Origin of the sequence: Lentzea flaviverrucosa, assembly GCF_003350445.1 — a bacterium.
GTDB lineage: Bacteria > Actinomycetota > Actinomycetes > Mycobacteriales > Pseudonocardiaceae > Lentzea > Lentzea californiensis.
Window position 1 is genome coordinate 57,672 of record NZ_QQAU01000020.1, and the last position, 55,433, is coordinate 113,104.

A 55,433-nucleotide genomic window follows, 5' to 3' on the forward strand; every position below is an offset into this window, starting at 1 on the left:
AGGCCGCCGAACTCGGCGTCACGTTCTCCGGCGGAGGCGCGCCGTTCGGCACGAGGCTGACCGAGTACGCCCAGCTCGTGGTGGACGGCAAGCTCGCTGTGCGCGTCGCGCGGAGCCTCCCGCTGGCCGAGGCGGCCGAGGCGCAGGACCTCGTCGCGACCGGTCACGCACCGGGCAAGGTCGTGCTGCGCCCCGTCGGCTGAGCCGGCACGGCCGGAGCACGCCGGGCGGTCGTGAGTTCCTCGGCCAGCGCCGCCAGCCCTTCCGCAGCCCGCGCCCTCGCACCGCACTTCCGCAGGTGGTTCAGGGCGCGGGCGAGCAGCAGTCCGGCCTGCTGCTCGCACCACTTCCGCCCGCCGTCGACGCTCATCCCGGAGTTCGCCGCCGCCACGATCGGCAGCGTGCGGCGGCCGTGCGCGAGAGCGTCGCGGAGGGCCAGGACGTCGTCGACGTGTTTGCGCGCCAGGCCGACGTCGTCCCCGAACTGCCTGAGGTGCCCGGCCTGGCTCGCGCTCGCACCACCGGCCAGCGCCCCGAGCTCGCACGCCGCCGCCGGCAGCGAGCTGTGCTTCGCCGCCGCCACACCCAGGTGCTGAGCCAGGTCGACGTCGTCCTCCTCGTCCATGCCGATCTCCTGGACGTAACCGTCCACAACGGACATCAGCGCGACGTTGACGATCATCACCCAGGGCTTGGTGAGCCGCGCGAAGGCGAGGGACAGCAGAGCGTCCGCCACCGAGACGACCCTGTCCGCGCCGAACGCCTCCCACGCGCCCCCGCGGATCATGAGGTCCGCGTGCAGTCGCTCGTGCAGTTGCGCGAACTCCAGCGCAAGGGCGACCGCGGCCACGTCGGCGTCACCGAACGCCTCGGCGGAGAGCAGCACGAGCGCGGCCGTCGAGAAGTCCTGCCGGGCGAGGCCGAACTCGACCACCTCGCGTGTTTCGTCCGGAAGTTCCGCCAGCGCCGCCGGGAGCAAGATCCCGACCGCGGCACGGGTGCGCTCCAGCACGTGCCGCGGTGGCGCGACCAGGTCGATGCTCGTCATTGCGCTTTCCTCTCAGACCCCGGGAAAACGACGCTAAACCTGCTGGTCAGGTGATCAGGCCCGCTAGCCACGGACGTGTCGAACGAAGGCACGATCCAGCGACGCGGACTACGTTGATGTTGAACGGGTTGTCGTCACCATCACCCGACCGTGATCATCGTTTTCCTGAGGGGCTGACCATGCGCTACACCAAGCTCGCCGGCATGGACGTGTCCGAGATCTGTCTCGGCATGATGAGCTACGGAGACCCGAAGCGGGGCGGCCACCCGTGGTCGTTGCCGGAGGAGGAGTCCAGGCCGTTCATCAAGGCCGCGCTCGACGCCGGCATCAACTTCTTCGACACCGCGAACATGTACTCGGCCGGTTCCTCGGAGGAGATCACCGGCGCCGCGTTGCGCGACTTCGGACGGCGCGAGGAGATCGTGCTGGCGACCAAGGTGCACCACCGGATGCACGAAGGCCCCAACGGTTTCGGCCTGTCGCGGAAGTCGATCCTCGCCGAGATCGACAACTCGTTGCGCAGGCTCGGCACGGACTACGTGGACCTGTACCAGATCCACCGCTTCGACGGCTCCGTCCCTCTCGAAGAGACACTCGAAGCGCTGCACGACGTCGTGAAGTCCGGCAAAGCGCGCTACATCGGTGCGTCGTCCATGTACGCGTGGCAGTTCGCCAAGGCGTTGTTCACGCAACGCGAGAACGGCTGGACGAAGTTCGTGTCGATGCAGAACCACTACAACCTCCTCTACCGCGAGGAGGAGCGCGAGATGCTGCCGTTCTGCGCGGACCAGGGCATCGCCGTGATCCCGTGGAGCCCGCTGGCGCGCGGCCGCCTGGTCCGCGACTGGGACGCGACGACCGCGCGCACCGAGACCGACGAGTTCGGGTCCACGCTGTACCTGGAGTCGGACCGGGCGATCGTCGACCAGGTCGCCGCCATCGCCAACGCCCGCGGGGTGTCACGGGCACAGGTCGCGCTGGCCTGGCTGCGGCGCAATCCCGTTGTCACGGCACCGATCGTCGGCATCACCAAGCCCGCGCAGCTCGACGACGCGGTGGCGGCGCTGGACTTCGAGCTGACCGGCGCCGAGGTGGAGCAACTGGAGTCGGGCTACCAGCCCCACCGCATCGCCGGGCACTCCTGACGCCGCGAACGCGGATATACACTTCCGCCCGTGCCGAACTTGCGGATCAGCGAGGCCGCCGCGCTGCTCGGGGTCAGTGACGACACCCTGCGCCGGTGGATCGACCAGGGCCGCCTCGCGTCGGTCGTCCTGGACAACGGGCGCAAGGGCGTCAGCGGGATCGAGCTCGCCGCGTTCGCGCAGAAGATGACCGACGTGGCCGAGCCCGGTGCGACCGTGGCGGCCTCGGCGCGCAACCGCATGAAGGGCATCGTCACCCGCGTCGTCAAGGACGGGGTGATGGCCCAGGTCGACATGCAGGCCGGGCCCTTCCGCGTCACGTCTCTGATGAGCCGTGAGTCCGCGGACGAGCTCGGCCTGGAGGTCGGCAGCGTCGCCGTGGCCTCGATCAAGTCGACGCACGTGGTCGTCGAGATCCCCGAGGCCTGAGCGTTCCTACACGAAGGCGCTCTCGCCGGTGATCGCCTTGCCGACGATCAGCGTGTTCATCTCGCGCGTGCCCTCGAACGAGTAGATGGCTTCGGCGTCGGCGAAGAAGCGGGCGACGTCGTAGTCGAGCACGATGCCGTTGCCGCCGAAGATCTCCCGCGCCCAGGCGACGACCTCGCGCATGCGGGAGGTGACGAACGCCTTCGCGAGCGACGAGTGCTCGTCCTGGAAGATGCCCGCGTCCTGCAGTTTCGCGAGCTGCACGAGCATGCCCCACGACGCGGTGATGTTGCCGAGCGACTGCACCAGCTTGTCCTGCACCATCTGGAAACGGGCGATCGGGCGGCCGAACTGCTCGCGCTCCTTCGCGTAGGCGAGAGCGGCCTCGTAGGCGCCGATCATCACGCCGAGCGCCTGCCAGGCGACGCCGCCGCGGGTGGCGCGCAGGATCTCCGCGACGTCGCGGAACGAGTGGATGCCCTGTAGCCGGTTCGCCTCCGGCACGCGGACGTCGGTGAGGGTGATCTCGGCGTTCTCGACGATCCGGAACGCGATCTTGCCCTCGATCTTCTCGGCGACGAAGCCGGGCGTGCCCTTCTCCACGACGAAACCCTTGACCTGGTTGTCGGCGAGGTCGCGGGCCCACACGATCACGTAGTCGGCGAAGGTGGCGTTGCCGATCCACTTCTTGGCGCCGTTGAGCACCCACGTGTCGCCGTCGCGCTCGGCCGTGGTGCGCATGCCGCCCGCCACGTCGGAGCCGCCGAGCGGTTCGGTCATCGCGAACGCGCCGATCTTGTCCATCGCGGCCATGGCCGGCAGCCAGCGGTCGCGCTGCTCCTGCGAACCGCCCGCGTAGATCGAGTACATCGCCAGTCCGTTGTGGACGCCGAAGAACGTGGCGACCGACGCGTCGGTGCGGGTCATCTCCATCGCCAGCATGCCGGTGAGCAGGTTGCTGACGGCGGCGGGGTGCTCGCCGTAGCCCTCGTACGACAGGGCGGTGAGGCCGGCGCCGCGGAACTTGCCGATCAGCTCGTGCGGGAACTCGCCCTTGGCCCAGTACTCGTTGACCAGCGGCTTGATCTCGGTGGTCATGAACTCGCGGGCGCCGAGCAGGATCTTGCGCTCGTCGTCGCCGAGCAGCGCCTCGTAGTTGTAGAAGTCGGCGGTCAGCTGGTCTTCCAGGCGGTTCATCAGTTCTCCTCCAATGCCGTCAGAACGGCGAGCTGCTTGCGGTCGCGCGTCTCGGCCAGCGCCGAGTACGTGGAGGAGCCGTAAGCGTCTTCGACGGCCTTGATCAGCCGTTCGGGATCTTGCGACGGGATGCCCAGTTCCAAACCCCGCATGGACTTCCCGATGTGTTCGGCGAGGTGCCGGTAACCGCCGGGTCCACCACCGAGGTGGGCGCCCAGGAACGGTCCGACGGTCGCCCAGCGCAGGCCGAGCGAGTTCGTGACGACGGTGTCGAGGTCGGCGGGCGTCACGACGCCCTGTTCGACCAGGTAGGCGGCTTCGCGGGAGAGCGCGGCCTGCAGGCGGTTGCCGACGAAGCCGGGGACCTCCTTGCGTTCGACGACCGGCGTGCGGCCGAGCGAGCGGTAGAACTCGACCGCCCTGGTCACGGACTCCTCGCTCGTCTGCTCCCCCGGCACGACCTCGACCAGCGGGATCACGTGCGGCGGGTTGAACGGGTGTCCGATGAGGACGCGCGAGCCGTCGATGCCCTCGGTGAACGCGGTCGAGGGGATCGCGGACGACGAGCTGAGCAGCAGCGCGTGCTCCGGGGCCTCCCGGACGAGTTCGGCGAACAGGGTCTTCTTGAACTCCAGGTCCTCCGGGCCGTTCTCCTGCACGAAGTCCGCGTCCCGCACGGCTTCCGAGACGCTCCGCGCGATCTGCACGCCGTCGGGAACGACCAGGTCGGGGCGGGGGTCCACGACGCGAACGGTCAGGCCGTGCTCGGCGAAGAGCCGGGCCCACGAAAGTCCGATGACACCTGCACCGATGACCACGACGGTCGTCATGCTTCCTCCAAGTAGTTGTGAACCGGCTTGGCGGGAGCGAGCGTCAGGTCGGTGATGACGTGGCTGGCGGAGACGACCTCCAGCACCGGGAGGTCGGCGAGCGGCGCGAGGACGTGCTGGAACAGTTGCAGGCGCGCCGGGCCGGTGTACGCGGCCTTGACCACGACGTCGGTGATCTCCGTGCGCACGAGCTCCTGCACCCGCAGCGAACCGTCATAGTCAGGGATGGTCTTCAGCATGAAGGTTGGAACCGTGATCTCCGCCTCAGCCGTGCGGCGGTCCAGTTCGTGGTGCTTGTAACCCATGGTCGCGGTGGCCACCCGCAGCGTGCCGTAGTCGAGCGTGCCGACCAGCGCGCCGTTGTCGGCGTAGAGCTTCGGCGAGCCCATGACCTTCGGGTAGGCGCTGACCTCGCGGCCGGACGCCGTGGCGGCGAAGCTGTCCAGGTACATCGCGTGCAGGTACTCGCCGCGTTCGCCGTCGAAGACGACCTGGACCGCCTGGCCGGCCTCGGTGTACGGGCCGTAGCCGGTGACGTCGTTCATCTTCATGACCTCGAACCGGACGAGCGGCTCGTCGATCCGCAGCGGCTGCGGCACCACGGCCCGCAACGCCTCCGGGTCGGTCCGGTAGACGATGTTCAGGTACTCGCGGTCGAAGAACCGGGGCTGCACGGCCGGAAAGGCCGGTGCGCTCAACGGTGTGATTCCCAGCATGTCAGCGTCCTGTCCACTGTGGAGTGCGACGCTCGGCGAACGCGGTCATGCCCTCGCGGACGTCGGCCGTGGTCATCAGCTTCGCGCTCTCGGTGCGTTGCGCGGCCCAGGGATCGGCGGACCGCACGACCCTCTTGACGGCGGCGAGCGCCAGCGGGGCGTTCAGGGCGATCTGGTCCGCCAGTTGGAGTGCGATCGCGGCGGCCTCCCCGTTCGGCACGACCCTGTTGGCGATGCCGAGCGCGCCCGCCCGGCTGCCGTCGATCGGCTCGCCGGTCAGCAAGATCTCCATGGCGAGGTGGTGCGGGATCCGCCGCGGCAGGCGCACGACTCCCCCTGCCGCGGCGATCAGGCCGCGCTTCACCTCGGGCAGGCCGAACTTCGCGTCCTCGGCGGCGACGATCAGGTCGCAGCCCAGTGCCAGCTCGAACCCGCCGCCGAGCGCGAAGCCCTCGACCGCGGCGATCATCGGCTTGGTCAGCTCCGCCTCGGTGAGGCCGCCGAGGCCGCGGCCGCCGACCACCGGCGACTCGCCCTTCAGCGCGGCCTTGAGGTCCATGCCCGCGCTGAACGAGCCGCCTGCTCCGGTGAGCACGCCCACGCGCAGTTCCGGCGTGGCCTCCAGTTCGTCCAGCGCGGCGGCGAGTTGCGTCGCGACGGCCGCGTTGACGGCGTTGCGGGCCTCCGGGCGGTCGATCGTGATCAGCAGTGCCGATCCGACGCGTTCGGTGCGCACGACGGTCATGCCAGCTCCTTCAACACTTCAGCGGTGTCCTGCCCCGGCAGCGGGGCGAGACGGCGGACGGTGGCGGGCGTGGCGGAGAACCGGACCGGGATGCCGATCGAACGGATCGCGCCCTCGCTCGGGTGCTGCACGACGTCGAGCAGGTGGCCGTCGCGGACGTACGGGTCCTCGTGCGCCTTGTCGAGCTCCAGCACCGGCCCGAACGGGATGCTGTGCTTGGCGCACACCTCTCCCCACTCCTCGGTGGACAGCGCGGACGCGCACTCGTCGACCAGTCCCATCAGGTCGTCGCTGTCACCGGGGTCGATGCGCTCACCGGCGACGCGCGGGTCCTCGACCAGGTCGGGACGGCCGGCGGCGGCGAAGAAGTCGCGGAAATTCTGCGGGTTGTAGGGCACGACGCACGCGAGGCCGTCCTTGGTGTGCACGGCGTGGTGGCCCTTGGCCATCGACAGGTTGAAGCCCGTCGGCCCCTCCTCCGGCACGAACGCGTGCCCCGCGAGGTGCTCGACCAGGTTGAACGCGATCATCGTGTCGGCCATGGGGATCTCGACGCGCTGGCCCTGCCCGGTGTTGTTCCGGTGCACCAGCGCGGCGAGCACGCTGTAGGCGATGGTCAGCGACGACACCTTGTCGCCGATGATCGTCGGCAGGTAGACGGGCCGGCCGAGGGCGCGGTTCGCGATGTCGACCAGGCCAGACGCGCCCTGGACCGTCTCGTCGTAGGCCGCGGTGCCCGCGCGGTCGGAGTCGCCGCGGAAGCCCTGGGCGTGGGCGTAGACCAGGCCGGGGTTGCGTTCGGCGACGTCCGCGTAGTTCAGGCCGAGCCTGCTCAGCGCGCCCGGTCGCATGTTGGTGATCAGCACGTCGGCCGTGTCGATCAGCGCGAGGGCGGTCTCGCGGTCGTCCTCGTCCTTCAGGTTCAGCGCGATGCTGCGCTTGTTCCGGTTGACGTTGAGGCTCAACGGGGTCATGCCCGGCGTGGTGCGGTAGCGGCCGTTGCGGACGGTGTCCACAGGCGACTCGATCTTGATCACGTCGGCGCCGAGGTCTCCGAGGATCTGGGCCGCGTACGGGCCCATCACCACGGTCGAGAGGTCGATCACGCGCACGCCGTCCAGCGGACCGGCGGTGATGTCCTTCATCGTTCGTCCTTTCGCACCTGTTCGTTCCTGCACCACCGAAGTTAGTGAAGAACCAGGAGAAAGGGAACGATCATGTCGCGAACAATGGTATGACCACAGCGGTCACACCATTTCTCATTTGACGATCGGCTCCGCGAACACTTCTTTCGCGACCGCGACGATTTCCTCGATGTCCCCACCGCTCGCCCGGTCGCGGCGCCACAGCAGTCCGGTGTCGAGCTGCGCACGGAAGTCCTCGAACGGCAGGACCGCCATGTTGTCCAGCTGGTAGCCGCGCATGGAGCTGTCCTCGTCGAGCATCGACACGGAGAACCCGAGACCGCCCGAGACGATCTCCGAGGTGCCCTGATAGCCGGTGTTGCTCAGCTGGATGCGCTTTTTGATGCCCAGCTCGCGCAATTGGCGGTCGAGCTGCTCGAAATACGCGGGCATGATTTCCTCGGGCGACTTCGCATAGGCGAGATCGGTGAGATCGGCCAGTTTGACCGATTTCCGGCCTTCGAACCGGTCTGCGGGCACCACGGCGCCGAGGCGTTCCGACATGACGTGCAGCGTGTCGAGCGAGGCCTCCTGCACGGGCAGCCGCGCCAGCGTGAGCGCGAGCCTGCCGTCCTTCACCGCCGCGACGAGGTCCGTGGTCGTGCCCGGCCAGCGCTTGACCTCGAACCGCCCCGAGACCCGTTCCGCCAGCACCGTCAGCCGTTCCCGCAGCACCGGGTGGACACCCGCGGGAATGCCGACGAACACCGTGGACCTGGCGGCGTGCGTCGCCTGGTCGAGGCGCCAGCGGATGGACCCGACCCGGTCGAGCACGTCGCGCGCGATCGGCAGCAGGGCGGTGCCCGCGTCGGTCAGCGCCACGTGGTGGGTGCTGCGGTCGAACAGCGGACGGCCCAGTTCGTGTTCGAGGTCCTTGATGCGCTGGCTCAGCGGGGAGGCGGCCATGTGCAGCTTCCGCGCGGCCGCGGAGAAGTTCAGTTCCTCGGCGACCGCGACGAAGTAGCGGAGGTGCAGCAGTTCCACATGATCCAGACTAGGCCGTTCGGGGCATCCTGCCCGTCCTCACCGTGACGCGCTACGTCTGGCTACCGGCCTCCGCCGCCGCCTGCCCCTATGGTGCGCCGCGTGTCCCTCAAGCAACCCGCCGCCTTCCGCCCGCGAGCGATCGCCGATGTCCTCCGTCCGGCGACGGCCGACGAGGTCGTGGAGATCGTCCGGTCCGGCAGGCGTCCGCTGCACCCGATCAGCAAGGGCTACAACTGGGGCCTGGGTTCGGGTCTGCCGGTCGCGGACGGTGCCACCGTCCTCGACCTGTCGGGCCTGGACCGCGTTCGCGCGCTCGACGTCGAACGCGGCTACGCCGTGGTGGAGCCGGGTGTCTCACAAGGCGCGCTCGCGGAGTTGTTGTGGGGCACGCCGAGGATCTTCAACCTCACCACGTCCTCGTTGCGCACCAGCATCATCGGCAACGCGCTGGAGCGTGGCGTCGGCGTGCACCGCGCCCGCGCCGAGGACCTGGTCGGGCTGGAGGTGGTGCTCGCCGACGGCCGGCGCGAGCAGGTCGGCTGGTGGCCGGGGGTGTCGGCCGTCCCGCGCCCGCACGGCCTCGGGCCGACGCTCACCCACCTGTTCACTCAGTCGTCGTCCGCGGTCGTCACCGCCGCCGTGGTCCGGCTGCTGCCCAGGCCCGAGGAGGTGCGGCTGCTGCCGTTCACCTTCGCGGCCGACGACCTCGCCGACGCGGTGGACGCGCTGCGGTCGTGGACGGACCAGCGGCTGGTCCCGCCGACCACCAAGATCTACAACCCGGTCGCGGCACAGGCGGACGGTTACCTCGCGCACGTCTGCCTCAGCGGGGCGGGCGAGGTCGTGGAGGCGCTCGGTTCGGTACTCCATGCTGCGGCACGGCATTCACCGCTCGTCGCGGCACCGGCCTCCACCGCGGACGAGGTGGTCCGCGCGACGTACGCGGGGGATCCCGATCCGGCCGACACGTGGTTCCTGCGCAGGACCGCGGGACGCCCGGCCGACCGGGTCGACGCCGAACTCGGGTTGCTGATGTTCCTGCCGCTCGTCCCGTTCTCGGGGGAGGCGGTCGCGCTCGCCGAGAAGCTGATCCGCGGCTGCTGCGCGTCGACGCCCGCCGTCACGGTGAACGTCCACGACAACGAAGCCGTCGACCACGTCATCGCCATCGGCTTCCCGGCGGACGATCCCGCGGCCGTCGCGGAGGCACGGGAGACGCTCGACCGGCTGCACCAAGCGTTTGCGGCACACGGTTTCCTGCCCTATCGGCGGGATGTCGACAGGCCCGGGGCGGCGACGGCGCTGCAGGCGAGCATCGGGCAGGCCCTCGACCCGGACGGGGTGTTCGCGGCCGGCAGGTACGCGGCGGGCGGGTGAGGCGCGCAGCCGCGCCAGCAGCCCTGCGGGGATGAACAGCCGTGGGCGATCCCGCTGACGCCAACGGTCGCCCTCCAGGCGTTCCCGAGCCTGATCGGCGACATCGGGCCACCGCGCTGTGGTCACCCGGTGACCGGTCTGATCGGAGGCGTACCGGCGGTACTTCGACCACGGTGGACACAACGACGACTGGTACCGCTGCGACGCCACGGCGTGAGCGAAGGCGGGGACTCCGCGAGCAGCGCCCCCGCCTCCACCGGTCAGGGGCAGACCCGCAGCGAACTGACCTTGTTGCGCTTGTCCACCGCGAAGTTGTACTGGTCGCCCGGATCCATGTAGCCGAGCAGGTTCGTGTAGCCGGCGCCGTCGTAGAAGCACCAGACCTGGCTGGTGCGGTTGTAGCCGCTCTCGGCGTTGTTGTTGAGCCCGCTCGGACCGGGCGCCGCTCCCAGGTTGGCGTCACCGACTGCGAAGTAGCCCCACGGACGGCCTCCGTTGAGGTTGTTGAAGATGCACATCCGGGCGGCGGGACAGTCGCTGTAGGCGGCCGTCGACACGTCGCTTCCCTCCCCCATCGGTGAGCGCGGCGCGGCGGCGCTCGCGGGCATCGACAGCAGCGACGCCGCGAACGCGACTCCCGCCAGGATCGTCATCATCTTGCGGATCAAGAGAATCCCCCTTCTCGGCGGAGGCGGCATTCTCGCCTCCGCCACCGAGACTGGAGAACCGCGCTAACCAGTTGCTAACAGCAACTGAACGTCACGCCCGGAACAACGTCCCGGACACCACACCTAGCCGTCCAGCCCCGCCAGCTTCCGCGACGCCTCCGCCTCACCCCACCGGAACCCGATGCGCCGCGACAGCTGCACCGCCTCGGCGTACGAGGCGCGTGCCTCCTCACCCCGGCCGGCCAGCTCGTGCACGATGCCGCGGTCCAGCAGCACGCCCGCCTCGATCTGCCTGTCCCCCACCGATCGCGCGAGGTCCAGCGCCTCCTCCGCCAGTTCCAGCGCCCGGTCCAGGGAGCCGAGCTGGCGGTGGGCGTCGGCCATGTTCGCCAGCGCGTGCAGCTCTCCGGACCTGTCACCGCACGCGCGCAACGTCGTCAGCGTCTCCTCGTAGCAGACCAGCGCGGCGGGGAGGTCGCCCAGCGCGGCGTGCACGAGGCCCAGGTTGGTGCGCACGTAGGCCGCGCCCTGCGAGTCGTCCAGTTCCTCGCGCAACGTCAGCGACGCCTCCAGCGAGGTCAGCGCGGCGGGCAGGTCGCGGCGGCGCCAGTGGGTGATGCCGAGGTTGTTGAGGGTCACGGCTTCGAGCTGCCGGTCGTGCAGTTCACGGGCCAGGGCCAGTGCCGCCGTCCAGTGCCGCTGTGCCTCGCCGAACTTGAAGCCGCGCTCGCAGGCGGCGCCCAGTTCCTTCAACGCCAGCGCTTCCGCGCGGAGGTCGCCCAGGGAGCGGGCGGCCTCCAGGGCGAGCGTGTTCAGCGCGGCCCAGTCCGCCACCTCGGAACGGCGGCGGAAGTACCAGGACAGGCCCGTGGCGAACGCGATCGCGTCGGCCGGGGAGGCCTGGTGTGCGGCGGCGATCAGGTTGTCGCGCTCTTCGGCCAGCCAGAGGTCGGACGGGGTGTCCGCCAGCGCTTCCAGGTAGTGCTTGTGCAGGCGTTCCAGCGCGAGCGAACGTTCCTCGGCCGACTCCGAGGCGCGGCAGCGTTCGCGCGCGAAGAGGCGCAGCAGGTCGTGCAGCGCGAACCGGCCGGGCACCGGTTCGTCGACCAGGTGTGCGTCGGCGAGTTCGGCGAGCAGGTCCCCGACGTCCGGCACGTCGGTCAGCGCCCGTGCCGCGGCGACCGCGAAGTCGGGGCCGTCGAGGAGTCCGATCAGCCGGAACACCCTTGCCACGTCCGGAGAACCCAGCTCGGCGTAACTGACCTCGAACGCCGAGCGCACCGCGACGTCGCCGAGCCTCAGCTCGTCGAGGCGGCGCGCCTCGTCCGCCAGCCGTGCCGCCAGCAGCGGTGCGGTCCACTGTGGACGGGCGGCGAGCCGGGCGCCCGCGATGCGCAGGGCCAGCGGCAGTCCGCCGCACCAGCGCACGAGCTCCGCCGCGTCCGAGACCTTCCCGGCGACGCCCTCCAGCAGCCGGTGCGCGTCCTCCAGTTGCAGCGCGCCGAGTTTCACGTACGAGGCGCCGTGCAGCGAGGTGAGCGGGCGGCGGGACGTGATCAGCACGGCCGAGCCCGGACCGGTCGGCAGCAGGCGGGTGACCTGACCCGCGGTGGCCACGTTGTCCAGCACCACGAGCAGCCGGCGCGACGCGGTGAGCGAGCGGTAGCGCAGCGCCTCCTCGTCGCCGGGCCGTTCGCCCAACGCGCGCAGGAACTGGCTCAGGATCCGGTCCGACGCGCCGTCGGACAGGTCGGCGTAGAGCTGGCCGTCCGGGAACCTCGCGGCGATCTCGTGCGCCGCCCGCACCGCGAGCGCCGACTTGCCGATGCCCGCCTGCCCGGTGATCACGCACACCGCGACGCGGTCCTGCCGCTGCTGCGCCTTGATCAGGTTGAGCTCGCGGCCGCGGCCGGCGAAGGTGACCACGTCCGGCGGCAGCTGCCGGATCGCCGCCGCGCCAACGGGTTTCGCGCGCAGGATCTCGGCCTGCAGCCGCCGCAGCGACTCCCCCGGCTCGACGCCGAGCTCGTCGGTGAGCACCCGGCGGCACTCCTGGTAGGCCGCCAGGGCCTCGGCCGGACGCCCCGCGCGGTGCAGCGCGACCATCTGCTGCTCGCGCAGGCGTTCGTTCAACGGGTGCTCGCGCACCCACTCGTTCAGGTCCGCGACGATCTCGACGTGCCGGCCGAGGTCGAGCTCCGCCTCGGCGCACTCGACCCGCGCGGCCAGCCTCAGCTCCTCCAGTTGCGCGACGACCCCGCGCAGCAGGCCGGACGCGGCGAGATCGGCGAGGGCGGGCCCGCGCCACAACGCGAGCGCCTCGCGGTAACCGCGCGGCGTGCGTTCCCCGCGGGCGAGCTCGAGCAGCTCGGTGAACCGGGTGAGGTCGAGCTCGGCCGGGTCGATCGACATCAGGTAGCCGGGCGCCCGCGAGAGCAGCCGCGAGCCGACGACCTTGCGCAGCTGGTAGACGTAGACCTGGAGGTTCTTCAGCGCCGTCTTGGGCGGAGCGTCGTCCCACAGCACGCTGATCAGCCGGTCGACCGACAGCACCCGGCCGGGCTGCGCGAGGAGCAACGCGAGCACCGCCCGCTGTTTGGGCGGCCCAAGGCTCAGCCGCACGCCGTCGTCGGCGTAACACTCGACCGGCCCGAGCACCCGGAACTCCACAGCTCCCGATCGTAACCACCAACCACATACCGGACGCATGCCACGCACCGGGACGTTCGAGCCATGACGAAAACCTCACTGGCGCTGGTGGTGGCACTCGGCACCCTGGCTGCCGCCGTGTCCCCCGCTCAAGCTGTCGAGCCCTACTCCGAGAGCCCGTCCCAGTCGCACGCCGTCCGTTCGGGCGGCGGTTACGACGTGGTCGTCGGTGGCGTGAAGAGAGCCACCTTCGACGTCAGCGATCCCGCCTTCACGATCCGGTCCTCCTCGTCCGCGGACGGTGCGCTGGCGGCCGTGATCTCCGACTTCGACGGCACGAGCGGCAGCGGCCTGCACACGGTCGACCGCTACGGCAAGTCCCGTGCCGTGGCACGCGGCGCGATCACCTCCGCCGTGTTCCACGGCTCGGTGCTGGCCTACGCCGACGGCGAGAACGTCGTGGTGGACGGCGTCCCGGTGGGCAAGCTCAAGGGCCGCGCGCCCCAGCTGCTCGGGTTCACCTCCGACGGCACCGGACTGCTGGCAGTGCAGCACCCGGACGTCGCCGACGACAGCACGTACGTGGGCTCGCTCGTGCGGTTCGACCTGAAGACCGGCGCCGCCAAGCCGTTGATCACCTCCGACGCGACGTCGCTGTACCGCGACTTCAAGCTCGTCGACGTCAAGGGCGAGCGGCACGTCAGCTTCATCAAGCACAACGAGATCTACCGCTGCGGCGGTGCCGACCCGCAGTGGCTGGGGCTGGCGTCGGAGCACGGCGAGGTCCGGTCGCTGGTCGGCGAGACCCGGCACCACTACCGCAGCGCGGTGTGGAGCACCGACGGCGCGCGGGTGGCGTACGAGGTCATGGGGTGCGTGTCGGACAAGACGCTCGGCACCGGGCAGTTCGACGCGTTCAACGGCGTCTACGTGCACGACCTGGCTTCGCGCAAGGCTTCCCGGGTCGTCGAGGGCCTGTCGTTCAACTACGCGCTGACCGGTTTCAACGGCACCGAGGCCGTGATCGGCAGCCCCGCCAAGGGGTACGTGAAGGCGTCGGGTCTTCGCGCCGCCTCGCTGGACGGCGAGGTCACCACGATGGGCCGGCTGAACCGCGCCGAGTACATCCACCAGCTGTGGGACACGCGCAACGAGTTCAACGGCAACTCGTCCTGCGGGCCGACCAGCGCGGTCATCGACCTCGTGACCTACCAGCTGCCCGCCGAGTTCGGCGTGCAGGTCTCGCAGCCCTTCTCGCACTACTCGAAGTGGGGCCGCTACATCACCGACGAGTTCAGCAACCGCGGCACCACCTTCAACCGCACGATGAACGACTGGTCGCGCACCGGGAGCTGGAAGGGCGCGCACGGCTGGATCACCGGCTACTACTGCGGCGGCAACCCGGCCCGTCCCTGCGCCTCCTGGGAGTCCGAGCGCGACTTCCTGGCCCGCAACGGCGCCGCCGTCCAGCAGGGCAACTTCACCCCGGCGCAGGTCCGCGCGTTCCTCGACCAGGGCAAGTTCGTGATCATGAGCGGCACGTGGGGCTCGACCGCCGGGCACCTGTCCGTCGTGATCGGCTACCACGACAACGGTCAGTTCTACGTCCACGACACCTACGGCGCGGGCACGGACGGCAGCTACGACGGGGCGAACCAGCTCTACAGCTGGAACTACATCGCTCCCGTGCAGATGTGGGCCGCCTGACGCGCTGAATCGACCCTCCCGCTCACAGGGCGGGAGGGTCTCCCGGCGAGGGCGCCTGCGGAGTGCGCCGGGCCTGCGCGTGGACCTCGACGTTCGTCCTGTGCGCGACCGGATCCCAGTTCTCCTCGAAGGGCGCCATGAGCGACTGCCCGCTGCCGGTGCGGCGGGCCCGCACGGCGTACCAGGTGAACCCGGCCAGGGTGAGCGGCACGCTCGCGAAGGCGACCACGCCGAACAGGAGGTCCATGAGGCCGACTGCCGCGGTTTCCTCGGGGCGACGGTCGAGGAGATCGCCGCCGAGGCCGGCTACACCCGCCGCGCGCTCTACAAGCACTTCGGCGGCAAGGAGGGACTGTGGCTGGCGATCGTCGAGGCCGACGCGGGAACCCACCTGCAAGGCCTGCGCGGCGCGTTCGACCAGGCGACCTGCCGTGACGACGTGATCGCGATCCTCAGCGGCGTGACGGGCGGGGAGGCGGCGAAGTGGACCACGGTCGCCGCCGAGGTGCTCGCCGCGACGGCGCGGCAGCCCGAGATCGCGGCCCAGGTCGCCGCCCTCCAGCAACGCCACGACGACCAGGTCGTCGCCCTGCTGGCCGAACACCTGCGGCGCCTGGGCCTCGAACCCGCGATGCCGTTGCCACAACTGGTCGTCCTGCTCGGAGCACTGGGAATCGGGCTGGCCCTGCGGCAGGTGGTCGTCAAGGGCTCCGACTCGCGCGCCGTCCTCGTCCCCGTGCTGGAGGCGATGCGCCCGACTACTTGACAGAAGACGTCAAGTACTTGCTATCGTCTGTCAAGTGGCGACCACTTCGGAACACGTGGACCTGCGGGACGACCTGATCCGGCTCGTCACGAGCCGGCTGCTCGACCCGCTGGAAATCCTGCTGCCGCAGGCAGACCTGACCGGCGTGCGCTCCTCCGCCGAGGCCGACGCCGAGATGTGGGCGGCGCAGCTGCTCGGGCCCGACGACGACCTCGCCCGGCAGGTGGCCGTCCGCCTGATCGCGGTGCTGCACCCCGGCGACACCCCGTTCGACCCGCCCGAGAGCTGGTGGGCGACACCGCTGGGCCGCGTCGCCGCACGCCGCGCCGGCCATCCGAGCAGGGCCCACGTCTCGTTGGGCGTGGCCGGGGCGATGCTCGGCATCACCCGCCAGGGCGTGCACGACCTCGTGAACCGCAACAAGTTGCTGCGCCATCCCGACGGCGGCGTGACCGTCGACTCGATCCGCGCTCGTCTCGGCCTGAGGAGAGAACAGTGAAGCTCGCGGCGACCGACTTCGGCGGCGACGGACAGCCGTTCCTGCTGCTGCACGGCCTGGGTGGCGACCGGTCCGCCTGGGAGGCGCTCGCACCCCGGCTGGACGGACGCGCGGTGGCGGTCGACCTGCGCGGGCACGGCGAGTCCGACGACGGCGCGTGGGACTGGGAGGCGGTGCTCGACGACCTGGACGAGACCGCCGTCCACTTCGGACTCGACAGTCCCGTCGTCGTAGGACATTCGCTGGGCGGCATCCTCGCCGGCCTGTGGGCGTTGCGGCATCCGACGTGCCCGGCGGCGGTCAGCCTGGACGGACATCGTTCCGCCACCACGCATCCGGAGAACTACGCAGGGCTGCCCGCCGACGAGGTCGCGTCCGGCCTGGCGAAGCTGAACGCCCTGTTCACCGCGCAGCTGGAGGTGGTCACCCGGCCGGACCGTTCGATCACCTCGGTCCTGCGCACGTCACCCGAGTTCCTGGACGCCCTGCCGGTGTTCGCCGAAGCGTCCTGCCCGTTCCTGCTGGTGCTCGCCACCCGCAACCTGCCGGTGCCGGCAGATCTCCTGCCCCTGATGGACGCCCACCGCGCCGGACTGCGCCGCGACCTGCCCCCGAACGTGCGGGTGCACGAGATCGACGCGACGCACGGCATGGTGTCCGAGCGCCCGGCGGAGGTCGCCGAGGTCGTGAATCACTTCGTGAGCAGCCGCTTCAGCGCCTGACGGGCCCGGCGCGGCGCCGCGCTGTCGTGCTCGAGCTGCAGGAAGTGGTTGAGCGCCAGCATGACACCGAGGAGCTCGTAGATCAGCTGCTCGACGTCCGTGTCCGGCTTCAGGTCGCCGTCGCTCACCGCACGCCGGATGTGGATCCGCAGATCCCTGCGCCACAACGCGTTCATGCCGGCCAGCGCGTCCCGGACCCGCCCGCTGCGCCCGTCGAACTCGGCCGTGGCGGCGGTGAAGAAGCACCCGCCGGGCAGCACCTCGCGTTCGAGGTAGGACACCCAGGCCTCGCAGACGTCGATCAGGCGCGGCAGCCCGGACGGCATCTGCTTCACCTTGCGCGGCACCTCCCGCAGGAAGACCTCCGCGGCCTGGTCGACCACCGCGAGCTGCAGGGCCTCCTTGGTGCCGAAGTGCCCGAGCAACCCGGCCTTGCTCATCCCGAGCTCCGCCGCCAACCGGCCGATCGTCAGCCCTTCGAGCCCTTCCGCGGACGCGATGGCGAGGCTCCGGTCGAGGATGCGCTGCCGTGTCTCGAGGGTGTCGGCGACAGATCGGCGCGGGCTCATCTCTGTATTCTACGTCTCTTTAGCTACCGACCGATCGGTTGCTATATTCGCCGCGTCGCCCTGGCCGAAGGAGAGTTCACCTTGTCCGGTTCCCGTGTCGTCGCGCTCGGTCACCACCAGCCCGAACGAGTGCTGACCAACGCAGACCTGGAAAAGATGGTGGACACCAACGACGCGTGGATCCGCCAGCGCACCGGCATCTCGACCCGCCGAATCGCGGCTCCCACCGAAACCGTGGCCGACATGGCCTCCGAAGCAGGCGCAAAGGCACTCGCCGCGTCCGGCCTGGCCCCGTCCGACATCGGCCAGGTCATCGTCGCGACCTGCTCGGCCATCGACCGCAGCCCGTCGACCGCGGCCCAGGTGGCGGCGCGCCTCTCGATCCCCTCCGCAGTCGTCTTCGACATGAACAACGCCTGCGCGGGCTTCTGCACCGCGCTGGCAACGGCCGACCACACCATCAGGGCAGGCGCCGCCCAGCACGCCCTGGTGATCGGCGCCGAGAAGATGTCCGACCTCGTCGACTGGACCGACCGCTCCTCCTGCATCCTGCTGGGCGACGGCGCGGGAGCAGCGGTGGTCAGCGCCTCCCCCGACGCCCAGATCGGCCCGGCCACCTGGGGCTCGGACCCGACACGGGCCAACGCCGTCCGCCTCGTGGACGAATGGCAGCCGCGCTTCGCGCAGGAGGGCCAGGCAGTCTTCCGCTGGGCCACCAGCGAACTCCCCGCCATCGCCGCACAGGCCTGCGCCAAAGCGGGCATCGAGGTCACCGACCTCGCCGCCGTCGTCACGCACCAGGCCAACCTGCGCATCATCGAGGCGCTGACGAAGCGCCTCGGCCTGCGCGACGACGTGGTGATCGCACGCGACGTCGTGGAGTCCGGCAACACCTCCGCCGCCTCGGTCCCGCTGGCGCTGTCGAAGATGGCCGAGCGCGGGGAACTCCCGTCCGGCCAGCCCGTCCTGCTGTTCGCCTTCGGTGGCGGTCTGTCCTGGGCGGGCCAGGTGATCACGGCCCCGTAGGGCGGACTTCGTGCCGCCAATGCGATGGCGAAGCCGAGGCGTGTGAACTGCTTCGGCTGGTCAAGCGGTGGTGAGCCACGCACTCGGCGATCGAGGCTTTGACCGGCACCGGCCCGGTACTGCCTGAGGGACCGCCCACGCAAGGCAACCACCCACCCGGCTGAACCCGCACCGCCGGAATCCAACAACCCCACAAATAGGCCGGTGTGGCGACTCGGGAGCCCTCCGAGCCGCCACACCGCTGGTGACGCGCGAGAGGGAGGTTCAGGTCGCCGGCGCGGGAACGAGCGCATCGCCGCGTGACGTCATCGGTCCGCCACCTGGCCACGCGGGCGACGTCGGAGTTCGCCGTTCCCGCTTGCCCTGTACCGGCAACCTGAGTCCTCCACCACCTGGTTAGGGCCTCGCGCGTCCTCCGCCCACTCGCACCATCTCCGGCCTCGAGCGCGAATGCCTCCGCCGCTGCAATGGCGGCGACATCGACGACGAGACGGACGGGGGAACGGATGATGCGTGGGCGGCGACCGGTTCGGGAACGGGGATCATGGCGGTCGGGAGAACCTCCGGCGCCTCGGCCGCAGCGGGTTCCGGCTGCGTCCACACTGGAACGTTCGTCTCGACCGCGTTCTGCCGGAACAGTTCCGGGGTCTCGGTGATGATCTTGCCGGGCGACTCCAAGCCCACGATGCCGACGAGCTTGCCGTTGGCGATGAACCCGGTGAGCCCGTTCACGTCGGTCGTGTCGGTGCCCAGGACGGGAAGGCCCGCGCCCTGCACTCGCATGCCGTACTGCTCGGTCCAGAACCGCGGGACCGGCGTGTACGTCTTGGCGTGGTTGCGGCCCACCAACAGGTTCTCGGCCGCGGCTCTGCCTCCCTCGACGGCGTTGAGCCAGTGCTCGACGCGGCGCACGGCACCGTTGAAGCGCATGTTGGGCCAGCGGGCCACGTCACCGCAGGCGACCAGGTTCTCGGCGCCGACCACGTGGTTCGTCGAGTCGCACAGCACGCCGTCGGAGATGTCGAGGCCGGAGCCGCGCAGCCAGTCGACGGCCGGGGAGGCGCCGACGGCCAGCACGACGCACGAGGCGAAGAACACCTGACCGTCCGAAAGGTGGATCCCGATGCCGCCGGGCTGACGCACCCAGTGCTTGATGCCGACACCGGTGGCGAGGCGGACGCCGTGCTCGACGTGCGCCTCGGTGATCTTCTTGCCGATGTCGTCACCGACGACGCCGCCCAGCAACGCGGGCGAGCGCACGATCAGGGCCACGTCGCGGCCCATGTGACGGATCGAACAGGCGAGCTCGCAGCCGATGAACCCGCCACCGATGACGGCGACGAGCCCCTGCGACTGACGGATGTTCTTGCGGATCGCGATCGCGTCGTCCAACGTCCGCAGCACGTGCACCCGCGGGTCGTGGCGCGGCGCGCCGCCCATCGCCCTGGCGTCGACGCCGGTGGCGATGATCATGCCGTCGTACTTGATCTCCTCGCCACCGGGCACCCAGACCGACTGCTTCTTGGGGTCCAGGTGCAGGGCCGGGGAGTTCATGCGCCACTCGGCGTCGAGGTCGCCCGAGAAAGACAGCAACGAGTCGTCCGGGGTCCACTCTCCGGTGATCATCTGCTTCGACAGGCAAGGGCGGTGGTACGGGAGGTGCCGCTCGGCGGACAGGATGGTGATCTGCCCGTCGAAACCCATCTCCCGCAGCCGTTCCGCGGAACGGACTCCACCGAGTCCGCCGCCGACGACCACGATCCGTTCGCTCACTTCACTCGCTCCCTGATCTCGATCGCGCGCATCGGGCACGCACGTTGTGCCGCACGGGCCTGAGCGAAGTGCTCCTCGGGCGGCCGGCGGTTGTAGGTCAGGCGGTTGTCCTCGATCAGCTGGAAAACATCCGGGGCCTCCGCCTGGCAGGTGCCGTAGCGGTGGCACTTCTCGTTGTTGACGCTCACGTCCATCGCGTCGCCCTCGCCGACACCGGGTTCCTTGCCGCGTTCGGGGTCGAGCATGCCGATCCGCACCAGGACCTCGGGCGGGAGGAACCGGGCCAGGGCCAGGGTCGCGGTGGGGACGAGAACGGTGAGGCCGGCCAGCCAGAGGACGGACAGGTTGCCGTTCGCGATGGCGCCGAACCACGAGTGCACCACGGTGATCGTCACCGCGATGTACGCCGTCTGGTGGAACCTCAACCACTTGCGGTAGAAGACTTTGTGCCTCATCGAGGCGAGCACCGCGATCGCGAGCATGACCTCGAGGCCGAGGATGCCCAGCGCGTGCCGGAAAAGACCGCCGTCCACGAACGGCAGGATGAGCTTGATGATGCCGAGGGGGGCACCCTGCAGCAACGAGAAGGCGAACGCGTGGATGCAGCCGAACGCGATCGCCAGTGACGCGAGCACCATGTGCCCGTTCTTCAGTCCTTCACGGCCGGTGAGCTTCTCGGCCCACCCGGTCGCGATCAGCACGCCCCAGGACAAGGTCGCGCACATCAGCACATAAGCCAGCCTGGCGGAGATCTGGGCCATCTTCTTGACACCCGAGTCGAACTCGGCTTGGGCCACCAGGAGCGGAATCTGGCTCGACAACAACTCTTCCTCCGGAAAAGTACTTCTCGCGGGAACCCGCCCGGTCCTGGGTGCAGGAGTGGACACATCAGGGCCGGGCGGGTGGGAACAGGTCCGCGTTGGAGTGCCTCTGACCTTGGGACACCACCTCCGTTTACCGTCGTGCAACGGGGTCTTGCAGAATCACCGCACCGGTCGTCGCGGGCGGAGTACTCGGAGCAGGAGCACGGTGAGAACGGCTCCCGCGGCGGTGACCGTGAGGATCACCCACATGTTCGGCCCCTCGTCGGAGGCCAGAGTCGCGTTGATGATGTTGCCGGCGGGCTGGGGCTCGGCGAACGACGCGTCGCCCGCGAGGCCGGTGCTCTCCAGCAACGTCATGTGCTTCATGACCACGTCGATGCCTGCCTGCGCGAACCCGCGGATCACGTCGTTGCGCGTTCCTGAGCGGACCTTCGCGATGAAGGGGAAGATTTGGCCGTGCGCGGCCCGCAACCGGGCGATGAACGCCTGGTCGAACGCGTCGCCTTCGAGCGCGTTGATCTCTTCCATCCACGACTGCTGCGTCGGGTTCGGCACGTCGGGCGTGGTCAGCCCGAACCCGGCGGCCGTCTTCTTCGTCAGCGCGTCCAGCATCATGTGGTCGAGCATGATCATCTTGCCGATCTGCTTGACCCTGGCGTTCGACGCCTTGGTGGCCGTGAGCTCGCCCATGGGCATCTCCCACAAGCCTGCGAGGCGCACCCTGTTGAGCAGCTCGCGGTCGTTCGCGGTCAACGGTCCGCTCGGGGTGTCCATCACTCCCCCGGTGTCCGCGGGCTGCGCGGCAGCCGTGGCGGAGAGGCCGGAGAAGAGGAACAACATCGCAAAGACGGTGGCGAGGGCTCTGGTCATCGTCTTGTTGTCCTAGTCGTTCAAAGGAAGTCGATAGGGGGTCGATCAGCACAGCCGAGCAGTGGGCTCAGTAGCCGGGCGCGGCGGGCGGAGGCGCAGACGACGGCGTCTGACCGGTGCCCGTGGGGGACGTGCTCGGCGTGCTGCTGCTCTTGCTGCTGTTGTTCTGAGCCTTGCCACCGGTGATCTTGGCGCCGTTGGGAGCGGTGACGAACCACACTCCGCCCTTTCCCTGGCCCTTCATGTCACCGGCGACCTTGTCCTCGGCGTACGTGTACTGCGGATAGCCCGCGATGGTCAGCTGCTTGGTGCCATCAGGCCTGGTCAGGACACCCATCGAGATGGGGTCCACACCGGTCGCCATCGGCGTCTTGTCCGCGAGGACCGGCTTCCAGGCCTTCGCGCACTCGCCCTCGCAGTTCGACTTGGACGGCTTGGGGACGTCCTTGTCGTACCGGTAGAGCGGGAGCCCGTCGGCGTCGGTGACGAACCAGCCCATCTGGTCGTTGTTCGAGATGAAGTAGTTGTTCATCCCGCTCAGATCAGCGGGTTTCGCCTGCAAGCCGCCCGTTGCGACCCCTCCGGGAGGGGTGTCGGCACTACCGCACGCGGTGAGGGAGATAGCCAGTGCCGCCAGGGCGGTGATGGCTGGTCCACGTCGCATCGGCAGGTCCTTTCTCAGCGGGGGTACCGAGGAGTACGGACACGATCCGGCAACGGTTCACGAACTTCGTGAGGAATATTTGCCTCTCGACTTCAGCCGCTTGATGAGGCAAGGATGTCCACCGTGGCGCGGCATAGACGTCAACGTGAGTTAGACGAACAATCACCAAGACCGGGGTCTCTCGAGGAAGAGTTGATCCGTCGGCTGTACGAGGAATTCGGGAGTGCCCTGCTGGGACACTGCATGAGGTTGACCGGCCATGATCGGCAGTGGGCCGAGGACATCGTGCAGGAGACCCTGGTCAGGGCATGGCGCAACGCCGAGAAACTCGAGCGTGACCCCGTGCTCTTGCGGTCGTGGTTGTTCACGGTGGCAAGGCGGTTGGTCATTGACGACAGACGTAAGAGAAGCGTCCGTCCGCAGGAGTTCGAACTGACCCCTTCGGACGAGTCACCCTCCGGCAGCGAAGAGGATCGCACCCTCGCGGCGATCGTCGTGGCGGAGGCGATGAACGGTCTCTCCGAGGAACACAGGGAGGCTATTCTCGAAACATATCTGCGGGACCGCACTGTCGGTGAGGCCGCGGCTGCACTGGGTGTGCCGCCGGGAACGGTCAAGTCGAGGGTGTACTACGCGCTCCGTGCGTTGCGGCGTGCGTTGCACGATCGGGGAGAGACGCGGTGACAACGGCACCAGATCACCTCGACGTCGCCGCCTACGTGCTCGGCATCCTCGATGCCGATGAGGTGGAGGCGTTCGAGAACCACCTGACCGAGTGTCGGCGGTGTGCTCTTGACCTGCGCGACTTCGCGGTGGTGCCCGACCTCATCGACGAGGCCGACGCGGGCGGGATGCTGCGCGGAACAGCGCCGGAACGCCCCGATGGCAAGTCGGTGCGAGTCATGCTCGACGCCGTTTCGGCGCGCAGGAAGCGCCGACGGTGGTTCGTCGCCCAGGGCGTCGCGGCCGCCGCCGCCGGCGTCGTGGCGGTGACAGCCGTGGTCACGACGCTCGTCGTGCGCGGTGGCAACGACGGTTCGAACCAGGCGGCGCCCCAGAACCCGAGCACCTCCACGTCGCAGACGCGGGTGGCGAACAACTCCACCGACACGTCGATGGAGGTCAAGCACCAGGACCCGAACAGCGGCGTCGGCACGAAGATCACCGCGGCCGACACCCCCTCCGGGACCGCGATGGACATCGAGGTCACCGGCATGTCGGGCCCCAGCAGGGGTTCGCTCGTCGCCGTGGGTCGCGCGGGCCGTGTAGCGCAGGTCACGTCCTGGTACGCACCGGAACCGGTGGCGGGCGACAAGAAGACCATCAAGCTGGCCGCGAACGTGGCCATGCGGTGGCACGAGATCGCGACGTTCAGGATCGTGGACGAGAACGGGAAGACCCTGCTCGAAGTCGTGGCTTCCTGACGTTTCGCGACACCAGCCCATCTGCCCCCGCGGGATCCGTGAGATCCTGTGGGGGCAGTTGTCGTTTCGCAGGGAATTTCGCAGAAGTTCGGGGAAGGCTGGCTACGTGGCGATAGGCCCGTCAGCGGTCGAGCGCTGGCTCGATCTGTCCACAGAGGAGCTGCGCGCTCAGATCACGCGGCTCGTGTCCTCTCGGCTACCGGATGATCACGCTGTGTGGCAGGCGATCCGGCGTCATCCGGCTCTGGTCCCGCGCATCCGCGGTGTCCTCTCCGGACTCGCGGCCACCGCGGCCGGCGGCAAGGACGAGGCCATGCAGAAGGTCTGGATCTCCAAGGCGCGCGCCGCCCTGGACCAGCCCTACACGCCTCCGGTGAAGGCCGTGCGGAAGCCGGTGGTTGAAGAGGTTCCCGCCGAGGAACCCGAACCTGTGATCGACCTCAGGGAACCCGAGCCCGCCCAGCAGAGGCAGCCGCACAAAGCCATTCCGACGATGCTCTTCCAGGAGCCGAGCTAGGGAGCAAGATGGTCGTCTTCGGATCGTTCATCTCGCTGTCGGGTCTGCTGATCCTGTTGTTCCGCAACGCCCCGATGGGCGGGCTGAGCCCGGCGGTCGTCGGCTGGGTGCTGATCCCGCTCGGACTGGTGTTCGCGGGGCTGGGCGTGCTGCGCAACCGCCGCAAGCGCGCGCAGAACGGCCCCGGGCCGGTCGGCAACCCGATCGCACGCCTGAAGGCGTTGCCGCGGCTGTGGAAGACCTGGCGTGGCGGCAAGTACCCGGAGCTGCCGCGCAGCCAGGTCATGATGTGGGCGGTGGCGCTGCTCTACCTCGTGTCGCCGATCGACGTCCTGCCGGAGTTCCTCCCGGTGATCGGGGTGACCGACGACGCGGGTGTGCTCGTGTGGCTGCTCAGCAGTCTGTCGGTGGCCTCAGGCTCGTACCTGCGCTGGGAGAAGGACCATCGCGACACGGGTCGCGGGATCGAGGCCCCGTGAGGCGTCCTCGCGCATGACCTCGGCCAGGCCGGGCGAGATCTCCGCCACGGCGCGGAACCCGAGGCGTTCGTAGTACGGCGCGTTCCAGGGCACGTCGCGGAACGTCGTCAGCGTCACAGCGCGCCCGGAGCGGGTGACGTGCTCGATCAGCGCGGCGCCGATCCCCTGGCGTGCGTGCGAGGGGTGCACGCTGACCTGGTGGACGTGCGTCGCGCCGTCGACGTCACCGACGGCGATGAACGCGACGGGCACGCCCTCCGCGCCGATGGCCACCCAGACCTCGTTCTCGGCGAGGTCTGCCAGGGACATCGGGGCGTCGTCGGCGATCTCGGGCATCCCGATGTCGCGGAACGGTTCTCCGGAGGCGTTTTCGATCTCCTGGAGGTAAGGGAGTTCGGCTGGTTGGGCGAGACGGATCAACACGCCCGCAATCCTGGTAGGTCGGACGCGAGCGGCGCAGCCGAATAACGTTAAAGTTCCGACCTGATGCGAACGAAGACAGTGCGCGTCCTCCTCGTCGAGGACGACGATGGCGACGCCCTCCTGGTCGAGGCGCTGCTCGAAGAAGCGAGCGCGCCGTTCGTCCTCGCGCGCGCTCACACGCTCGCGGAGGCGGAAAGCCTGCTCTCCGACTCCGAGTGCGTGCTCCTCGACCTGGGACTACCCGACTCACAGGGGCTCGACGGCCTGCACCGGCTGCTGGCCAAACCGAACGCGCCGGCGATCCTGGTGCTGACCGGGCACGACGACGAACGCGAGGGCATCTCCGCGGTCGCCGCCGGCGCCGAGGACTTCCTGATCAAGGGCAAGGTCGACGGCGAACTGCTGCTGCGCGGCGTCCGGTACGCGGTCGAACGCCGCCGCGCCGACAACGCCCAGTTCCAGCTGCGCGAGGCCAAGCTCCTGGCGGCCGAACGGAGCAGGCTCGAACGCGGCCTGCTCCCTCCCCCGCTGCTGCAGAACTCGGACGTGAACCTGGAGGTCCGCTACCAGCCCGGTGGCCAGCGGATGCTGCTCGGCGGCGACTTCTACGACGCGGTCGGCCTGCCGGACGGCACCGTGCACGCGATCATCGGCGACGTCTGCGGCCACGGCCCGGACGAGGCAGCGCTGGGCGTCTGCCTGCGGATCGCGTGGCGCGCCCTGATCCTCGCCGGAGAACCGGCGGAGAAGGTGCTGCGGACGCTCGACCAGGTGCTGGTCGCGGAACGGCACGGTGAGGGCATCTTCACTACGGCGTGCATGATCACCGTGGCGCCGGACCGCCGCTCGGCGCGCTACTTCCTCGCCGGGCACCCCGAGCCGCTGATGATGGTCGGCAGGGAGATCGTGGACCTGCCGCCGTCGAAGATCGGGGTACCGCTCGGCGTGCTGCCCGACTACGCGTGGACCGGGGTGGACGTGCCGCTGCCGTCCGGCTGGTCCCTCGCCTGCTACACGGATGGACTGATCGAGGGCCGGGTACCTGACGACGTCGACCGGCTCGGTGTCGAGCGCCTCTGCGAGATCCTGGCGAGGCACCTGCGGGACGGCCCCGACTGGATGGACTCGGTCATCGCGGAGGTGACGGAGCTGAACGGTGGGGCACTCGACGACGACGTGGCCCTCCTGCTGCTGAAGGACGGAAAGTGAACCTGCCGCAAAGGCTTCCGGCCAGTCGCCTGCTGGGCGTCATCGTGGCGATCCTGCTGGCCATGACAGCGGTGGCGATCTCGTCCACGGTCATCGCCCTCGACGCGCTGGGCGACGCGCGTTCGCGGTCGGTCGACCAGATCGAGCCCGCCGGGCGCCGCGTGAACGAGCTGAACCGCTCACTGCTGGACCAGGAGACCGGGGTGCGCGGTTTCGTGCTCACCGGTCAGGACGACTTCCTCGCGCCGTACCTGGACGGCCAGAAGGCCGAGGTCGAGGCCTCCGGGAGCATGCGCGCCCTGGTCGGCGACATCAACGGCCGGGTGAGCCGCATCGAGACCCTCGCGCGGCAGTGGCGTTCGGAGTACGCGGAGCCGACTGTCGCCGGGATCAAGCAGGCCGGCGTCGCCTCCGCCAGCGCGGGCGACATCGAGCGCGGCAAGGTGCTGTTCGACCAGCTCCGGGCCGAGGTGTCGGCACTGCGCACCGACGTCGCCGGGCTCGCCCGGCAGGCTCGCGACGACCTGGAGGACACGGCGAACGTCGTGCTGTGGCTGGTGATCGGCATGGGCGTGCTGCTGGTCGTGGCGATCGGCGGGCTGTCGGTGTTGTTGCACCGCCTGCTGGTCGCGCCGCTGGCGAGCCTCGCCGCGCACACCCGGCAGGTGGCGTCCGGTGACTTCGAGCACGAGATCGACGCGGACGGTCCACTCGAGACCGTGATGCTCGGCGAGGACGTGAACGCCATGCGCCGCCGGATCGTGCAGGAGCTCGAGTCGCTGGACCAGCGGTCGGCCGAGCTGCAGCGCTCAAACGCCGAGCTGGAGCAGTTCGCCTACGTGGCCTCGCACGACCTGCAGGAACCGCTGCGCAAGGTCGCGTCGTTCTGCCAGCTGCTGCAACGGCGGTACGGCGGCCAGCTCGACGAGCGCGCCGACCAGTACATCGAGTTCGCCGTCGACGGCGCGAAACGCATGCAGGGCCTGATCAACGACCTGCTGGCGTTCTCCCGCGTCGGCCGGATCACCCGCGAGCGCACCATGATCGACCTGGACGAGCTGGTCGGCCACGTGGTGGGGAACTTCTCCGACCGCGTCGAGGAGACCGGGGCCACCATCGTCGTGGGCGACCTGCCCTCCGTGCGAGGTGAGGCGTCTCTGCTCAGCGCGGTGTTCCAGAACCTGATAAGCAATGCGTTGAAGTTCAAGGGACCGTCGGCTCCGGTGATCAAGATCGACGCCGAACGCGACGGCGAGGTGTGGAAGTTCTCGGTCCGCGACAACGGGATCGGGATCGAGCCGGAGTACAGTGATCGGATCTTCGTCATCTTCCAGCGCCTGCACCCGAAGGACGCCTATCCGGGCACGGGGATCGGCCTGGCGATGTGCCGCAAGATCGTCGAGTACCACGGTGGCACCATCTGGCTGAAGACCGATGTGGACTCCGGCACCACGTTCGAGTTCACCCTGCCCGTCGCCGCAGAAGACCTGGTTGAGGTAACCGCATGACTGAAGCACACCTGAACGTGATCGACGTGCTCCTGGTGGAGGACGACCCCGGTGACGCGCTGATGACGCAGGAGGCGTTCGAGCACCACAAGATCCGCAACGTCCTGCACGTGGTGAAGGACGGGGTGGAGGCGCTGGAGTTCCTGCGCCGCGAGGGCCAGTACGAGAACGCGCCGCGGCCGGGCCTGATCCTGCTCGACCTCAACCTGCCCCGCAAGGACGGCCGCGAGGTGCTGGGCGAGGTGAAGAACGACCCCGAGCTGCGCTCGATCCCCGTCGTCGTGCTGACGACGTCGGAGGCCGAGGAGGACGTCCTGCGCAGCTACAGCCTCTACGCCAACGCGTACGTGACCAAGCCGGTGGACTTCGACAGGTTCATCGAGGTCGTCCGCCAGATCGACGACTTCTTCGTCACCGTGGTGAAGCTGCCCCGCTGATCACGGCGGCACCGAAGTCCAGGCAGGACCGGCAGATCGTGGCGTCCGCGCCCTCGTGGACGGGCTCGGTCTCACTGCAGAACGAGCAGTCGCCGACCTCGCCGGTCTGGCCCTCGGCGACGCACAGGTCGCAGATCAGCGCGGCCGGTCCGGCCATCAGCCTGCCGTCGTCGCCGACGCCGCAGCCGCAGAACCAGCACCGTTCAGTCCTCTTGGGCTGCTCCACGATCTGATGCACGCGCTGGTGGCTGATCTGCAGCGCCTCCGCGATCTCGCGCATCGCCCCACCGGCGCGGTGCAGCCGCAGCACGGTGTGGTGGCAGACGGCCTTGGCGATGTCGGCCTGGCTCTGGGCAGCGGCGGACGCGGAACTCGCCGTCCGTGCCGCCGCCAGCAGTTCCTGGTCCAGAGACATGCCGTGTACCGCAGCTAGACGCGTCTACGGTGTCCAGACGCGCCTAGGCGAGGTGGGCGCTAGTCGACGCTGCGCACGATCACGGGTTCGTCGTCGGCCTGCACGACCCACTGCTGGGGCTCGCGCGGCTCAGGGATGACCGGCGCCCAGATGCCCGTGCCACCCGGACGACGCTGCCTGCGTAACTCGAATTCCTCTCGCGTGGTCATGCACTCTGGCTACCCGCCTGAGCCGAACGTATGCCTGACAGCATCGTCGTGATGGCCGCCATGACCCGCCGGGTGGCCTCTGCCAGCACTTCGGCGGTGAGTTCGAGGTCGTAGAGGTCGGACAGGTCGACCGGAGCGCCCGCGACCACCTCGATCCTCTTGCGCGGCAACAACCGCGGCAGGACCGTGCCCCTGGGCAGCAGGTCCTGCGTGCCCCACTCGGCGACGGGGACGACCGGCACGCGGGACTCCAGTGCCATCCGCGCGACGCCGGACTTGCCCTTCATCGGCCAGTTGTCCGGGTCGTCGGTGAAGGTGCCCTCGGGGAACACCATCACGCACTCGCCGTCGCGCAACGCCTCCACAGCGGGCCTGAGCGCGTCTGAGGCCTTCACGGTGCCGCGTTCGACCGGGATGTGACCACCGGAGCGCATGACCCAGCCGACGACCGGCATGCGCCACAGGGAGGCCTTCGCGAGCACGCGCGGCACCCGGTCCGACATCAGCGCGAACACCACGGCCGCCACTGTGTCCGCGTTGGACAGGTGGTTGAACGCGAGGATCACACCGCCGTTGCCCGGCACGTGCTGCTTGCCGCGCACCCTGAGCCGCACGAACAGCACCACGACGGGCCACAGGACGTCGATCGCCAGCGAGAACCAGAAGCCTCTCCCCCTGCGGGGCATCTTCCAGGTCCAGGCGGCCAGCTCAAGCGGTGTCACACCTGGTATTCGAGCACGCCGGCGTTCGAAGTTCGGGTCAATTCGCCACGTTCGACCAGAACGTCGAGGTGCGCGGCCGTCTCACCGATGGCCAGCACCTGGTTGAACATGTCGAGGTCGTCGAACCGGCGCTGGCGCCGCGTCCAGCCGATCTTGCGCGCGGTCTCGAACGCGCTGCCCGCGACCGCCCTGAGGATCTCCTCCAGGCGCTGCTCGTGGAACTGCAGCAGCTCGTCGACGCGGGCGTGCGAGCTGTCGGTCACCGGGCCGTGCGCGGGCAGCAGCTTGAGGTCCGGCAGCTGGCGGGTGAGCCGCAGCGACGTCATGTAGTCGCCGAGCGGCAGTTCGGGCCTCAACGGCTCGAAGCCGATCGACGGCGTGATGTGCGGGAGCACGTGGTCGCCGGAGAACAGCACCTTCGCGGTGTGGTCGACGAACACGACGTGACCGCGGGTGTGGCCGGGCGTCGGGACGATCTCCAGCTCGCGGTGCTCCAGGCCGACGGTACTGCGGACGAGCCACTCGTCGGGCTCCTCGTAGTCGCGCAGCGCCTCACCGCGGTCGACGTGGTGCATGATCTTGATCCACGTCTCGGCCAGCTCGCTCGCGCCCCACTTGCGCAGGTCGTCGACGTGCTGGTCGTCCTGGCCGTGCAGCATGTGCCGCAACGACGGCTGCTCGCCGAGGCCCAGCCCGATCTTGCTGCCGAACGTCCTGCGCAGCGACACCGCCATCGTGAAGTGGTCGCGGTGCACATGCGTGATGAGGAACCGCTTGATGTCCTCGAAGCCCTTGTTCAGCGTGCCCAGGGCCGCTTCGAGCTGGTCACGCGCCTCGTCCAGCGCCCAGCCGGAGTCGACCATGACCAGGCCGTCGCCGTCCTCGATCGCGTAGACGTTGACCGCGCGCAGGCCGTCGTTCGGCAGCGGCAGCGGAATCCGGTGCACACCTGGTGCGACCTCGAACGCGCCCGGCTCACTCCACACGCTCGCCACCTCGTTGTTAGCGACAGCAACTAATTACTACCGGATAGTAACTCGGTATTCAGGGTGCTTGTCGATGTACTTCGCCACGAACGGGCACAACGGGGAGATCTTGACATCCCTCGCCATCACGTCGTCCAGCGCGTACTTCGCGAGCTGGGCACCGAGGCCCTGACCTGCGTAGGCCTCGTCGACCTCGGTGTGCACGAGCGCGAGGACGCCCGCGACGTCGCGGTATTCCAGGAAGCCGGCGAGCTCGCCGTCGACGTGGACCTCGTAGCGGCTCTCGGCCTTGTTGTTGGTGACCACATCAACCATCTTGCCCCGGAAGATGGAAAATGGCGCGCATGGACGTCTACCTCCTGATCCTGGGTGACCACCTGCCCAACCCGTGCACCGGGCAGGAGGTCCCCCAGGCCGACCGCCTGCGGGCGATGGTCGAGCAGGCGGTGGTGGCCGAGGAGTCGGGGTTCGCGGGCGTCGCGATCGGCGAGCACCACTTCACCCGCTACATCGTCTCCGCGCCCGAGCTGCTGCTGGCGGCGGTGGCGGCGCGGACGAGCAGGCTGCGGCTGTCGACCGGCGTGACGCTGCTGGCCCACCGCGACCCGGTGCTGGTGGCCGAGTCGCTGGCGACGCTCGACGTGCTGTCGAACGGGCGCGCGGAGCTCATCGTGGCGCGCGGGGTGGACCAGCAGACCGACGCGGCGTTCGGCGTGCAGCCGGGTGAGCTGCGGGCGCGGTTCGAGGAGCACCTGCGGTTGCTGCTCAAGCTGCTGGAGGAGCCGTCGGTGAGCTGGGACGGGCGGTTCCGCGGCCAGCTGAGCGACGTGACGACGACGCCGCGGCCGGTGCAGACGCCCAGGCCGACGGTGTGGATCGGGTCGGGGTCGGCGGTGTCGGCGGACCTGGGCGCCGAACTGGAGATGCCGCTGATGCTGCCGTCGACGTTGCGCGATCCGTCGATCTACCTCGAGCTGGTCGAGCGGTACCGCGAGCACTTCCCCGCCGGACGCGTCGGCGTGCCCAGTCACGTCTTCGTGGCGCGGGAGGACGCGCGGGAACGCTGGCGGCCGCACCTCGCCGAGTACGCGCGGTTCGCGGACCCGTGGCGGGGGGACGGCGACATCGACGTCGACGCGATCATGGACGGCGCGGCCGTGTGCGGGACACCGGACGAGGTGGCGGCACGGCTGAACGAGCTGGCGGAGCACCTGTCGATCGACACGCACCTGGTGATGGTGGACATCGGCGGCATGCCGCACGACTCGGTCGTCGAGACGATCCGCCTCTTCGGTGCCGAGGTGCTTCCGAAACTTGTTTAACGCAAGCGCCGCAACGGGTTAACACTCGGCGAGCAGAATCAACGGTGTGGGCATCACCGTCATCGGCATCACGCATCCTGGGCAGGCCGGGGCACTCCCCGGCGGCACGAACGTGCTGGTGCTGGCCGACGACGGCACGTACACCGACGAGTTCCTCGACACCGACTTCGGCGCGCACCAGCTGGTGGTGCGCGCCCACGGGCGCGGGTCGGCGTTCTTCGGGGTGGCGGACAAAGCCCGTGAGTTGGGCGCGGAACGGATCCTCTTCGGTGGCACGTACGACACCGCCGCCTCCATGGCCACCGGAGAGGATCCCGTGCTCGTCCTGGGCGTGCGACCGCCGGGCGGCCCGATCGCGTTCAACGCGGCGTTCGGCGAGTGGCTGGCCCGCTGGCCGAGGCCCGCGAGCGCCTACCGCGGCGACGTGGACCACTGGCTGGCCGAGAACGCGTTGCGCGAAGGCCTCCGAGTGGAATTGGTTTCATGGCTGATGGAACCGACCGTCCCCATGCGACGGAAGTTGACGGCCTAGTCATCCGAAGGCGGAAGACACTGCCGCAGCAGTGGAATATCCTTTCCTCCTGCGATCATCCGTGCACTCGGTGCAGCTGAGAGTTCTCTCAGCGTGGTGACTCGGGGCGGGGGCACCGGGGTTAATCTCAGGGTCTATCTCAGTGGAAGACCTGACCCTTCGGTGTGCCCGTGTCGCCGAAGATGGTGCGCACGAAGCCCACAGGAGGGGACAGACAAGTGAGCGCGTCCGATGGAGTCGCGGCCAGAGCCGTCGACGTTTGGAAGTCTTATGGGTCCGGCGACGCTGCCGTGACCGCGCTCGCGGGGGTGAGCGTCGACCTGGACAAGTCCAGGTTCACCGCGATCATGGGCCCGTCGGGGTCGGGCAAGTCGACGTTGATGCACTGCCTCGCAGGGCTCGACGACGTCACCAGCGGTGAGGTGTGGGTCGGTGACACGTTGGTCACCGGGTTGAAGGACCGCGGGCTCACGGAGCTGCGGCGGGACAAGGTCGGCTTCATCTTCCAGCAGTTCAACCTGCTGCCGACGCTGACCGCCGAGGAGAACATCACGCTGCCGCTGGCGATCGGCGGCAAGAAGGTCGACAAGGACTGGTTCGACGTCGTGGTCGACACGGTGGGCCTGAGGGACAGGCTGACCCACCGGCCGACGCAGCTGTCGGGTGGTCAGCAGCAGCGCGTCGCCTGTGCGCGTGCGCTGGTGTCGCGCCCTGACGTCGTGTTCGCGGACGAGCCGACCGGCAACCTGGACTCGCAGTCCGGTGCCGAGGTGCTCGGGTTCCTGCAGCGGTCCGCCCGCGAGTTCGGGCAGACGATCGTGATGGTCACGCACGACCCGAACGCCGCTTCGTACGCCGACCGCGTCATCTTCCTCAAGGACGGCCACATCGTCCGCGAGCTGCTGTCGCCGTCGGCCGAAGAGGTCCTCGACACGATGAAGCACCTCGACTCAGTTGTCGCGGTGCCGCATGTTTAAGGCGACTCTCAAGAGCCTGCTGTCGCGCAAGCTCCGGCTGGTGCTGTCCGCGCTCGCGGTGGTGCTGGGCGTGATGTTCGTGTCCGGTTCGTTCGTGCTGACCGACACGCTCCAGCGGTCGTTCACCGACCTGTTCTCGTCGGCCTTCGCCAACGTGGACGTCTCGGTGACGCCGAAGGCGGAGAAGGGCAAGCAGCCCGAACCGCTGACGCCGCAGGCGATCTCGGACGTGAAGTCGGTGGCGGGCGTGTCGTCGGCCATCGGTGACGTGCAGGGCTCCGCGCGGCCGATCGGCAAGAACGGCAAGGTCATCACCACGTCGGGCTCGCCGCGGTTCGGTTTCAACTGGACCGGCACGGGCCAGGAGAAGATACGCGACGGCAAGGCTCCGGCCGGTGAGAACGAGGTCGCCGTCGGCGGTTACCTCGCGACGACCGGTGGTTTCAAGGTGGGCGACGACATCGCGTTGCTGACCCTGGAGCCCAAGAGGACCTTCAAGATCACCGGCATCTACGAGTACGCGGGCGGCCGTGACTCGCTGGGCGGCGAACTCTCGGTGGCGTTCACCGAGCCGGTCGCGCAACAGTTGTTGCTGGGCAAGAAGGACGTGTTCTCGGGCATCACCGTCACGGCGGCCCAGGGCACCACGGACGACGCCCTGCGCGACGCCGTCGCGGCCAAGCTGGGCTCCGGCTACGACGTCAAGACCGGTGCGGTGCTGGCGAAGGAGCAGGCCGACCAGATCAACGAGGGCCTGAAGTTCTTCAACTACGTGCTGCTCGGGTTCGCCGGCATCGCGTTGTTCGTCGGCATCTTCATCATCCTCAACACCTTCTCCATCATCGTCGCCCAGCGCACCAGGGAACTGGCGCTGCTGCGGTCGATGGGCGCCTCACGCGGCCAGGTCATCGGGTCCGTGGTGCTGGAGGCGTTGGTGATCGGCCTGATCGCGTCGATCGTCGGCCTCGGGGCGGGCATCGGCATCGGCGCGTTGCTGGCGAAGATCTTCAGCTCGGTGGGCGGCACCGACCTGCAGCTCGCGAGCATCGGCGTGCCGATGTCGGCGATCATCTCGTCGTTCGCGGTGGGCATGATCGTCACCGTCGTCGCGGCCGTCATGCCGGCGCTGCGGGCGTCGCGGATCGCGCCGGTCGCGGCGATGCGCGAGGCGGCCACCCCGGACCGTCCGCTCACGAAGATCACGATCACCGGTGCCCTGGTTGCCGCCGCGGGCGGCACGTCGCTGGCGTTCGGCTTCAACCAGGCCTCGCTGCCGTTGATCTTCGGCGGCATCCTGGTGGCGTTCGTCGGTGTCGCGCTGCTGACGCCGATCATGTCCAAGCCGATGGTGTCGCTGATCGGCCGCCTGCTGTCGTGGTCGATGCCGGGCCTGCTGGGCCGCCGCAACTCCGCGCGCAACCCGCGGCGCACCGCGATCACCGCGGCCGCGCTGATGGTCGGCATCTCGCTGATCACCGGCGTGAGCGTGGTGCTGACGTCGGCGACCAAGTCGATCGAGAAGCTGGCCACCGGTCAGCTGCAGACCGACCTGATCGTCTCCGGCGAGGGCCAGATGGAGGGCGAGCCCGCGACGTTCCGGCGGGACGTCCTGACGAAGATCGAGAAGACCGACGGCGTCAAGGCGGCGGTCGGCTGGTCGCAGGACGGTGTGCTCGAGGGCGAGAACCAGCTGTTCGCCGTCGGCGTCACGGACTTGCCCGCGATGGCGACGATGTTCGCGCTGAAGCCGAAGTCCGGCACCATCGCGCCGCTGAAGGACGACCAGCTCGCGCTGCCGGAGGAGATGGCGGCCGAGAAGGGCTGGTCGGTCGGCAGCAAGGTCACACTGCAACTGGCCAAGGGTGAGCCGAAGACCTACACGGTCGGCTTCATCTGGGTGAAGTCGCAGGTGCTGCAGGGCGCGCTGGTGCTGCCGGAGTCGGCCTCCGCGAACTTCCGGTCCGACCAGATCGCCCAGGCGTTCGTGCAGGTCTCGCCGGGCGTCTCCGCGGCGGACGTGCAGAAGCGCGTCGAGCCGCTGTTCGCGGACAACCCGGAGATCACCGTCCAGGACCGCAGCGCGTTCGTGAAGCAGACGACCTCGCAGTTCGACACGGTCCTGCTGATGATCCAGATCCTGCTGGCGCTGGCGATCCTGATCGCCGTCCTCGGCGTCATCAACACCCTGGCGCTGTCGGTGATCGAGCGGACCCGCGAACTGGGTCTGCTGCGGGCCATCGGCATGCGGCGGTCGCAGGTGATGCGGATGATCACCGTCGAGTCGGTGGTGATCTCGGTGTTCGGTGCGGTGCTCGGCCTCGCGGTCGGCCTCGCCCTGGGCATCGCGACCGTGCAGGCGCTGAAGGACCAGGGCATCTCCGAGATCGGGCTGCCCTGGATGACCATGGTGCAGTACCTGGTGGTGGCGGCGTTCGTCGGTGTGATCGCGGCGATCCTGCCGGCGATCCGCGCGGCCAGGCTGAACGTGCTGGACGCGATCGCGTACGAGTAGGCAGTGAGAAGGGGCTGTGCCACGCCGTCGCGGTGTGGCACAGCCCTTTCTCATACGTCGAGCAGGAGCGGAGTGCCGTGCCACACCGTCGCGTTGTGGTCGTGGCAGGGCATCCTGATTGGCCCTTGGAGCCGCCCCGGCGGTCGCCTGGGCAACTCCCGGCCTGTACTGGTTACTCGTTCAAAACACTGTTACTCGTTCAAAACACAGGCCCTTCGCTTCTCACGCGTGCGGGCAGGTGTCCTTGTAAGCACTGATGAGCGTGTTCGGCGCAGGCGCCGGACACAGGAACTGGTCGTACCGCACGTCATCGTCCACAAACCGCTTCAACCACGACAGCGTGTACTTGCGAACGGTCACGTTGTCGCTGCGAGGCGCCGAGTGGTCGCCACCGCGCAGCTCCAGGAACGCCTTGTCCGGTGCCGCCGTGATCGAGTTGTAGAACGGCGTGGAGTGCTGCGAGTTCGGTGCGGTGGGGTCGTTCTGGCCGCCGAGCACCAGGGTCGGCACCCGGACGGTCGACCAGGTCTTGGTGGTGTGCCAGCCGGCCATCGGGATCGACGCCTGCAGGGCGGGACGGGTCGCGGAGGCGCGCAACGCTCCCCCGCCGCCCATGGAGTGGCCCATCACGGCGAGGCGCGAGGCGTCGACGCGGGGGTTGGTGCGGACCACGTGGTCCAGCGCCGCGAGCAGCTGACGGCCTCGGCTGTCGGGGTCGTCGAAGCCGGACAGGGTGTTGATGGTGATCACCACGAACCCGTAGGACGCCAGGCGCGGGCCGAAGTGCGCGACCGAGGTCTGGGTCGCGGTGAAACCGGGTGAGACGGCGATGGCGCCGAACGTGAGATCGCTGGTCGGGGTGTAGACCGTGCCGCCGCCGAAGTTCGACTGGCGGGCGACGGCCGCGGACGTCACGGCGAACGTGCCTCGGGAGGCCTCGACCGACGCGGCCGTGGGTGCGGGGCCGCGTTCGTAGGGGTTTGCCGCCGCGGTGGCGACGGCGGGGGCGGTGGCTGGGATCAGCGCCAGGACCAGCGCCGCAAGCATGGGTTTGATGCGCACGACGAAGACACCTCGAATGGTTGCAGGGGAACCAAAAGCGACGGCGAGCCACACGCTACCGCCCAGTAGCCTCCGTGGGATTCGGCCACATGGATGGTTACGGGGACGTTTCGACGCTGTTCGACAGAATGTTTCCCGGGAGCGGCTCGTCACCCACCGCAGCGGACCGGGACGTTGTCGTCCTGTCCAGTCACCGCAGCGGCGGTATGCGGCGAATCAGACGGCCCACGAGGGTGATCCCGTGCCCACTCGGAGACAGTTCCTCGTTCTGAGCTCCACAGCAGCACTCACCAGTCTGCTGTCCGAGACTCCCGCGTCCGCAGCCGATGTCGCGCAGCCGTACGCGTCCTACTGGCATCCGGCCACGATCCTCGACTGGGATCCGTCGACCGACCGGGACGCGAGGTACAACCGCAGCGCGGTGCCGCTCGCGCGACGCGTCGTCCCGGCCAGACCGGCCAACGCGCACGCCCACCCGAACGAGGCCAGGGTGCAGACTCTGGTGGCCTACGCGCCGACGAGCGGCAACCCCGCGCAGGGTGCGCTCGACATGAACTACTACGCCACGAACTACTGGCAGTACATCGACGAACTGGTGTTCTGGGGCGGTTCGGCGTCCGAGGGCCTGATCCTCGCGCCGAACCCGACCGTCACCGACGCCGCGCACCGCAACGGCGTGCGCGTGATCGGCAACGTCTTCCTCCCGCCGACGGCGTACGGCGGCCAGATCCAATGGGTCCGCGACTTCGTCCGGCGCGAGGGCGACAGGTTCCCCGTGGCGGACAAGATGGTGCAGGTCGCACGGCACTACGGCTTCGACGGCTGGTTCCTCAACCAGGAGACCGCCGGCGGCAACACCCAACTCGCGAACGACATGCGCGACTTCATCGTGTACATGAAGAAGTCCGGGTTGCGGGTCATCTGGTACGACGCGATGACCGACAGCGGCAGCGTCAGCTGGCAGAACGCCCTGACCGCGCGCAACCGGATGTTCTTCGAGCAGTCCGACGAGATGTTCATGAACTTCTGGTGGAGCGCGCAGGGACTCGCGAACTCCGCCGCGCTCGCCCGGCAGATGGGCCGCAGCCCGTACGACCTGGCGTCGGGTGTGGACGTCGAGGCCAGCGGCTACAACACCAGCGTCGGCTGGGCGAGTGTCTTCCCCGAGAACAAGCCGCACGTGACCTCACTCGGCTTCTACCGTCCTGAGTGGACGTTCAAGTCCGCTACCAGCCCAGCCGACTTCTACGCCCGCGACAACAGGTTCTGGGTCGGCCCGAACGGTGATCCGTCGAACACCACCACGACGGCGAACTGGAAGGGCGTCGCCCACTACGTCACCGAGCTGACCCCGATCACGACGCTCCCGTTCGTCACGAACTTCAACACCGGGCACGGCAGGAAGTTCGCCGTCAACGGCACCGTCCGGTCGGAGCAGGCCTGGAACAACCTGTCGCTGCAGGACGTCCTGCCGACCTGGCGGTGGAGCGTCACGGGCACCGGCACCAAGGTCACCCCGTCGCTCGACTGGGACGACCCGTACGACGGCGGCACCGCGCTGAAGATCACCGGCACACCGCAGTCCGCCAACGACGTCCGGCTGTTCGCGACGTCGCTGAAGCTGTCCGGCGGCAGCCAGCTGGAGGTCGTGCACCGCACCGGCACCGGTCCGTCGCGGCTGCAGGCGGTCCTGCGGTTCGGCACGACCGAACGCGTCCTGGACCTGGGCGGCGTCAGCGGGGCGTGGCGGCGCAGCGTGTTCCCGCTGGGCGAGCACTCCGGCGCGACGCTCACGGAGATCTCCCTGCGGGTGCTGCCGGGAGCCGCGATCACCGCGTTCATCGGCCGGATCGGGGTCACGAACCCGGTCATGACTCCCCCTGCGGCACCGTCCGGCCTCCGGGTCGAGCAGGTGAGCCGCACCGGCGCCACGACGGCATCGGCACGGCTCACCTGGACGCGCTCACCCGGTGCGATCCGGCAGTACCGGGTCTACAAGTGGACCGGTTCCGAACGGATCTTCCTCGGCGGCACGGCGAACGACGCGTACTTCGTGCCGGCGATCCCGCTGGGCTCCGGCGAGACCGCGCAGATCGAGGTCGAGGCGGTCAGCGAGGCGTTCGACGTCTCGCCGCCGGCCAAGATCTCCGTCACTGGTACACCCTGACGTAGTCGAGCACCATGTCCTGCGGCAGCTGCGTCCCGGTCCCCGGCGGGCCGGGCCAGTCACCGCCGACGGCGTTGTTGATGATCAGGAAGAACGGGTGGTCGAAGACCCACGGCCCGCGGGTGGTCTCCAGCTGTTCCCGGTCGACGGTGAAGAACCTGTTGCCGTCCACGCTGAACGTCATGTGGCTGGAGTCCCACTCGACCGCGAACGTCCGGAAGGCGCTGGACGCGGGCTGGCCGAGCTCGAGCGGTGACCCGTACCCGCCCGCACCGAAGTACTGGGGCGCGTGCAGCGTCGAGTACACCCGGTTCGGTTCCTTGCCGACGTGCTCCATGATGTCGATCTCACCGGTGTTGGGCCACGGCCTGCACTGGTCGAAGAAGTCCGCGCCCAGCATCCAGAACGCGGGCCACAACCCCTGCGTCGACGACACCTTGATGCGCGCCTCGACCCGGCCGTAGGTGAAGGTGAACTTGCCGTACGTGTTCAGCCGCGCCGACGTGTACTGGCAGGTCCCGCTGCCGCTGACCGGATCCACCGGGCACGCGCTGCCGGGCGTGACCTCGCGCCGGGCCTGCAGCACCAGGTTGCCGTTGCCGTCGTGCCGGGCGTTGTTGTTGTTCGTGTAGTACTGCAGCTCGTTGTTGACACCGGGACCGGTCTCCGGCTGCCACTTCGAGGCGTCGGGCCCGGTGCCCGCGGGCGCGTTGAACTCGTCACCCCACACCAGCCGGCCGGGGAACGACGGGTTCGGCGGCAGCGGCGGCGGAGTGATGGGAGCGCCGCCCGTGCCGTAGACCTGGAACTCCCAGAGCGAGTAGCCGTAGCCGTTCGACCTGGCCGTGCCGTACATGCGCACGTAACGGCCGGTGCCGCTGACCGTCAGCGTCTCCTTGAACCCGCGGCCGGTGGTGGTCGAGTAGATCTCGCGCCAGCTCGAGTTGTTGTCGGAGACCTCGATCCGGTACGCCGTCGCGAACGCCGGATCCCACTGCAGCACGACCTTCGAGATCGTGGCGGTGGCGCCGAGGTCGACGGAGATCCAGCCGGGGTCGACCCAGCCGTTCGTCGCGCTGGTCGCCCAGCGGGTGGCCGGATCGCGGTCGAACGCCTTGGCCGGGGTGCACTGGCCGCAGTTCGCGTCGTCCTGGAACGTCGACGCGGTGCCGGCCCTGCCGTAGGAGAGCAGGGTTTCCGCGGTCCCGGTGCCCGGCGTGCCGAACACCTGGAACTCCCACAGCGAGTAACCCCACTGCGTGGCCCGCTGGGTCAGGTCGAGGCGCACGTACCTGCCGGTGCCGGTGACCGGGAGCGTCTCGGTGCCACCCGGTCCTGTCGTCGTTCGACGAAGTTCCTGCCAGGTGGTGCCGTCGGCGGAGATGCTGAGCGTGTAGGCCCGCGCGCTCGCGGTCTCCCAGGCCAGCACCACCTGGTCGACGCGTGCGGACGAGCCGAGGTCGATCTGGATCCACTGCGGGTCACCGAACGAGCTGGACCAGCGCGTGCCGAGATCCCCGTCCACCGCCGAGGCGGCGCCGAACGCGGCGTTCTCGCTGCTGGAGGCGGTGACCGGGCGGTTCTGCGAGATCAGCGGACCGGCGGCGGAAGCCTGTACCGGAACGATCAGAGCGGCCGCGACCACAGCCGCGGCGAACAGGGGGAGTCTTCCGCGTTGAAGCCTTCCTGACATGGATGCTCCTGGGGCCGGAGAACGGGCGAGGATGGCGAGAGAGCGCTCTCTGCGACAGGAGTTCAGAGCCGAGAGTCAGGGCACCGGGCACGCCCTGTCAAGAAAACCGGGACTTCTGAACGTTTCTTGCGGATTGACGGCCGATTACGCGCTGCGCCATGCTCGTTGAGCGTGAGAGCGCTCTCCCAATCCTGCTGCGGAGAGGAAAGCTTCAATGAGGAAGCCCTTGTTCCACATCGCCGCCGTCATCGGGCTGATAGCCACCGCACTCAGCATTCCCGTTGCGGCACAAGGAGAACCAGTCCGCGTGGCCGAGTTCCTCGCGGAGTGCCCGATCAGCCACCGGCTGGCGGACGACCCGATCGTCCTGCCGAACCTGGCAGGCGCCTCGCACTTCCACGACTTCTTCGGCAACCACTCGACGAACGCCAGGTCCACCCAGCAGTCGCTGGAGGGCCAGACCGGCAACTGCAACCCGGCCTCGGACATCTCGTCCTACTGGGTGCCGACGCTGTACCGGAACAACACCGCGATCGCCCCCACCGGCGTCACGTTCTACTACCTCGGTGAGGGCGTGAACAACCCGGCGGCGATCCAGCCCACGCCCTACGGGCTGAAGATCGTGGCGGGCAACGCGAAGGCCACCGGTGATGCCGACAGCATCGCGCGCTGGTCCTGCCTGCACGCCGGGCACGTCAACCCGTCCAAGAACTTCGTGACCTGCCCGGCGGGCACGATGCTCGAGACCTACCTGGACTTCCCGCAGTGCTGGGACGGCCGCAACCTCGACTCGTCCGACCACAAGTCCCACATGTCGTACCCGGTCGCGGGCGGCTGCCCGTCGAGCCACCCCGTCTCGGTGCCGAAGCTGCGCATGGTGCTGAGGTATCCGGTCAACGGCAGCACCGCCGGACTGCGACTCGCTTCCGGTACCGGGCAGACGATGCACGGTGACTTCTTCAACGTGTGGCCGCGCGCCGAGATGGAGCGCCGCGTCCGCAACTGTCTCAACGTGGTGATCAAGTGCGACCACAACGGCAACCACGGATGACAATGCTCCTGCTGGCAGGCCTTCTCGTGGCCTGCCAGCAGGCTCCACCCCCGCCCTCCCCCGCGCCGTCTCCCCAGAACGGTTACGGTGCAACGGAAAGAGCGTTCGTCGAGCTCGCCATCGCGACCGACGAGCAGGCGCTCAAGCTGCTCGACCTCACCGACTCCGCCGAGCTCAAGGAGAACCGGAACATCGAGCTCACCGAACTGAGGAAGCTGCTCGACGCGCCGTACGTGAACAACCACGCCGGGCACGACATGCCGGGCATGCCGACGGACGCCGAGATCCAGCTCGCCTCCACGAACCCGGACGCCCTGAAGCAGTTCGTGCGCACGCACCTCACCGAGTCGCTGGAGGTGCTGAGGTCGGCAGGTCTGGCGATCACCCACCCGCCGACCGCCGAGGTGGTCGAACTGATGCAACGCCACCGCACGGCGGAGCTGGCGGCCGGGTGAAGCGCGTGACGCTGGAGGAGGTGGCCCGCGTGGCCGGGGTGTCGCGCGCGACCGCGTCGAGAGTCGTCAACGGCGCGTCCAGCGTCGACGAGTCGCTGCGGCACGCCGTCCAGAGGGCCATCTCCAGCACCGGTTACCTGCCGAACATCGCCGCGCGCTCGCTCGTCACGCGCCGGGCTGACGCGATCGGGTTGCTGCTGCCCGACGAACGCCGCATGGACGGCGATCCGCACCTCGCGAGCGTCGTCAGCGGCGTGACCCGCGTCGTCCGTCCGCTGGGCGTGCACCTGGTGCTGATGATGACCGGGCCGGGCACGCGCGAGCAGGCGATGAGCGACCTGCGGTGCGGCCGGCTGGACGGCGTGATCCTCGTGCACACCGACCCGGCGGACCCGGTGCCGGGTCAGCTGATCGAGGCCGGACTCCCCGTGGTGCTGGCCGGCCGCCCGCTCGAGCCGATGCCGATCACCTACGTCGACGTGAACCAGACGGCCGGTGCCGCACTGGCCGCATGCCGCCTCAAGTCGTTGCAGTGCAACAGGATCGCGACGATCACCGGCCCGCAGGACACCCCGGCGGGCCAGGACCGGCTCGCCGGGTTCCTCGCCGAGGTGCCGGACGCCGTGGTGGTGCACGGGGACTTCACCCGGCAGTCCGGCGTGGCCGCGATGGAGCATCTGATCCGCCGCTGCCCTGACGTCGACGGCGTGTTCGTCGCCTCCGACCTGATGGCGAACGGTGCGATCCCGGTGCTGCACCGCAGCGGCCGCAAGGTTCCCGACGACGTGGCGGTCGTCGGGTTCGACGACAGCAGTGCCGCGCTGACGTCCGAACCCGAGCTCACGACCGTCCGCCAGCCGATCACCGACATGGCCGCGGAGATGGCGCGTCAGCTGCTGCGCCAGATCACCGAACCGCGCTCCCCCGCCGTGTCGGTGGTCTTCGAACCCTCGCTGGTGGTGCGGGACAGCGGCTGAGTCACGTCCGCGTCCTGATCGGCATGTCCCTCGCGATCGCCCAGGTACCGGCCAGCGCGACCACGAACGACACCGCGAGCAGCACGTACCACTCCGGTCCGAGCGCGTCCGGGATCCCGTCGAGGAACGGCAGGTTGCCCGACCCCGGAATCTGCACGCGTGTCGCGACCACGAGCGCCAGCGCGACCGGCAGCACGAAGACCCCGCCCGCGCCGAACCTGTCGAACGCCGCCGCGCAGAGCATGCCCACAGCGATCCAGACGAGGTACATCAGCAGGTACGTGAGCTGGGTGCTGTGCTCGTCCGCACGCCAGTCCATCAGCGAGTAGATCCCGCCCTCGGCGAGGAACCCGAGCCACTCGACCGCCGTCATGACGAGTGCCAGCACGACGGAGAACCCGGACGCGGCAACGAGGAACTCCCGCCGTGTCCGGCCGTGCGCGACAGCGATCGGCAGCATGGTGTGGATCGCGTAGACGCCCATGAACAACAGGAACCAGGGCCCGATCTGGGACGCGACGACGTTCCACGCACTGATCTCGACGTCCCGGAAGACCGAGACGACGAACGTCAGGGCCACGACGAACGCGAACGCGCCGCCGGCGACCATCGCGGAGAACGTGGTGAGGGACGCGGTCAGGAGACGGAAGATCTTCACCGCTTGCCTCCGACCGGATCGGTGAGGTGGACGAACAGGTCCTGCAACGCGATCGGGCCGAGTTCCAGCCCGAGCTGACGGGCGCGCGCCAACTGCTCGTCCTCGAGCGCGCCGTAGACCATCGCGGCCTTCGTGCGCCCCAGCGACTTCTCGCTGAGCACGGTGAGCCCGAGGGTGAAGTCGTCGACGTCGGAGGCGTTTCCCGTGACCTCGGTGCCGCGTGAGCGCAGCACGTCGGCCTCCTCCTGCAGCACCAGCCGGCCGCTGTCGATGATCAGCACCTCCTCCAGCAACGAGGCCAGCTCCTCGATCAGGTGCGTGGAAATGATGATCGTGCGGGGGTTCTCCATGAAGTCGTTGAGCAGCGTGTCGTAGAACGCGTACCTGGTCGGCGTGTCCATGCCGAGGTGCGACTCGTCCAGCATCGTGAGCGGCGAACGGCTGGCGAGGCCTATGACGACGCCGAGCGCGGACCGCTGCCCCAGCGACAGTTCGGCGACCTTGGTCTTCAGGCCGATCTTGAACAGCTCCGCGAGCTTCAGCGCGTAGTCGTTGTCCCACGTGTCGCGCCACGCGGCGCCGTACGCCAGGACGTGCGAGACCTTGTCGCCCTTGTCCGCGGCGTCGGCGGAGTGGCGGACCAGGCAGACCTGGCGCGTCGCGGCGGCGTTCTCGAAGACCGGCAGGCCGTCGAGCTGAACGGATCCTGAAGGCCTGCGGTACCCCGCGAGCGCCGACATCAGGCTGGTCTTGCCGGAGCCGTTGCGGCCCAGCAGCCCGTAGATCTTGTTGCCGGACAAGGAGAAGCTCATGTCGTCAATGGCCGTCACGTCGCCGTAGCGAACCGTCAAGCCCTGCACGTCGACCCGCATCACACGCCCCCGTTGTTCTCGTGCTGTTCGATCCGGCGGATGACGTCGGCGAGCGGAATGCCGATGGCGAGCGCCTCCGCCACCATCGGGTCCACGACCTCGCCGAAGAAGGTCTCCCGCCCCTGTGCCCGCAGCATGTCGCGAGCCTGGGCGCTCACGAACATCCCGATCCCCCTCTTCTTGTAGAGCACCTGTTCGTCCACGAGCTGCTGGAAGGCCTTCGCGGCGGTCGCCGGGTTGATCCGGTAGTAGGAGGCGTACTGGTTGGTCGACATGACCTGCTCGTCCGCCTTCAACGCCCCGCTGACCACGTCCGCCTTGATCCGGTCGGCGATCTGCCGGTAGATCGGGCTCCGGTCGTCGAACATCGCTAGTTCCTTGGTTCGTTACTCATGTAATGAACCATAGCAGTGACGGCGTAGCATTGGCCACGTGGTCGGGGTCGCGATTCTGTGCGCGGTGCTCGCGGCCGGGTGCAGCGCACTCGGCGCGATGTGGCAGCACGCCGGTGTCCGCGAGACAGGCGACCTGAAGCTGACTTCCGCACTCCAGCTCGTGCGGTCCCGCCGCTGGGTCCACGGGTTCCTGGTGCTCCTCGCGTGCGCGGTCCTGCAGGTCGTCGCGCTGTCACTGGCCCCGGTCTCGGTCGTGGCCCCGCTGAACGCGCTGGCCATCCCGATCATCGCGGTGTGCCGCGCGCGACGGCTGTCCGGCCTGCTCGCCGTGGCCGTGCTCGTCGCGACGGCCGGCATCGTCGCGTTCGTGTCCATCACGGCGGGCGAGGCGGTACCGACCCAGGTCTCCCCGAAGGTCGCACTGCAAGCCGGCCAACTCGTCGTCGCGGGCGTGCTGGTGTGCGTCGTGGCCGCCACCTTCACCGTGGGCGCCGTGCGGGCCCTGGCGCTCTCCGTGGGCGCCGGCATCGCGTACGGGCTGGTCGCCGTGCTGGTCAGGGACGTCACGACCGGCCTTCCCGTGATCGAGTGGGTCTCACTCGGCGGACTGGCCGTCGCCTTCCTGACCGGGGCGTGGTTCATCCAGCTCGGATACGCCGCCGGACCGCCGGACCTCGTCGTGGCCGGGCAGACCGTCGTGAACCCGATCGTCGCGGCGTGGATCGGCATCAAGCTGCTCGGCGAGGGCACGGGGATGAGCGGCCTGTCGCAGGCAGGCCTGGCGATCAGCGCCGTGGCCGCGGTCTCCGGCACCGTTGTGCTGGCGTATTACCACCGTGTCAGAGTGGGGGCATCAACCCCAAGAAGGAGTTCAACACCGTCGTCACGGGTGGCAGCGGTTCGCTGGGCAGGCACGTCGTCGCCGCGTTGCCGGGCGCACGGTCGGTTTCGCGTTCGAGCGGCACGGATCTGTTGCGCGGCACTGGTTTGGGCGCTCTCAGGGCGGACGTGGTCGTGCACTGCGCGACGTCGTTCCGGCACGAGGTGCGGATGGTTCGGGCCGTGCTGGCCTCGAAACCCGCACACCTGGTGTACGTCTCGATCGTCGGCTGCCACGAGGTACCGCTCCCCTATTACAAGCAGAAGCTCGCCGCCGAGCGGGTGATCATCGACTCCGGTGTGCCGCACACGATCCTGCGGGCCACGCAGTTCCACTCGTTGCTGCGCACCATGTTCGACAGCACGTCGAAGCTGCCGCTGATGCTCGTGCCGGGGTTCCGGTTCCAGCCGGTCGACGAAGCCGAGGTGGGCCTGGAGTTGGCGACCTTGGCGCAGGCTCCGCCGGCGGGCAAGGCGCCCGAGATGGGCGGGCCCGAGATCCGCGAAGCCGTCGACTTCGCGCGGACGTACCTGGCTGCAACGGGGAAGAAGCGCACGCTGGTGCCGTTGAAGGTGCCCGGGTCGACCTACCGCGCCTACCGCGCGGGCGGGAACCTGACTCCCGGCCGCGCGGTGGGCGTGCGGACGTTCGAGGACTACCTCACCTGATCGACAGCGGACGCAGGTCCGTCCAGTTCTCCTCGACGTAGGCCAGGCAGGCCTCGCGGCTCTCCTCGCCGAAGACCTTGGTCCACCCGGCGGGCACCTCCGCGAACACCGGCCACAGCGAGTGCTGCTGCTCTTCGTTGACCAGCACGAAGAAACGGCCCTGCGGGTCCTCGAACGGGTTGGTCATGACGGGTCCTCCCTGACGGAACTACTTGACTGCGTGGAGCTGGGGTTCGGTGTGGCGCTGCTGCACCCGGCGCAGCACCGAGTCGAGGATCTCGCCGACGCGCACGGCCGTGTTCGACAGCAGCGACGACGTGATGCCGTGCGTGTGCTCGGTGCCGCCCTGCAGGTAGATGCCGCCGCGCAGGCCGTCGTCCGTGACGACGCGGTAGTCGCGGGTCACCTTCAGGCGGCCGAGCTCGTCGCGTTCGCAGTGGACGGCGAGGTCGCCGAGCAGCCTGACCGGGTTCGCGGGGCGGTAGCCCGTCGCGTAGACGATCACGTCGGCGTCGATCGGCAGCCGGCCGCCGTCAGCGAGCGACTCGACCACGCACTTGCCGTCCGCCGTCACGTCGGTGAGCCTGGAGGTGTTGTGCAGCAACAACCTCTGCCTGCCGACGACCTTCTCGCGGTACACCCGCCGGTAGAGCTCCTCGATCAGGTCGCCGTCGACCACGCCGTAGTTCGTGTTGGCGTGGTAGCCCATGAGCCTGCGCTTGACCTCCTCCGGCGCGGCGTAGAAGTCGTCCACGGCGGCGGGGTCGAAGATCCGGTTCGCGAACGAGCTGTCGTCGGCGGGGCTGTAGCCGTAGCGCGCGAAGACGCCGTGCACCTCGGCCTGCGGGAACCGGTCGTGGAAGAACGCGACGGCCTCGGCGGCGCTCTGCCCGGCACCGACCACGACGACCTGGCGCGGGTTCTCGAGCGTGTCGACGCGAGTCAGCAGGTCCTTGTTGTGCCAGATCCGGTCGCTCGTCTCGATGCCGTCCGGCAGGTTGGCCTCGAGGCCGGTCGCCAGCACCAGGTTGCGCGTCCTGACCTGCTGCCCGTCGGCGGTGAGCTCGAAGCCGTCGTCGACCGCCCGGACCCGGGTGACCTCCGAGCCGTACGACACGTGGTGCCCGACCCGTTCCGCGGCCCACTCGAAGTAGTCGTGGAACTCCTTGCGCAGCGGGAAGAGGTTCTTGTGGTTGACGAAGTCGATCAACCGGCCGCGGTCGCGCAGGTAGCACAGGAAGCTGAAACTGCTGGTGGGGTTGCGCAGCGTGACGAGATCCTTGAGGAACGACACCTGCATCGTGGCGTCTTCCAGCAACATCCCCCGGTGCCAGCCGAAGCGCGGCTGCCTCTCGAAGAAGCGAGCCCTGACGGGCAGCTCGTGTTCCTCCACGGCGATCGCGAGAGCGAGGTTGGACGGCCCGAAGCCTATTCCGGCCAGGTCTAAAACCGGTTCCATCGCGATCCTCTCCTGGCACTCCACGGTGGCGTAAAGTAACCCTAACTTAACTAAGGTATGCCTTAGCTAGTGCTTTCGGGCGTGATCTACGCCGCTGGCCGGGAGAACGGTCGCGCACGAGTACGGCTCCACCGGGATTCGAGCCGCGGAAATGGAACCGGCCCGGCCGCCGTGGGGGCGCAGAGATTCCACGACGACCGGGCCGGAGACGGGGCGGACCAGGCGTTATGCCCCGGTCCGGGTGATGAGGTCGCGGAACCACCGCGCGCTCTGCTTCAGGGTCCGCTCCTGGGTCTCGTAGTCGACGCGGACGATGCCGAAGCGCTTGCCGTAGCCGTAGCCCCACTCGAAGTTGTCCATCAGCGACCACGCGAGGTATCCGCGCACGTCCGCGCCGGCCCGCACGGCGGCGGCGACGGCCTCGACGTGCGACTTCAGGTACTCGACCCGGTCGGTGTCGGCCACGTGGCCGTCCACGACGTCGAGGTCGTCGAAGGCCGCGCCGTTCTCGGTGATCACCATCGGCACGCCGTAGTCCTGGTGCAGGCGGACCAGCAGCGAGGTGAAGCCCTCCGGCACGATCTCCCAGCCCATCGCCGTGACCGGACGTCCCTGAGGCACCACCTCGGACACGGCCGGGTCGTCGGTCGCCCGGTGGACGTGCGAGGTGTAGTAGTTGACGCCGAAGACGTCCAGCGGCGTCGAGATGATCTCCAGGTCACCCGGGCGGACCGGGATCTCGGCACCGCGCGCGGCGATGTCGGCCAGCACGTCCTCCGGATAACGCCCGTGCACCAGCGGGTCCAGGTAGATCCGGGTGCCCAGGCCGTCGGCGCGCCGGGCGGCGTCCACGTCCCTCGGGTCGTCGGACGCCGGGCTGTGGGTGCCCATGTTCAGCGTGATGCCCAACGACGCCACGCCGCGCGTCCGGAGTTCCCGCGCGGCCAGGCCGTGGGCCAGCAGCAGGTGGTGGGTGGCGCGCATGGCCTCGGCGAAGTTCGTGCGGCCCGGCGCGTGCCGGCCGACGTCGTAGCCGAGCATCGCCGAGCACCAGGGCTCGTTCAGCGTCGTCCACGTCGGCACGCGGTCGCCCAGCGCGTCGTGCACCAGGCCCGCGAACTCGGCGAAGCGGTAGGCGGTGTCGCGGTGCGGCCAGCCGCCCGCGTCCTCCAGCTCCTGCGGCAGGTCCCAGTGGTAGAGCGTCAACCACGGGTCGACGCCCTTGTCCAGCAGCTCGTCGACGAGCCGGGAGTAGAAGTCGATGCCCCTGGGGTTCACCGGGCCGCGGCCGCCGGGCTGGATGCGTGGCCACGACACGGAGAAGCGGTACTTGTCGACGCCCAGACGCGCGATCATCTCCACGTCGGACGGCATGCGGTGGTAGTGGTCGCAGGCCACGTCGCCGGTCTCCCCGTTCTCGACGGCGCCGGGCCGACGGGAGAACGTGTCCCAGATGGACAGTGTCCTGCCGTCCTCGTCGTACGCGCCTTCGATCTGGTACGCGGAAGTGGCCACGCCCCAGAAGAAGTCCGCGGGCAGGCCTGCGATCACGTCAGACACGCACGTCCTCCAACCAGCACGCCACGCGGCGGCTCTCCTCGACGGACTCCAGCGACGGCATCCGCTCGCCGCACACGTCCATCGCGGACGGGCACCGCGGGTGGAACGGGCAGCCCGACGGCATCGAGCGCAGGTCCGGCGGTGAGCCAGGGATGCCCTTCAGCTCACGGCGCGGGCCGCGCAGGGCCGGGAACGACCCCAGCAGGCCCTGGCTGTACGGGTGCTTGGCGGCGCGGTAGATCTCGCTCGCCGGCGCCTCCTCGACCACGCGGCCGCCGTACATGATCGCGATGCGGTCGGAGAACTCGACCAGCAGCGAGATGTCGTGGGTGATGAAGACGACCGAGAAGCCGAGCGTCTCGCGCAGCCGCATCATCTGGCCGAGGATCTGCCGCTGCACCACCACGTCGAGCGCGGTGGTCGGTTCGTCCATGATGACGATCTCGGGTTCCAGCGCGAGCGCCATCGCGATCATCACGCGCTGCCGCATGCCACCGGAGAGCTGGTGCGGGTACGACGACAGCCGGTCGGCCGGGATGCCGACCAGCGACAGCAGCTCGCGGCCGCGGGCCGTCCGCTGCGGGCGCTTCATCTGCGGCCGGTGCGTGCGCAGCACGTCGTCGATCTGCGTGCCGACCGAGATCACGGGGTTCAGGGCGTTCATCGCGCCCTGGAACACGATCGCGATCTCGTTCCAGCGCAGCACCTGCAGCTGCTTGTCGGTCAGCGACAGCAGGTCCTGGCCCTTGAACAGCACCTGACCGGACGGCACCTTGCCCGGCGTCTGCAGCAGCCGGGTCGCGGCGTAGGCCAAAGTGGACTTGCCGCTGCCGCTCTCGCCGGCCAGACCGAGCACCTCGCCCGCGTTCAGCGTCAGCGAGACGTTGTGCACGGCCCTCAGGTTGCCGTAGTCGACCGAGAGATCGCGGATCTCCAGCACCGGGCTCATGCGCGCACCTTCCGCAGGCGGGGATTCGCGTACTCGTCGATCCCGAAGTTGATCAGAGCCAGCGCCGTGCCCAGCAACGCGATGCACAGGCCGGCGGGGACGAACCACCACCACGCGCCCAGACCGAGTGCCTGGTTGCTCTGCGCCCAGAACAGGATCGTGCCCCAGTTCCAGGTCGACAGCGAGATCACGCCGACGAACGACAGGGTGATCTGCAGCATGACCGCGAAGATCACCGTGCCGACGAAGCCGGACCCGATCACGGCCAGCAGGTTCGGCAGCACCTCGAACACGATGATGCGCCAGGTCCGTTCCCCGGACGCGCGCGCGGCCTCCACGAAGTCCCTGCGCCGCAGCGACATCGTCTGCGCGCGCAGGATCCGCGCCCCCCACGCCCAGGCGGTCAGGCTGATCACCGCGGCGATCAGGACCGTGTCCGCCGAGGGCAGCATCGAGGCCACGATGATGATCAGCGGCAGCGCCGGGATCACCAGGAAGATGTTGGACAGCATGGACAACGCCTCGTCGGCCGCACCGCCGAGGAACCCGGCGGTCACGCCGACCAGGATCGACAGGAAGGTCGCGAGCACGCCGCAGACCAGCCCGACGACCATCACTCCCCTGGTGCCCACGAGCACCTGGGAGAAGATGTCCTGCCCGGTCATGGTCGTGCCGAACCAGTGCGCGCCCGACGGCGGCGACAGCAGGTCGTCGCTCATGGCGGACGGGTCGTACGGCGCGATCCACTCGCCGACCACGGCGAGCAGCGCGAAGAAGGCGAGGATGCCCAGGCCCAGTTTCGTCTTGAAGTTCATCGGAGTATCAGCCCTCCCGCCGCGTGCGCGGGTCCAGCAGCAGGTAGCCGATGTCCGCGAGCAGGTTCGCCACCAGCACCGCCAATGTGATCACCAGGAACACGCCCTGCATCAACGGGTAGTCCTTCGCACCGATGCCCTGGAACAGCACGTAGCCGAGGCCCGGGTAGGAGAACACCATCTCGACCAGCAGGGCGCCGCCGACGATGAAACCCAGCGACAGCGCGAAACCGGAGATCGACGGCAGCACCGCGTTGCGTGCGGCGTAGGCGAACATGATCCGCTTCTGCGTGAGGCCCTTGGCCCGCGCGACGAGCACGTAGTCCTCCGCCGTCACGGTCACCATCATGTTGCGCATGCCGAGGATCCAGCCGGCCACCGAGCTCACGATGATCGTGACGCCGGGCAGCACGGCGTGTTCCAGGACGCTGCCGATGAACTCGCCGGAGAACTCCGGCACGAGGCCCGGCGCGTAGCCGCCGGACGCGGGGAACAGCGGCCACGTCACGGAGAACAGGGAGATCGCGATCAGCCCGAGCCAGAAGTACGGGATGGACGACAGGAACGTCGTGATCGGGATGAGGTTGTCCATCCACGAACCGCGCTTCCAGCCCGCGTAGACGCCCAGCAGGGTGCCGAGCAGGAACGCGATGACCGTGGTGACGCCGACCAGGCCGAGCGTCCACGGCATCGACTGCGAGAGCACGTCGGCGACCGGCGTCGGGAAGAACGTGAACGACAGCCCGAGGTCGCCCCGCACCAGGGAGGCCCAGTAGTCGACGTACTGCTCCCAGATCGACTTGTTCTCGTCGAGCCCGAAGAGGACGTACAGCGACGCCATCGCGTCGCTGTTGAGCCGGCCTCCGAGCTTGGTGATCATCGCCTGCACCGGGTCGCCCGGGAGCAGGCGCGGCAGCAGGAAGTTCGCCGTGATCGCCGCCCACAGGGTGACCAAGTAGAACAGCGCACGGCGGAGCAGGAAGGTCATGCCGCCGCCTCCACGTACAGCCAGCAGGCCGCCCAGTGCCCGTAGGAGTCGACCTCGGTGCGCGGTGGCGCCTCGGTCCAGCAGCGGGACTGCACCTTCGGGCAGCGCGGCGCGAACTGGCAGCCGGTGGAGACCTCGGCGGTCTCCTCCAGCGGCGCGTCCAGCGCGATCACCGACCGTTCCGGGTCGGGCGCCGACTCGATCAGCAGCTGCGTGTACGGGTGGGCCGGCCGCTGCGTCACGGACTCGCTGTCGCCGCCCTCGACGATCTGCCCGCCGTACATCACGAACGTCTCATCCGCGAAGTAGCGCGCCGACGCGATGTCGTGGGTGATGTAGAGGACCGCGAGCTTCAGCCGTTCCTTGAGGTCCAGCAACAGGTTCAGCACACCGAGCCGGATGGAGACGTCCAGCATGGACACCGGCTCGTCGGCGAGCAGCACCTCGGGACTGGCCGCGAGCGCCCGTGCGATCGCGACGCGCTGCCGCTGACCGCCCGACAGCTCGTGCGGGTACCGCGAGGCGAAGTCCACGGGCAGGTTCACCCGCTGCAGCAGCTCCTCCACCGTCTCGGTCCGCTTGTGGATCTTCAGCGGCCGGGTCAGGTGGTAGCGGATCGTGTGGACGGGGTTGAGGGACGCGAAGGGGTCCTGGAACACCATCTGGACCTTGCGCCGGTACTCCCGGACCCTCCGCACCTTCTCGCCGTCCAGCAGGATCTCGCCGGAGGTGGGTTCCACGAGCCGCGCGAGCAGCTTCGCCACCGTCGACTTGCCCGACCCGGATTCGCCGACGAGGGCGGTCACGCGCCCGCGGCGCAGGACGATGGAGACGTCCTGCACCGCACGCACGCGCTTGTAGGTCTTGACCAGACCTTTCGCTTCAAGCGCGACTTCATTCATCTAGGACCCCGCGGGCTTCAGCTTCATGACGATCTGCAGGGCGTTCGGCAGGGTGGCCTGCGGCGGACCGTACGGGTCCTCCTCGGTGGGCCAGCCGACCCAGTTCTTCGTGCTGTACTCCGCACCGATCGGACCGGCGGAGGTCGGGATCATGGGGACCTGCTCGACCATGATCTTCTGCAGCACCGCGAGGGCCTTGGCCCGCGCCGCGTCGTCCGGCGCGTTGGCGTACTCGGCCAGCGCCGCGGTCGCCTCGGGGTTGTTGTAGCGGCCGAAGTTGACCGCCGCGGTCTGCCCCATCGGCTTGATCTCCGCGCCGTCCATGATGTTCTGGTACATCTCGTACGGCGTCGCGCCGGTGTTCGTCCAGCGCAGCGAGCCCTGGAACGCGCCGTTCGCGAAGTCGGTCGTCCACGAGTCCGCCGTCTGCGTGCGCACGGTCGCCTCGATGCCGATCTTCTTCAGGTCTCCCTTGATGATGTCGAGGACCGTCAGGTAGTCCGACCAGCCGGACGGGTTCGTCAGCTCGATGGTGACCGGCTTGCCGTCGGGCGCCTTGAGCACGTCACCCTCGAGCTTGAAGCCGGCGGCCGTGAGCTTCTGCTTCGCCCCGTCCACGTCGATCTTGAACTTCGCGTCCTTGTACTCCGGCGCGAGGAAGGAGTCACCGGCGGGCAACGGCATGCCGGTCTTCGACTCGAGCTTCGGGAACAGGCGGGCCTCACCCTTGACGAAGATCGCCTCGCGGTCGATCACGTCGCTCATCGCGGAACGCAGCGCGGCGTTGTCGAACGGCGCCACCGTCGTGTTCAGCCACAGGCCGTGGATGCCGAGACCGGCCGGGAACCAGAGCTTGTGGTTCGCCGGGTCCTTGTCGACGTAGAGCTTTTGGTAGTCCGGGATGAAGACGTAGGACCACTGGCTCGCGCCCGACGCCAGCGCGGTGGTCTGCGCCGTGTTGTCGTTGTACGAGGTGTACTGGATCTCCGGAACCTTGGGCAGTTCCTGCCAGTACTCCGCACGCCGCGCAATCGTGACGGTCTGCGAGGTGAACGACTTCAGCTCGTACGGACCGGTGCCGACGGGCTTCGGGTTCGTGTAGGTCGTCGGGTCGGGGATGGTGCTCCACACGTGCTGCGGAACCACCATCGCGCTGATGACCTTGTTGCGGTTCACGAACTGCGGGCTCGCGAACGACACCTCGACCTTGTTGTCCGGCGTCGCCGTCGCGGTCTCGACCTTGAGCGAGTCGCGGTTGTTGAGCGCCGGCCACTTCTTGAGGATCTCGTACGAGAAGGCGACGTCAGCGGCCGTGAGCGGCTTGCCGTCGGACCACTTCACGTTCTCCCGGATCGTGAAGGTGACCTTCTTGAAGTCGGGCGTCCAGTCCCACTTCGTGGCGAGCCACGGCACCGGGTCCTGGGCCGGGCGCGTGTTGTTCACGAACGCCAGCGGCTCGTAGATCTGGTAGCGGTAGCCGAGCGAACCCGCCGCGGACGTGGGCAGGAACGGGTTGTGGTTCTCGGTCAGCGGCCCGTTGGGCATGCCCACGGTCAGCACTCCGGCAGCCTTGGTGGCGCCACCAGAGGAGCAACCGGTCGCCGCGAGCGCCAGTGCTAACGCGACGATGACTGTTCTGCGCATGGGGGAATCTCCCGATACGACGGTGTATGAGAGCGCTCTCTCATACGTACGGCGAACTGGCCAGGCCGCATGCGGTGGCCTGGCTGGTCCGTTCAGTTGTGGTGGAGCGGGTGGGTCAGGGCGCGGATTCGCGCACGATCAACGAGGTCGGCAGCACCAGCGGGTGGTCGG

Annotated in this window: 60 protein-coding genes (2 of these 60 cut by a window edge); 26 read left to right on the plus strand and 34 right to left on the minus strand. The window is 69.0% G+C overall.

All coding sequences use genetic code 11. The features are described 5' to 3' along the window. Positions 1–203, plus strand: partial view of an NADP-dependent oxidoreductase gene (locus DFR72_RS41440; RefSeq protein ID WP_090065072.1) — the final stretch only. The gene continues 706 nt to the left of window position 1, outside the view; the window shows 203 of its 909 coding nt (coding positions 707–909); its start codon lies off the left edge, out of view; the stop codon is at positions 201–203. Here the strand turns inward: DFR72_RS41440 and DFR72_RS41445 are convergent. Continuing rightward, positions 164–1,048: a polyprenyl synthetase family protein gene (locus tag DFR72_RS41445; protein WP_090065073.1), complete on the minus strand. Its 885-nt coding sequence runs from the start codon at positions 1,046–1,048 to the stop codon at positions 164–166. The genes DFR72_RS41440 and DFR72_RS41445 overlap by 40 nt on opposite strands. A gap of 179 nt (positions 1,049–1,227) precedes the next feature. On the opposite strand from DFR72_RS41445, the gene DFR72_RS41450 reads away from it, so the two are divergent. Together DFR72_RS41450 and DFR72_RS41455 are read left to right on the plus strand one after the other, a co-directional pair. Next, positions 1,228–2,193 (plus strand): aldo/keto reductase, encoded by a 966-nt coding sequence (locus DFR72_RS41450; RefSeq protein WP_090065074.1) that lies wholly within the window; start codon positions 1,228–1,230, stop codon positions 2,191–2,193. Between the two features lie 30 nt (positions 2,194–2,223). Then, positions 2,224–2,622, plus strand: coding sequence for a TOBE domain-containing protein (locus tag DFR72_RS41455; RefSeq protein ID WP_090065075.1), 399 nt, complete (start codon positions 2,224–2,226; stop codon positions 2,620–2,622). Between the two features lie 6 nt (positions 2,623–2,628). Here DFR72_RS41455 and DFR72_RS41460 read toward each other — a convergent pair whose 3' ends face one another. The 6 genes from DFR72_RS41460 to DFR72_RS41485 form a co-directional block, all read right to left on the minus strand. Further along, positions 2,629–3,819, minus strand: coding sequence for an acyl-CoA dehydrogenase family protein (locus DFR72_RS41460; RefSeq protein ID WP_090065076.1), 1,191 nt, complete (start codon positions 3,817–3,819; stop codon positions 2,629–2,631). Beyond that, positions 3,819–4,649, minus strand: a complete 831-nt coding sequence (locus DFR72_RS41465) for a 3-hydroxyacyl-CoA dehydrogenase NAD-binding domain-containing protein (protein ID WP_090065077.1) — start codon at positions 4,647–4,649, stop codon at positions 3,819–3,821. The genes DFR72_RS41460 and DFR72_RS41465 overlap by 1 nt, the downstream gene beginning before the upstream one ends. Then, positions 4,646–5,365 (minus strand): acetoacetate decarboxylase, encoded by a 720-nt coding sequence (locus tag DFR72_RS41470; RefSeq protein ID WP_090065078.1) that lies wholly within the window; start codon positions 5,363–5,365, stop codon positions 4,646–4,648. Before DFR72_RS41470 ends, DFR72_RS41465 begins: the two co-directional genes overlap by 4 nt. A 1-nt stretch (position 5,366) precedes the next feature. Further along, positions 5,367–6,110 carry a crotonase/enoyl-CoA hydratase family protein gene (locus DFR72_RS41475; RefSeq protein WP_090065079.1) on the minus strand — a complete coding sequence of 248 codons (744 nt, stop codon included), beginning with the start codon at positions 6,108–6,110 and terminating at the stop codon, positions 5,367–5,369. After that, positions 6,107–7,255, minus strand: coding sequence for a CaiB/BaiF CoA transferase family protein (locus DFR72_RS41480; protein WP_177224531.1), 1,149 nt, complete (start codon positions 7,253–7,255; stop codon positions 6,107–6,109). The genes DFR72_RS41475 and DFR72_RS41480 overlap by 4 nt, the downstream gene beginning before the upstream one ends. 114 nt (positions 7,256–7,369) lie before the next feature. Further along, positions 7,370–8,278, minus strand: coding sequence for a LysR family transcriptional regulator (locus tag DFR72_RS41485; protein ID WP_090065080.1), 909 nt, complete (start codon positions 8,276–8,278; stop codon positions 7,370–7,372). 102 nt (positions 8,279–8,380) lie between these two features. Here DFR72_RS41485 and DFR72_RS41490 point away from each other — a divergent pair, with 102 nt between their 5' ends. After that, entirely contained in the window at positions 8,381–9,658 is a 1,278-nt protein-coding gene (locus tag DFR72_RS41490; protein ID WP_211335745.1) for an FAD-binding oxidoreductase, read from the plus strand. A gap of 260 nt (positions 9,659–9,918) precedes the next feature. Here the strand turns inward: DFR72_RS41490 and DFR72_RS41495 are convergent, their stop codons facing one another. Together DFR72_RS41495 and DFR72_RS41500 are read right to left on the minus strand one after the other, a co-directional pair. Then, positions 9,919–10,326 carry a peptidase inhibitor family I36 protein gene (locus DFR72_RS41495; protein ID WP_170176640.1) on the minus strand — a complete coding sequence of 136 codons (408 nt, stop codon included), beginning with the start codon at positions 10,324–10,326 and terminating at the stop codon, positions 9,919–9,921. A 123-nt stretch (positions 10,327–10,449) separates the two neighbouring features. Further along, on the minus strand, positions 10,450–12,996 hold the full coding sequence (locus DFR72_RS41500) for an AfsR/SARP family transcriptional regulator (RefSeq protein ID WP_170176641.1): 2,547 nt from the start codon (positions 12,994–12,996) through the stop codon (positions 10,450–10,452). Positions 12,997–13,059: 63 nt separating this feature from the next. Here DFR72_RS41500 and DFR72_RS41505 point away from each other — a divergent pair, with 63 nt between their 5' ends. From DFR72_RS41505 to DFR72_RS41520, 4 genes are all read left to right on the plus strand, one after another. Then, the gene (locus DFR72_RS41505) at positions 13,060–14,682 is read left to right on the plus strand and encodes a C39 family peptidase (protein WP_090065084.1); all 1,623 of its coding nucleotides are present in this window, start codon (positions 13,060–13,062) and stop codon (positions 14,680–14,682) included. A gap of 100 nt (positions 14,683–14,782) precedes the next feature. Continuing rightward, entirely contained in the window at positions 14,783–15,448 is a 666-nt protein-coding gene (locus DFR72_RS41510) for a TetR/AcrR family transcriptional regulator (RefSeq protein ID WP_245983889.1), read from the plus strand. Between the two features lie 34 nt (positions 15,449–15,482). Next, the gene (locus tag DFR72_RS41515) at positions 15,483–15,947 is read left to right on the plus strand and encodes a hypothetical protein (protein WP_090065085.1); all 465 of its coding nucleotides are present in this window, start codon (positions 15,483–15,485) and stop codon (positions 15,945–15,947) included. Then, positions 15,944–16,669, plus strand: coding sequence for an alpha/beta fold hydrolase (locus DFR72_RS41520; protein WP_090065086.1), 726 nt, complete (start codon positions 15,944–15,946; stop codon positions 16,667–16,669). The genes DFR72_RS41515 and DFR72_RS41520 overlap by 4 nt, the downstream gene beginning before the upstream one ends. Here DFR72_RS41520 and DFR72_RS41525 read toward each other — a convergent pair. Further along, positions 16,639–17,238, minus strand: coding sequence for a TetR/AcrR family transcriptional regulator (locus tag DFR72_RS41525; protein WP_090065087.1), 600 nt, complete (start codon positions 17,236–17,238; stop codon positions 16,639–16,641). The two genes, DFR72_RS41520 and DFR72_RS41525, sit on opposite strands and share 31 nt — an antisense overlap. Positions 17,239–17,319: 81 nt before the next feature. On the opposite strand from DFR72_RS41525, the gene DFR72_RS41530 reads away from it, so the two are divergent. Further along, a complete protein-coding gene (locus DFR72_RS41530; protein WP_090065088.1) occupies positions 17,320–18,264 on the plus strand; it encodes a beta-ketoacyl-ACP synthase III in 945 nt (314 codons plus the stop codon). Positions 18,265–18,660: 396 nt separating this feature from the next. Here the strand turns inward: DFR72_RS41530 and DFR72_RS41535 are convergent, their stop codons facing one another. From DFR72_RS41535 to DFR72_RS41550, 4 genes are all read right to left on the minus strand, one after another. Then, complete coding sequence (locus DFR72_RS41535; RefSeq protein WP_170176642.1) at positions 18,661–20,037, minus strand: NAD(P)/FAD-dependent oxidoreductase; 1,377 nt, start codon at positions 20,035–20,037, stop codon at positions 18,661–18,663. Further along, the gene (locus DFR72_RS41540; protein WP_090065090.1) at positions 20,034–20,858 is read right to left on the minus strand and encodes a ferredoxin; all 825 of its coding nucleotides are present in this window, start codon (positions 20,856–20,858) and stop codon (positions 20,034–20,036) included. Before DFR72_RS41540 ends, DFR72_RS41535 begins: the two co-directional genes overlap by 4 nt. A 162-nt stretch (positions 20,859–21,020) precedes the next feature. Continuing rightward, the gene (locus tag DFR72_RS41545; protein ID WP_170176643.1) at positions 21,021–21,701 is read right to left on the minus strand and encodes a DUF4142 domain-containing protein; all 681 of its coding nucleotides are present in this window, start codon (positions 21,699–21,701) and stop codon (positions 21,021–21,023) included. 97 nt (positions 21,702–21,798) lie between these two features. Continuing rightward, on the minus strand, positions 21,799–22,395 hold the full coding sequence (locus DFR72_RS41550) for a hypothetical protein (protein WP_090065092.1): 597 nt from the start codon (positions 22,393–22,395) through the stop codon (positions 21,799–21,801). A 114-nt stretch (positions 22,396–22,509) separates the two neighbouring features. On the opposite strand from DFR72_RS41550, the gene DFR72_RS41555 reads away from it, so the two are divergent. The 4 genes from DFR72_RS41555 to DFR72_RS41570 all read left to right on the plus strand — a co-directional run bounded on the left by DFR72_RS41555 (position 22,510) and on the right by DFR72_RS41570 (position 24,815). Next, complete coding sequence (locus tag DFR72_RS41555) at positions 22,510–23,079, plus strand: sigma-70 family RNA polymerase sigma factor (protein WP_090065093.1); 570 nt, start codon at positions 22,510–22,512, stop codon at positions 23,077–23,079. Continuing rightward, on the plus strand, positions 23,076–23,819 hold the full coding sequence (locus tag DFR72_RS41560; RefSeq protein WP_090065094.1) for an anti-sigma factor family protein: 744 nt from the start codon (positions 23,076–23,078) through the stop codon (positions 23,817–23,819). Before DFR72_RS41555 ends, DFR72_RS41560 begins: the two co-directional genes overlap by 4 nt. Positions 23,820–23,925: 106 nt before the next feature. Next, entirely contained in the window at positions 23,926–24,336 is a 411-nt protein-coding gene (locus DFR72_RS41565; protein WP_170176644.1) for a hypothetical protein, read from the plus strand. An 8-nt stretch (positions 24,337–24,344) separates the two neighbouring features. Further along, a complete protein-coding gene (locus tag DFR72_RS41570) occupies positions 24,345–24,815 on the plus strand; it encodes a YkvA family protein (RefSeq protein ID WP_090065096.1) in 471 nt (156 codons plus the stop codon). On the opposite strand, the gene DFR72_RS41575 is transcribed toward DFR72_RS41570, so the two are convergent. Then, positions 24,750–25,235 (minus strand): GNAT family N-acetyltransferase, encoded by a 486-nt coding sequence (locus DFR72_RS41575; RefSeq protein WP_211335758.1) that lies wholly within the window; start codon positions 25,233–25,235, stop codon positions 24,750–24,752. The two genes, DFR72_RS41570 and DFR72_RS41575, sit on opposite strands and share 66 nt — an antisense overlap. A 66-nt stretch (positions 25,236–25,301) precedes the next feature. Between DFR72_RS41575 and DFR72_RS41580 the strand changes: the two genes are divergently transcribed. From DFR72_RS41580 to DFR72_RS41590, 3 genes are all read left to right on the plus strand, one after another. Beyond that, positions 25,302–26,447, plus strand: a complete 1,146-nt coding sequence (locus DFR72_RS41580) for a PP2C family protein-serine/threonine phosphatase (RefSeq protein WP_090065098.1) — start codon at positions 25,302–25,304, stop codon at positions 26,445–26,447. Between the two features lie 62 nt (positions 26,448–26,509). Beyond that, positions 26,510–27,955, plus strand: coding sequence for a sensor histidine kinase (locus DFR72_RS41585; protein WP_425459946.1), 1,446 nt, complete (start codon positions 26,510–26,512; stop codon positions 27,953–27,955). Further along, positions 27,952–28,392 carry a response regulator gene (locus DFR72_RS41590; RefSeq protein WP_090065100.1) on the plus strand — a complete coding sequence of 147 codons (441 nt, stop codon included), beginning with the start codon at positions 27,952–27,954 and terminating at the stop codon, positions 28,390–28,392. Before DFR72_RS41585 ends, DFR72_RS41590 begins: the two co-directional genes overlap by 4 nt. Here the strand turns inward: DFR72_RS41590 and DFR72_RS41595 are convergent. The 5 genes from DFR72_RS41595 to DFR72_RS41610 are packed head-to-tail and all read right to left on the minus strand — an operon-like array spanning position 28,367 to position 31,030. After that, the gene (locus DFR72_RS41595; protein WP_090065101.1) at positions 28,367–28,807 is read right to left on the minus strand and encodes a ClpX C4-type zinc finger protein; all 441 of its coding nucleotides are present in this window, start codon (positions 28,805–28,807) and stop codon (positions 28,367–28,369) included. The two genes, DFR72_RS41590 and DFR72_RS41595, sit on opposite strands and share 26 nt — an antisense overlap. A gap of 59 nt (positions 28,808–28,866) precedes the next feature. Continuing rightward, positions 28,867–29,016 carry a hypothetical protein gene (locus DFR72_RS46075; protein ID WP_170176645.1) on the minus strand — a complete coding sequence of 50 codons (150 nt, stop codon included), beginning with the start codon at positions 29,014–29,016 and terminating at the stop codon, positions 28,867–28,869. Beyond that, positions 29,013–29,738: a lysophospholipid acyltransferase family protein gene (locus tag DFR72_RS41600; RefSeq protein WP_245983890.1), complete on the minus strand. Its 726-nt coding sequence runs from the start codon at positions 29,736–29,738 to the stop codon at positions 29,013–29,015. Before DFR72_RS41600 ends, DFR72_RS46075 begins: the two co-directional genes overlap by 4 nt. Then, positions 29,735–30,724: an MBL fold metallo-hydrolase gene (locus DFR72_RS41605; protein WP_245983891.1), complete on the minus strand. Its 990-nt coding sequence runs from the start codon at positions 30,722–30,724 to the stop codon at positions 29,735–29,737. Before DFR72_RS41605 ends, DFR72_RS41600 begins: the two co-directional genes overlap by 4 nt. Before the next feature lie 36 nt (positions 30,725–30,760). Beyond that, the gene (locus DFR72_RS41610; RefSeq protein ID WP_425459943.1) at positions 30,761–31,030 is read right to left on the minus strand and encodes a GNAT family N-acetyltransferase; all 270 of its coding nucleotides are present in this window, start codon (positions 31,028–31,030) and stop codon (positions 30,761–30,763) included. 38 nt (positions 31,031–31,068) lie between these two features. Here DFR72_RS41610 and DFR72_RS41615 point away from each other — a divergent pair, with 38 nt between their 5' ends. The 4 genes from DFR72_RS41615 (at position 31,069) to DFR72_RS41630 (ending at position 36,067) form a co-directional block, all read left to right on the plus strand. Further along, entirely contained in the window at positions 31,069–32,046 is a 978-nt protein-coding gene (locus DFR72_RS41615; RefSeq protein ID WP_170176646.1) for an LLM class flavin-dependent oxidoreductase, read from the plus strand. Positions 32,047–32,092: 46 nt separating this feature from the next. Next, a complete protein-coding gene (locus tag DFR72_RS41620; protein WP_090065105.1) occupies positions 32,093–32,578 on the plus strand; it encodes a hypothetical protein in 486 nt (161 codons plus the stop codon). A 218-nt stretch (positions 32,579–32,796) separates the two neighbouring features. Beyond that, the gene (locus DFR72_RS41625) at positions 32,797–33,555 is read left to right on the plus strand and encodes an ABC transporter ATP-binding protein (RefSeq protein ID WP_245983892.1); all 759 of its coding nucleotides are present in this window, start codon (positions 32,797–32,799) and stop codon (positions 33,553–33,555) included. Next, entirely contained in the window at positions 33,548–36,067 is a 2,520-nt protein-coding gene (locus DFR72_RS41630; protein WP_090065106.1) for an ABC transporter permease, read from the plus strand. The genes DFR72_RS41625 and DFR72_RS41630 overlap by 8 nt, the downstream gene beginning before the upstream one ends. Before the next feature lie 222 nt (positions 36,068–36,289). Here the strand turns inward: DFR72_RS41630 and DFR72_RS41635 are convergent, their stop codons facing one another. After that, positions 36,290–37,129, minus strand: a complete 840-nt coding sequence (locus DFR72_RS41635; protein ID WP_090065269.1) for a dienelactone hydrolase family protein — start codon at positions 37,127–37,129, stop codon at positions 36,290–36,292. Between the two features lie 241 nt (positions 37,130–37,370). On the opposite strand from DFR72_RS41635, the gene DFR72_RS41640 reads away from it, so the two are divergent. Next, positions 37,371–39,296, plus strand: coding sequence for an endo-beta-N-acetylglucosaminidase (locus DFR72_RS41640; RefSeq protein WP_170176647.1), 1,926 nt, complete (start codon positions 37,371–37,373; stop codon positions 39,294–39,296). Here the strand turns inward: DFR72_RS41640 and DFR72_RS41645 are convergent. Then, positions 39,280–40,989 carry a discoidin domain-containing protein gene (locus DFR72_RS41645; protein ID WP_090065108.1) on the minus strand — a complete coding sequence of 570 codons (1,710 nt, stop codon included), beginning with the start codon at positions 40,987–40,989 and terminating at the stop codon, positions 39,280–39,282. The two genes, DFR72_RS41640 and DFR72_RS41645, sit on opposite strands and share 17 nt — an antisense overlap. Positions 40,990–41,203: 214 nt before the next feature. Here DFR72_RS41645 and DFR72_RS41650 point away from each other — a divergent pair, with 214 nt between their 5' ends. The 3 genes from DFR72_RS41650 to DFR72_RS41660 are packed head-to-tail and all read left to right on the plus strand — an operon-like array spanning position 41,204 to position 43,472. Continuing rightward, positions 41,204–42,040, plus strand: a complete 837-nt coding sequence (locus DFR72_RS41650; RefSeq protein ID WP_090065109.1) for a DUF1996 domain-containing protein — start codon at positions 41,204–41,206, stop codon at positions 42,038–42,040. Positions 42,041–42,042: 2 nt separating this feature from the next. Then, positions 42,043–42,495, plus strand: coding sequence for a hypothetical protein (locus DFR72_RS41655; protein WP_090065110.1), 453 nt, complete (start codon positions 42,043–42,045; stop codon positions 42,493–42,495). Positions 42,496–42,500: 5 nt separating this feature from the next. Continuing rightward, entirely contained in the window at positions 42,501–43,472 is a 972-nt protein-coding gene (locus DFR72_RS41660) for a LacI family DNA-binding transcriptional regulator (RefSeq protein WP_245983893.1), read from the plus strand. Position 43,473: 1 nt separating this feature from the next. Here DFR72_RS41660 and DFR72_RS41665 read toward each other — a convergent pair whose 3' ends face one another. The 3 genes from DFR72_RS41665 to DFR72_RS41675 are packed head-to-tail and all read right to left on the minus strand — an operon-like array spanning position 43,474 to position 45,370. After that, positions 43,474–44,130: a hypothetical protein gene (locus tag DFR72_RS41665; RefSeq protein WP_090065112.1), complete on the minus strand. Its 657-nt coding sequence runs from the start codon at positions 44,128–44,130 to the stop codon at positions 43,474–43,476. Next, positions 44,127–45,002, minus strand: a complete 876-nt coding sequence (locus DFR72_RS41670) for an ATP-binding cassette domain-containing protein (protein WP_090065113.1) — start codon at positions 45,000–45,002, stop codon at positions 44,127–44,129. The genes DFR72_RS41665 and DFR72_RS41670 overlap by 4 nt, the downstream gene beginning before the upstream one ends. Next, the gene (locus tag DFR72_RS41675; RefSeq protein ID WP_090065114.1) at positions 45,002–45,370 is read right to left on the minus strand and encodes a GntR family transcriptional regulator; all 369 of its coding nucleotides are present in this window, start codon (positions 45,368–45,370) and stop codon (positions 45,002–45,004) included. The genes DFR72_RS41670 and DFR72_RS41675 overlap by 1 nt, the downstream gene beginning before the upstream one ends. Before the next feature lie 64 nt (positions 45,371–45,434). Between DFR72_RS41675 and DFR72_RS47800 the strand changes: the two genes are divergently transcribed. Further along, positions 45,435–46,562: a DMT family protein gene (locus DFR72_RS47800; RefSeq protein WP_342768728.1), complete on the plus strand. Its 1,128-nt coding sequence runs from the start codon at positions 45,435–45,437 to the stop codon at positions 46,560–46,562. After that, positions 46,487–46,945: an SDR family oxidoreductase gene (locus DFR72_RS41685; protein ID WP_342768729.1), complete on the plus strand. Its 459-nt coding sequence runs from the start codon at positions 46,487–46,489 to the stop codon at positions 46,943–46,945. Before DFR72_RS47800 ends, DFR72_RS41685 begins: the two co-directional genes overlap by 76 nt. On the opposite strand, the gene DFR72_RS41690 is transcribed toward DFR72_RS41685, so the two are convergent. The 9 genes from DFR72_RS41690 to DFR72_RS41725 all read right to left on the minus strand — a co-directional run. Beyond that, a complete protein-coding gene (locus tag DFR72_RS41690) occupies positions 46,938–47,132 on the minus strand; it encodes an MbtH family protein (RefSeq protein WP_030479055.1) in 195 nt (64 codons plus the stop codon). The two genes, DFR72_RS41685 and DFR72_RS41690, sit on opposite strands and share 8 nt — an antisense overlap. A gap of 21 nt (positions 47,133–47,153) precedes the next feature. Continuing rightward, positions 47,154–48,404, minus strand: a complete 1,251-nt coding sequence (locus DFR72_RS41695) for a lysine N(6)-hydroxylase/L-ornithine N(5)-oxygenase family protein (RefSeq protein WP_090065116.1) — start codon at positions 48,402–48,404, stop codon at positions 47,154–47,156. A gap of 225 nt (positions 48,405–48,629) precedes the next feature. Further along, on the minus strand, positions 48,630–49,964 hold the full coding sequence (locus tag DFR72_RS41700) for a GH1 family beta-glucosidase (RefSeq protein WP_245983894.1): 1,335 nt from the start codon (positions 49,962–49,964) through the stop codon (positions 48,630–48,632). Then, the gene (locus DFR72_RS41705) at positions 49,957–50,913 is read right to left on the minus strand and encodes an ABC transporter ATP-binding protein (protein WP_090065117.1); all 957 of its coding nucleotides are present in this window, start codon (positions 50,911–50,913) and stop codon (positions 49,957–49,959) included. The genes DFR72_RS41700 and DFR72_RS41705 overlap by 8 nt, the downstream gene beginning before the upstream one ends. Next, positions 50,910–51,728, minus strand: coding sequence for an ABC transporter permease (locus DFR72_RS41710; protein WP_090065118.1), 819 nt, complete (start codon positions 51,726–51,728; stop codon positions 50,910–50,912). Before DFR72_RS41710 ends, DFR72_RS41705 begins: the two co-directional genes overlap by 4 nt. Positions 51,729–51,735: 7 nt before the next feature. Continuing rightward, on the minus strand, positions 51,736–52,716 hold the full coding sequence (locus DFR72_RS41715) for an ABC transporter permease (protein ID WP_090065119.1): 981 nt from the start codon (positions 52,714–52,716) through the stop codon (positions 51,736–51,738). After that, complete coding sequence (locus DFR72_RS48030; protein WP_177224532.1) at positions 52,713–53,618, minus strand: ABC transporter ATP-binding protein; 906 nt, start codon at positions 53,616–53,618, stop codon at positions 52,713–52,715. The genes DFR72_RS41715 and DFR72_RS48030 overlap by 4 nt, the downstream gene beginning before the upstream one ends. Next, positions 53,619–55,262: an ABC transporter substrate-binding protein gene (locus tag DFR72_RS46580; RefSeq protein WP_177224533.1), complete on the minus strand. Its 1,644-nt coding sequence runs from the start codon at positions 55,260–55,262 to the stop codon at positions 53,619–53,621. It lies immediately after the preceding gene. A gap of 115 nt (positions 55,263–55,377) precedes the next feature. Further along, on the minus strand, positions 55,378–55,433 hold the 3' portion of the coding sequence (locus DFR72_RS41725; protein ID WP_090065120.1) for a LacI family DNA-binding transcriptional regulator. It continues 940 nt past the right edge of the window; the window shows 56 of its 996 coding nt (coding positions 941–996); its start codon lies off the right edge, out of view; the stop codon is at positions 55,378–55,380.

Excerpts from the sequence above, each read along its gene's own strand:
- DFR72_RS41445 (WP_090065073.1), bottom strand. The coding sequence starts at position 1,048 with ATGACGAGCATCGACCTGGTCGCGCCACCGCGGCACGTGCTGGAGCGC.
- DFR72_RS41450 (WP_090065074.1), top strand. The coding sequence starts at position 1,228 with ATGCGCTACACCAAGCTCGCCGGCATGGACGTGTCCGAGATCTGTCTC.
- DFR72_RS41460 (WP_090065076.1), bottom strand. The coding sequence starts at position 3,819 with ATGAACCGCCTGGAAGACCAGCTGACCGCCGACTTCTACAACTACGAG.
- DFR72_RS41465 (WP_090065077.1), bottom strand. The coding sequence starts at position 4,649 with ATGACGACCGTCGTGGTCATCGGTGCAGGTGTCATCGGACTTTCGTGG.
- DFR72_RS41470 (WP_090065078.1), bottom strand. The coding sequence starts at position 5,365 with ATGCTGGGAATCACACCGTTGAGCGCACCGGCCTTTCCGGCCGTGCAG.
- DFR72_RS41475 (WP_090065079.1), bottom strand. The coding sequence starts at position 6,110 with ATGACCGTCGTGCGCACCGAACGCGTCGGATCGGCACTGCTGATCACG.
- DFR72_RS41480 (WP_177224531.1), bottom strand. The coding sequence starts at position 7,255 with ATGAAGGACATCACCGCCGGTCCGCTGGACGGCGTGCGCGTGATCGAC.
- DFR72_RS41505 (WP_090065084.1), top strand. The coding sequence starts at position 13,060 with ATGACGAAAACCTCACTGGCGCTGGTGGTGGCACTCGGCACCCTGGCT.
- DFR72_RS41525 (WP_090065087.1), bottom strand. The coding sequence starts at position 17,238 with ATGAGCCCGCGCCGATCTGTCGCCGACACCCTCGAGACACGGCAGCGC.
- DFR72_RS41545 (WP_170176643.1), bottom strand. The coding sequence starts at position 21,701 with ATGTTGTTCCTCTTCTCCGGCCTCTCCGCCACGGCTGCCGCGCAGCCC.
- DFR72_RS41550 (WP_090065092.1), bottom strand. The coding sequence starts at position 22,395 with ATGCGACGTGGACCAGCCATCACCGCCCTGGCGGCACTGGCTATCTCC.
- DFR72_RS41555 (WP_090065093.1), top strand. The coding sequence starts at position 22,510 with ATGTCCACCGTGGCGCGGCATAGACGTCAACGTGAGTTAGACGAACAA.
- DFR72_RS41570 (WP_090065096.1), top strand. The coding sequence starts at position 24,345 with ATGGTCGTCTTCGGATCGTTCATCTCGCTGTCGGGTCTGCTGATCCTG.
- DFR72_RS41580 (WP_090065098.1), top strand. The coding sequence starts at position 25,302 with ATGCGAACGAAGACAGTGCGCGTCCTCCTCGTCGAGGACGACGATGGC.
- DFR72_RS41585 (WP_425459946.1), top strand. The coding sequence starts at position 26,510 with ATGACAGCGGTGGCGATCTCGTCCACGGTCATCGCCCTCGACGCGCTG.
- DFR72_RS41590 (WP_090065100.1), top strand. The coding sequence starts at position 27,952 with ATGACTGAAGCACACCTGAACGTGATCGACGTGCTCCTGGTGGAGGAC.
- DFR72_RS41595 (WP_090065101.1), bottom strand. The coding sequence starts at position 28,807 with ATGTCTCTGGACCAGGAACTGCTGGCGGCGGCACGGACGGCGAGTTCC.
- DFR72_RS46075 (WP_170176645.1), bottom strand. The coding sequence starts at position 29,016 with ATGACCACGCGAGAGGAATTCGAGTTACGCAGGCAGCGTCGTCCGGGT.
- DFR72_RS41615 (WP_170176646.1), top strand. The coding sequence starts at position 31,069 with ATGGACGTCTACCTCCTGATCCTGGGTGACCACCTGCCCAACCCGTGC.
- DFR72_RS41630 (WP_090065106.1), top strand. The coding sequence starts at position 33,548 with ATGTTTAAGGCGACTCTCAAGAGCCTGCTGTCGCGCAAGCTCCGGCTG.
- DFR72_RS41645 (WP_090065108.1), bottom strand. The coding sequence starts at position 40,989 with ATGTCAGGAAGGCTTCAACGCGGAAGACTCCCCCTGTTCGCCGCGGCT.
- DFR72_RS41650 (WP_090065109.1), top strand. The coding sequence starts at position 41,204 with ATGAGGAAGCCCTTGTTCCACATCGCCGCCGTCATCGGGCTGATAGCC.
- DFR72_RS41655 (WP_090065110.1), top strand. The coding sequence starts at position 42,043 with ATGCTCCTGCTGGCAGGCCTTCTCGTGGCCTGCCAGCAGGCTCCACCC.
- DFR72_RS41670 (WP_090065113.1), bottom strand. The coding sequence starts at position 45,002 with ATGCGGGTCGACGTGCAGGGCTTGACGGTTCGCTACGGCGACGTGACG.
- DFR72_RS41675 (WP_090065114.1), bottom strand. The coding sequence starts at position 45,370 with ATGTTCGACGACCGGAGCCCGATCTACCGGCAGATCGCCGACCGGATC.
- DFR72_RS41690 (WP_030479055.1), bottom strand. The coding sequence starts at position 47,132 with ATGACCAACCCGTTCGAGGACCCGCAGGGCCGTTTCTTCGTGCTGGTC.
- DFR72_RS41695 (WP_090065116.1), bottom strand. The coding sequence starts at position 48,404 with ATGGAACCGGTTTTAGACCTGGCCGGAATAGGCTTCGGGCCGTCCAAC.
- DFR72_RS41705 (WP_090065117.1), bottom strand. The coding sequence starts at position 50,913 with ATGAGCCCGGTGCTGGAGATCCGCGATCTCTCGGTCGACTACGGCAAC.
- DFR72_RS41710 (WP_090065118.1), bottom strand. The coding sequence starts at position 51,728 with ATGAACTTCAAGACGAAACTGGGCCTGGGCATCCTCGCCTTCTTCGCG.
- DFR72_RS41715 (WP_090065119.1), bottom strand. The coding sequence starts at position 52,716 with ATGACCTTCCTGCTCCGCCGTGCGCTGTTCTACTTGGTCACCCTGTGG.
- DFR72_RS48030 (WP_177224532.1), bottom strand. The coding sequence starts at position 53,618 with ATGAATGAAGTCGCGCTTGAAGCGAAAGGTCTGGTCAAGACCTACAAG.
- DFR72_RS46580 (WP_177224533.1), bottom strand. The coding sequence starts at position 55,262 with ATGCGCAGAACAGTCATCGTCGCGTTAGCACTGGCGCTCGCGGCGACC.